The sequence below is a fragment of the Bacillus sp. FJAT-42315 genome (genome assembly GCF_002797375.1).
Lineage (GTDB): Bacteria > Bacillota > Bacilli > Bacillales > Domibacillaceae > Bacillus_CE.
This window is the reverse complement of sequence record NZ_KZ454941.1, coordinates 1,171,141-1,228,811: the sequence shown is the minus strand read 5'-3', so window position 1 is coordinate 1,228,811 and position 57,671 is coordinate 1,171,141. Positions and strand designations below refer to the sequence as shown.

Sequence of the window (57,671 nt, the reverse complement as noted above, 5' to 3'; positions counted from 1 at the left end):
TTGCTCCATGAGAGTTCCTACCTTTCATAAACGTCAGAAAAGAAAATGGTTGTTAAGTGGAGCCGTGATTGGCGCCTGCATCAGTTGGCTATTGTTTCTCTATATGTTTGGCGCTCTGCAAGAAAGACAAGCCCTTACGATAGAGCTACAAAAAAATGAAATTCAAGACTTATCCGCCCATTTAGAAATTTGGCAGGAAGAGTATAAACTATTGAATAAAAAAACCCTGCACAAACTAACTGTGCAGGAGGTTGAAATCGACATTATTAACTATGAAAAATACGACATTGATGACGCTCAAAGTATTTATGCCATACAAGAAAGCATCAGAAAAGACTTATCTGTGCTTGTTGCCAAAGATTTAGAAACGGTGTATTCACAAAAAGAATTGCTGCGTCAAACGATTGAAAACAAAACGATCAACATCAACCAAAAAAATTATTCGTTGCGCGTGACAGAATGGCTCTTTTACACGACGATTCGCATTCAACTAGAACTTACTCTTCAAAGTCATTAGTTTTCGTATGTGCTACACACCTGCTTGAGGTCCTTCGCTACAAGCTCGGCTTCCTCCCAAGAATAAACGGACGCACCAGCAGCAAGCGGATGGCCTCCTCCATTATATTTTTTAGCAATTTCATTAATAACAGGACCTTTTGAGCGAAGGCGAACACGAATTTGATCATCCTCTTCAACGAAAAAGACCCACGCTTTCATTCCTTTTACTTCGCCGAGAGAGCTAACCAACAGAGAAGCTTCGGATGGAGCCACATCAAATTTTTCAAGCAACTCTTTTTTCAATGTGACAACAGCCGCACCACTTTCTTCCAATTGAAAATGCTGTAAAATATACCCTTGCAGTTTCACCACTTTTTCATCTGTTTCGTACATGCGAGTAAATAACTCATGGCGATCAAATTTATACTCAATTAATTCTCCTGCATACTCCATCGTTCGATCGGTTGTGCTTGGATAAAGGAAACGCCCAGTATCGCCGACAATGCCTGCAAACAATAAACGCGCTGCTTCCTCATTCATTTTCAAGCCATCCTCTTGACCACTTTTGTATAACTCATAAATCATTTCGCTTGCGGAGCTGGCTGATGTATTAACCCAGAGTAAGTCACCGTAAGCATCTTCATTCGGATGATGATCAATTTTGATCCATTCTTTTCCTAGCTTATAGCGATCATCACAAATTCTTTCCTCGTTAGCCGTATCGCAGACGATGACGAGAGCCCCTTGATACACTTCATCATCAATCACATCCAATGTGCGCAAAAAACGAAGCGTTGGTTCTTCCTTTCCAACTGTATATACCTTTTTCTCTGGAAAAGAGGCTTTAATAATTTCCGCTAGTCCTCCTTGTGATCCGTAAGCATCTGGATCCGGACGGACATGTCGATGAATGATAATCGTGTCATATTGTTTAATTTTTTCAATGATTTGTTTTTTCATATGTTTTCTCCTTTGCATTAGACAAGCTTTTGAGGTAGAATTTCTCTCCTATTCTCGGTACAATGAAAAGTAGTCAAAGAATTATATGGAGGAAATCACATGCCTGTTTTAGTGTTTATTATTGTTTTATCATTCTCTTTCTATATCATGTATAAAGTGCAATATGTGAGAAGCCGACGACCGATGGAAAGAAAATGGGTATCAGCTAAATCTAGTATGGCTCTTGGCCTTTGTGTCGGCTGCTTCGGAATTAACACGCTGTTCATTCAACAAACGACGGTTTCTTATATCGTAGCCGCTTTATTTATCCTTGTCGGTTTTGGTAGTGTATGGGCCGGTGCGAAAGCCTATCGCCACTTCCTACCGTATGCTCGCAAAGAAGCAGAAGAACTTAATCATTAACCACTCCAACACCGCTCCTAAACTGGAGTGGTGTTTTAATTGCGCTCAATTACTTGACACATCATTAAAGCCTTCCCCACAAGAATACCATTATTAAACACTTCTACATCGACCTTCCCAAACTTCCGTCCAACTTCTAGTACTTTTGGATGAATTTCTAACATACTTTCCATTTGAACAGGCTTGATAAAGTAAATCGTGATATTCTCAATGACTAAATCACCTTTTTTCTGAGCCCGCATCGCTTGGTTGGCCGCTTCTGTCACAAGTGTAGTGAATACACCGTAAGAAATCGTTCCCAGTTGATTCGTCATTTGTGGCGTTACTTCGAATGTGTATACATTTTGGCCTTTACCTGATAAATCGATCTGGTTTGTGATCGTATCATTTAATGTTTCACCCATTTGTGGTTGGCGTTGCGTCATTTGTAACGCCTTTAACACATCTTGCCTACTTATAATTCCTTGAATTCGATTGTGGTCATCGACAACCGGCAAGAGCTCAATCCCTTCCCAAATCATAATATGAGAAGCAGAAGCGACACTTGTTTTCATGCTAACGGTGATCGGATTCTTCGTCATCACCTTTTCGATTGGCCAGTCTTTTTCCTGTCCCATAATATCCTTCGCAGTGACCATCCCTTGTACCTTCAACTGATCATCAATCACCGGAAAACGACTATGCAGCGTTTCTCTATTTTTTTCTAGCCAATCATTGACTGTATCATGAACAGATAAGGCTACTGTTTGATCAAAAACAGTCAAAATATCACCGACAAGCACAATCTCTTTCTTAATTAATTGATCATAAATCGCTCGGTTAATCATCGTTGCAACTGTGAATGTATCATAGCTAGTAGAGATGACGGGAAGCTCAAGCTCATCGGCTAACCTCTTTACGTCCTCTTCCGTATCAAACCCACCGGTGATTAACACCGCGGCTCCTGCTTGTAACGCGTGCTCATGAGCTTGCGTTCGATTACCGACGATTAATAAATTACCTGGACCTGTGTATCTCATCATCGCCTCAAGCTTCATCGCACCGATCACAAATTTATTTAACGTTTTATGAAGCCCTGCTCGACCACCGAGCACCTGTCCGTCGATAATTTTCACGACTTCCGCAAATGTCAGCTTTTCAATATTTTCTTTTTTCTTCTGCTCTATCCGAATCGTGCCCACTCGTTCAATCGCAGATACTAACCCTTTCGTTTCCGCATCTTTAATAGCGCGATAAGCCGTGCCTTCACTGACGGAAAGTGCTTTCGCAATTTGCCTAACCGATATTTTCTCACCAATCGGCAAACCTTCAATATATTGTAAAATTTGTTCGTGTTTCGTTATCAACTGTTTCACCTGTTCCTTTCCGATCCTCTAATACAGTTATTATAAGATGAAAAGGGGCTGGATTCAATTTTCGGGAGAATATTTAGAAGAGAGAAAAAAATCGTCCCATAAAGTGAAACTTCACTCAGTGGGGGGTCTTCATCCCCACTGAGTGTTAGTTGAACCAATCGGGCACTTACGGGCTGTTGATCCCCCACCTACATCTTTGCGCTTCTTTCTGCCATGTTGAGGTGGGGGGTCTTACAGCCCGTTAATGCGGGATAAATGGATTCATCTCCTTTATGAGACAATTTTCTTCTAGATAATTACAACTCGATCACTTCACCTGGCTCTAATACGAGACCATTGTTCGCTTCAAGCTGCTCAATAAAAGTGTGAGGATTTTGCTTAATTGGTGGGAACGTGTTGAAATGGACCGGAACGACTTGCTTCGCCTGTAAAAACTGAGCAGCAACTGCAGCGTCTTCCGGTCCCATCGTGAAATTATCGCCAATTGGCAAGAAAGCAAGGTCAATTGGATGACGTTCGCCAATTAATTTCATATCAGAGAATAGCCCCGTGTCTCCCGCATGATAAATCGTTTTTCCTTCGATCATTAACAACACACCAGCCGGCATGCCCATATAAAGAAATGTGCCGTCTGGCTGTTGCAACCCAGATCCGTGAAATGCTGGTGTGAATTTCACCTTACCAAAGTCAAATTCAAAGCTACCACCGATATGCATTGGGTGCGTGTTCACCCCTTGATGAGCTAAATATACAGCTAATTCATTCACCGCAATGACTAAAGCCCCACTCTTCTTCGCTAACTCTACTGTATCACCAACATGATCACCGTGACCATGCGTTAAAACGATGACATCTGGATGCTCCTCTTCTACCTTTAAATCGGTTAGTCCATTTCCAGTAATGAACGGATCGATTAAAATTACTTTGTCTTTCGTCTCTACTTTTACAATTGAATGTCCATGATAAGATACTTTCACTAGTACAAACCCCTTTCACACAAAATATCACCTTACTAATTATCTATTCGTCTCAACAATCCCTTTTCCTTTTTTCCTTTAATGTTAAATGATAAACTTTTATTGAAATAATTTTCTCTTGTTAGGAGGCAATCAACATGAATGAACGATTAACAAAATTAATGGATTGGATGAAAACAGAGGGTATTCCTTTTTCCTTTATTACTTCTACTGAAAATGTTTTTTATTTAACAGGCTTTAGAAGCGACCCCCATGAGCGCCTGCTCGGTGTCGCTGTCTTTCAAGAAGCAGAGCCCTTTCTAGTGTGTCCTAAAATGGAAGTGACTGATGCAAAAAACAGCGGCTGGGCATACGAAGTCGTTGGCTATACCGATATCGAAAACCCATGGGAAATGATTCAATCCCGAGTAAACAGTCGACTCAATGAAGTTTCACGTATAGCTGTCGAAAAGCAGCACATGAACGTGGAGCGCTATGAAGAATTGGCTGCACGCTTCCCTTCTATCGCCTTCGTTTCAGCGGAAGCTAAACTTGAACAGCTACGAATGATTAAAGATGAACAAGAATTAGCTCATTTGAAAAAAGCAGCCGAGTACGCTGACTACGCGATTCAAGTCGGAACCGAAGCGATTCAAGAAGGTAAATCCGAGCTTGAAATTTTAGCAGAAATTGAATTTGAAATGAAGAAAAAAGGCATCTCGGAAATGTCCTTTTCAACGATGGTGCTAACTGGAGCAAATGCCGCTTCCCCACACGGTATCCCTGGAGCGACGAAAGTTCAAAAAGGCGATCTAGTATTATTCGACCTCGGTGTTGTTTATGAAGGCTATTGCTCAGACATTACGCGAACGGTCGCTTTCGGAGAGATCAACGATAAACAGCGTGATATTTACGAGACAGTACTTAAAGCCGAACAAGCGGCGGTCGCTGCCGTTAAACCTGGGGTAACAGCAAAGGAAATTGATCTCATCGCAAGGTCCATCATTGCGGATGCTGGCTATGGCGACTACTTCCCGCACCGCCTCGGTCATGGACTAGGTATTAGCGTACATGAGTTCCCAAGCATCACCGAAACAAACGAGCTCGTTCTTCAAGAAGGCATGGTGTTCACGATTGAGCCAGGCATTTATGTTCCCGGTGTCGCTGGAGTTCGCATTGAAGACGATATTTATGTAACAAGTACCGGAAGCCAAACATTAACTACCTTCCCTAAAAACTTATTATTTGTTTAGGAAAACTTCACATTTACAAGTAAAATTTTACTGATAGAATGCTATAATTGTTGTACAATACAATTATAAGGGGGAATGACCAATGGGTATGAAATATGAACATATTCTTGTAGCTGTTGACGGTTCTAAAGAAGCAGAATGGTGCTTTAAAAAATCAATCGAGATTGCAAAACGAAATGAGGCAACATTAAACTTAGTACATGTTATTGATACTCGTTCATTTGCGGCCATTGAAGCTTATGATCGTTCAATCGCTGAACGTGCTTCTAAATATGGTAACGACCTATTAGAAGAGTACAAAACTGAAGCTGACAAAGCTGGAGTGAAGACTGTTAACACATTTGTTGAATACGGCTCACCTAAAGTTATCATTCCTAAAGACGTAGCAAAAAAAGTCGAAGCTGACTTAATCGTTTGTGGAGCGACTGGACTAAATGCAATGGAGCGCTTCTTAATCGGAAGTGTATCTGAACATATCACTCGCGCTGCTCGTTGCGACGTGTTAGTTGTTCGCACAGACAAAGGCGAATAATTTCAAGACCTGCCTCAAGATTTTGGGGCAGGTTTTTATTTTTGACTATGTTAAAGAATGTTAATATTCCGCCATGCTTCCCTATTCAAAATACTTATGCAGAGTATTCATCTCTACTTTTTCAACAACCTTATAATGTTCTCCATTAACTATAATGCAAGGCAAGCAAGAAAAAAAACGAACGCGATCACTGTTCCTCCGATCATCATCAAATATACCTTTAAATTCTTCCGTCTTGATTTTTTCACATTGATTCCCCCTTGAAAAATATAACAAAAACAGGTGAATATTCAAACCAGAAGTAACATACCCCTCTTGTTACCCCTTCCGTTTTTACACTTATTAACATCTACTTAACTATTATTTTACAATCTACAAGTAAAATTAAAGATTGATAGATTATTCCACAAGGGGGATTTTTTGTGAACTTTAAGAAGACGATGATCGCTGGAATCGCTGCCACGGGACTATTATTTACTAGCGGTGCTCCGTACAATGCCATGGCAGAAGCACCGCCATTTTATCAATATGAAGGAGAAGGTTTTCCGGTACAGCAAATTGCCCAATACGACAGCCTTGCAGGTGAAGGTGGGACAGAAATACTTGCTTATGACACCGAGTCTAAACAAGCATTTGTCACAAATGGAGCCAAATCTGGTTTAGATATTCTTTCTTTTGGAAATCTGAAATCGGATTCATTTCAAAATATCCCATCAAAGAAAAGAATTTTGGTGAAAGACTTTGGAATTGAGCAAGCAAAGGATATTACAAGTGTAGCTGTCCATCCTACGAAAGATATTGTTGCTTTATCAGTTGTAAGCGATCCGAAAACCGATCCAGGATTTATCGTTTTCTTAACGAAACAAGGGGAATTTTTAACGAAAGTCCAAGTCGGTGCTTTGCCGGATATGGTGACATTTACACCGGACGGTCAAAAGGTGCTCGTTGCTAATGAAGGCGAACCGAACGATGATTATTCGGTTGATCCTGAAGGCTCGATTTCCATGATTGATATTTCTAAAGGGGTAAAAAAGAACGAAACATTGACAGCTAAAACATTAACATTTACTAACGTGCCATTGGATGATCAAGTTCGTGTCGGCTCTAAAGGAACGGTCCTTCAACAGTTAGAGCCAGAATATATTTCGGTGACAGCAGATAGCAAAAAAGCGTTCGTTTCCCTCCAAGAAAATAATGCCATTGCTACGATCGACCTTGAAGCAAATAAAATTGTTAATGTAAAAGGACTTGGTGTGAAAGATCACTCGATAGCTGGAAATGAGCTCGATGGAAAAAAAGATAAAAAGATCAATATCGAGAAGCTTCCATTGTTAGGTTACTATATGCCAGACGCAATCGATGTCTACACAACAGGTGGGAAAACATATATTTTAACTCCAAATGAAGGCGATGCTCGCGACTATGCGGCGTACTCAGAGGAAGCGAAAATTAAAGATATTCAAAAAGAAATCAAGTTAGATGCCAAGCATTATCAAGGCTATACACAGGAAGAACTAGACAAACTGACTGCCGATGGATTACTTGATCAATTAGCGGATACGAACATTACGACAGAGAACGGAAAAGTGAACGGAACGTATGAATCTCTTCATACATATGGAGCTCGTAGCTTCTCCATTTTTGACGCTGAAACGATGGAGCTCGTATTTGACAGCGGCTCTCAGTTTGAAACGATCATCGCTAAAGCTCAACCTGAATACTTTAACACAACAAATGATGAAATCGCTTTTGACAAACGAAGCTCCGCCAAAGGACCTGAGCCAGAAACCGTCGTAAAAGGAAGTATCGATGGCAAAAATTATGCTTTTGTCGCTCTTGAACGCCAAAGTGCCATTATGGTCTATGATATTACTAATCCAAAACAATCCAAGTTTGTGACGATGGTCTCAAGCCGCGACTTTAGCGCGGATGTGAAAGGTGATGTGTCACCGGAAGGACTTCAATTTATTGCCGCGGACAAAAGTCCAACGGGTCAACCTTTATTAATGGCGACTCATGAAGTATCAGGTACAGTGGCTGTTTATGAATTAGGAACAAAGCAAACGAATAAACTACTTCCTTTTAAAGATGTAGATCAAGATCATTGGTCTTATTCATACATCCTTGATTTATACGAAAAGAATATCATTCAAGGAAAAACAAAGACAACCTTTGCACCAGGAGAAACGGTCACTCGTATTCAATATGTTGCAATGCTAAGCAGAGCACTGGACTTGAAGCCTTCATCCAACAAAACGACATTCAAAGATGTTCCCGCTTGGGCAGCCAAAGATGTTCAAGCCGCTTTTGAAGCAGGCATTATCAACGGAGAAACAGCTACTACCTTTGCACCATATGAGTCGATCACTCGTGAACAAATGGCGGCGATGTCGGTTCGAGCTTACGAATCTAAAGGCGGGAAACCAATAAATGGCCCGTTTGAAGATTTCAAGGATGCTGGAAAAATTAACACTTACGCCAAAGCATTCGTTCAGAAAGCTTCACGTCTAGGAATCATGGAAGGAAAAACAAACGGTGAATTCGGACCGAAAGAACCATCTACTCGCGCGCAATCAGCGAAAGTTCTTTCCATTATGCTTGATAAATTAGAAAAATAAGAGCAAAAAAACAAGCCCTTACTCCTTAAGGGCTTGTTTAGCATAGATCAAGTCTTTTGCCGCACTGATTTGGAGCTGGACTTGGTCGAATCCAGTACCGCCTAAAGACTTCCTTCTTTTGACGGCTTCATATGGTGACAGCACTTGATAAATGTCTTCTTCAATGACCTCAGACGCAGTCTTTAGCTTCTCTAAAGACAGGTCAGCGAGATAGCATTGATTTTGGATGCAGTGAAGCACTAGTTTTCCAACTATTTCGTGTGCTTCGCGGAATGGAATGCCTTTTGATGCTAAGTAATCAGCCAGCTCCGTAGCATTGGAGAAATCATTGTGGACTGCTTCTCCTAAGCGGTCCTCATTCACCTTCATTGTTTGAACCATCCCTGCAAAAATTTTCAAGGAACCGATAATCGTATGTACTGTATCGAACATACCTTCCTTGTCCTCTTGCATATCTTTGTTATAAGCAAGCGGTAAACCTTTTAATACCGTTAACAAGCTGAACAAATTGCCATACACTCGGCCTGTTTTTCCACGGATCAATTCTGCCATATCAGGATTTTTCTTCTGAGGCATGATGCTTGATCCAGTAGAGAACGCATCATCCATTTCAATAAATTGAAACTCTTGGCTCGACCAAAGAATCATCTCTTCTGCCAAGCGAGACATATGCATCATTAAAATGGAAGAAGCACTTAAAAATTCAAGAATGAAATCCCGATCACTGACCGCATCCATACTGTTCGCATATACTCCTGAAAAACCAAGCAACTTAGCTGATAGTTCACGATCAATCGGGAAAGTCGTTCCGGCAAGAGCACCTGCGCCTAAAGGCGAGACGTCCGTCCGTTTTAACCCCTCTTGAAAACGCTCCTTATCTCTTTGCAGCATCCAGAAATATGCCATTAAGTGGTGGCCGAATGAAATCGGCTGTGCTCTTTGCAAATGGGTGTAGCCAGGAGCAAGTGTTTCCACATGTGTCTCAGCTTTCTCCACAATTGCTTCTTGAAACGCTTCAATTAAACCAATGATCAGCTTGACTTGCTTCTTCAAGTACAAATGCATATCAGTGGCTACTTGATCGTTACGGCTACGGCCAGTGTGAAGCTTACCACCGACCGCTCCAATTTCCTCGATCAAGAATTTCTCTAAATTTAAATGGATGTCCTCTTGGGCAACCGAAAAAGCTAATTCACCTTTTGAAGCTTTCTCCTTTAAAGCTTCAAGGCCGCCCATGATTTGATCCGCTTCCTCTTTCGTTAAAATGCCTGTTTCACCAAGCATTGTGACGTGTGCGATACTTCCTTCTAAGTCTTCGAACACTAGCTCTTGATCAAAGTGGATGGATGCTCCAAACTCATCTACCCATTGTTCAGCTGACTTTTGGAAGCGCCCTCCCCATAATTTTTTCATACTTGAACCTTCTCTTTCTCCTGTTGCACCATTGAATTTACTTTCGTCGGAAGACCCCAAAGTTGGATAAACCCTACAGCTGCATCATGGTCAAATTCATCTTCTGTTGTGTAAGTTGCTAATTTCTCATTGTATAAAGAATACTCAGATTTTCTTCCTTCGACGATCGCATGACCTTTAAATAATTTGACGCGAACTGTTCCAGTGACAAATTTCTGCGTTTCTTTTAAGAACGCTTCAAGTGGTGCTCTTAATGGTGAGAACCATAGTCCATCATAGATCAGCTCTGTAATTTTCTTTTCAATGACTGGTTTAAAGTGAGCGACTTCTTTCACTAATGTTAAATCTTCCAGCTCTTTATGTGCCTTGATTAATGTCATCGCACCTGGGCACTCGTACACTTCTCTTGATTTAATTCCAACAAGACGGTTTTCTACATGGTCAATTCTTCCCACACCATGCTTACCAGCCACTTCATTTAAATGAAGGATAAGTTCAGCTACAGAATACTGTACGCCATTTACTGCTACTGGCACACCTTCTTTAAAATCAATTTCGATGATTTCAGGTGTATCTGGCGTATTTTCTAAAGCTGCTGTTAACTCGTAAGCTGCTTCTGGCGGCGCTGCCCAAGGATCTTCTAAAATTCCGCACTCATTGCTTCTGCCCCAAAGGTTTTGGTCGATGGAGAATGGGCTGTCTAAATTAATCGGAATCGGAATATTGTTTTGTTTTGCATATTCGATTTCCTCTTCCCGTGACCATTTCCACTCACGTACTGGAGCAAGAACTTCAAGATCCGGATTTAACGCTTTAATCGATACTTCAAAACGAACTTGGTCATTTCCTTTTCCGGTACATCCATGAGCCACCGCGACAGCATTTTCTTGTTCAGCTACCTCTACTAGCTTTTTCGAAATAAGCGGACGTGATAACGCGGATACTAGCGGGTATTTACCCTCATATAACGTATGAGCTTGAAGAGCGATTAATGCATATTCTTTTGCATATTCCTCTTTCGCATCGATCATGTAGCTCGCTACCGCTCCAACTTGAAGCGCCTTTTCTTTTACAAACTCTAAATCCTTTCCTTCACCAACGTCTAAGCAACAAGCGACGACATCATAGCCTTTATCCTTTAACCACGGAATTGCCACCGATGTATCTAATCCCCCTGAATACGCAAGAACAACTTTTTTACTCATGATTTATTTCCTCCTCTAAGCTGATATCTATTAGTATAAATATTCATTTTTATTAATTTTTATTCTCTTAACATGAATAAAGAATACCATGTTCTTCATGAGCTTTCAAGTGGTTTATTCAAAAAAAGTGTATTTTTTTTCTTTTATATGAATAAATAATCACTCTTCGTTGGATTTTTGCAGAAAACAACGGAAAAAGGTAAGATGGAGAAAAAAGAGAGGATAGATTATGTACTTTCAAACAAACCGGCGCCTTGGAATCGATGTGCCTCATTTACCGAAAGAGTGGAGTCATTACTCAATGAATGAGCAAACCTACATCCTCCATCAATGGGAAACGATTCGTGGTAGCATTCCGGATCGAATTCAAGAGCTAGAAAAAGAAATTAACGAACGCCAAGCGCAGCTAGATCACGAAGAAAGCTTTGATCGCTCTTGCTTACTTAATGAAGAAATTAGTGAGCTTGCTTCTATTATTAATGATCTTTGGCTATGGTTTCGAACTTCGCCTTCTGTAGAGAAATAGGCCTATACAGCGTTTTTAGCATTCATAAAAACCGCCGCATACTTTTTTCGTATACGGCGGTTTTTTATTCACTATCAACTTTCTTCTCTTGCAACAAACGATATTGATAGTATTTTTCTGCATAGGTCGTGACCGTTTTCGTTAAACGATAATTCATACCCGCCCCAATCGCTAAGCTGAGAAGCGGCAAATTAGACATTTTTTTATTTTTGAATACTGTAATTGCCATCAGTTTAAACAGTTGCTTAATCGGCCCCTCAAGCCAAGTCGTGTCTGTTAATTGATCTGGCTCCTGATAAAAGAAGGACTGTTCCTGCTCTTCAAGTTCTAATAGAAGCTCTTGCCAGCCAACTACTTTCAAGCGATCCGGCAAGGTCGCCGCATGAAACACCTTCAAGGAAGCCATCATTTCAAATGGTGTTTGCGGATCATAGCCATAAGACATCGCTGTTATCTGAACCGCACGCAAGTTAATCAAGATCATAGCGAGAAAATCGGTGCTAACGGGCACGGCTCCACCCGTTCCTGTGATTCCTCCTTGAATGAGCGAATACAGCCGATGTCTAGATGCCTGCTGACGATTCAAGTAAGCTAACTGGTCGAGCGTCAACTTTTTCATATCAGAAATGGTATTGACCTCTTCATTAAACACTCGAGCAGAAGTTAAGATCCTCTCACGTGCTTCATTTTGAAATTGCGATCCTTGTAGTAGAGAATGCATTTGAAAAAGCGCATTATCCAACTGATAAAAAAAAGTAGCCGACGTCTCCTCCGGTATGGCCTCAAACGCCGCATGTAACCACTTTGAATATGTATATTGCAAATCATTTCCTTCAACATCTGCGAGCGACTGCTCCCAAGCCATAATCTCGTCCCACATCGCTTCATCCCGCTCCGTCCAAGCCATGCCAAGCCCCTCCTCGTTTCACTGTTTCTTATCTTTTTATTCTCTATGATCCTTTTGAAAATGTCAAAAAGAATGTCAAAAAGCCAACCCAGTCATCCTGAGTTGGCCTAACAATCATTTATTACTTCGCGATTAATTCAAATGATTGAAGCATTCCTTTTTGTGTTTGCTTCAATTGATTAATTAAATCCTCACAAGCTTTTAATACTTCCGCACGGTTTTGTTGCTGTGCTTCAAGTGCGTTTTTATATGTTTCTTCTAAATGAGCTTGAGATTTAGATAGCATTTCAATAGAAGCTTTCCCTGGGCTCATTGCTAGTTCTTGAGTCGTATAGCTAATTTCTTCTAACTGATCCACCCATTCAGCTAAGTTTTTGCCGCCAAGCTCTTGTTGATTCCAAGAAGAGTTCATCATGTTAGACTTCCATTCTGAAGACAATTTTTTAGAGTTTTCTTCTAGCTTAGAAATTTGTGCGCGACTAGAATTGATCCAATCCTTTTGTCTTTCAAATACTTGAAGTGTTCTTTGCTCTAATCCATCTTGAGAAGAATAGAACGTTTTGAATCCGTTAAACCAACCGTCCCAAAACACATCGATTACATCAATAGACTTGTTTGTTTCTTTTTTATTTGTCACTTTAAAACCCTCCATTTGATTGAATTAAGGTCAAGTAGACCTTATATAAAAACTTATACAATCGCCAAATTATTCCTTTGGTAATTGCAAAGCTTTACAAAAATTATGCTGTCTGCACTGAAGAGGTCTTGTCTATTTTTTCGATTGATCGTCTTTATTCGTTGCGAATCCTGGTGGCATAAAAAATTGACTGTATACATTAAAAAACTGATCAAGCATTTTTTGATACTGTTCTAGTGAAGCGGCCCACACCTGTAAATATTGCTCCCCTGCCGATGTAATCGAATAAATTCGTTTGGCAGGACCTCCTGATGATGTATCCCACTCAGAAGTGACAAACTCATCTTTTTCCAATTGCCTCAATGTTCTATAAAAATTCCCCTGATCAATGGAATGAAACCCAAATTGAATAAGCTTTTGCATTAATTCATATCCGTGTGCATTCCAATCTCTTAGAAGAAGCAAAAGGACAGGAACCATAAAATTCTTCGGTGCACCTGCTACATTTTTCTTTCCGTCTTTCTCTTCTTTAGAGTTACGCCGGTTGGCAACCATCACTATCACCTACTATATCTTTAATATCGCCTATATGTGTAATTTACACCTATATGCATTTTAAGTCAAGCGTTGTATTACCTACAAATATTGACAAAATGCATCTAAATCGACAACATCTGTAAAAAACATTGTCAGAATTATGGGATTTTGAGTAGAATTTCACGTTTTTTTTTGGAACAAAAGATGCCTCATGTGTATTATCCTAAACATATAGCAATAGTGTTAAGATTTACAAAAAACTAAAAATTCAAAAGGAGTTAACGCGTAATGACCCAACAAACATTGCCAGATCCATTTACCGTGTGGAAAAGTTTTTACGAAAAAACAGAAGCAAGCTGGAATGATGTCCTCCACGAAACGATGCAACAAGAGGCTTATGCTGAATGGATGGGCCAAACGCAAAGCGCTTATTTGCAATTTCAGGAACTAATTCAAAAGACGACAGATGCGTATTTAAAACAAATGAATATGCCAACTCGTGAAGAAATTTCTAGCGTGGCGTCTTTAATTATTAATGTAGAAGAAAAAGTAGAAGAGCTTGATCAAAAAGTAGAAGATGAACTTTTAAACAGCCCTACTTTAGCTGAAATTAGCAAATTAAAAACAACAGTTGCCAGACTAGATAAAAAGATGGACCGAGTCTTAAAAGCATTGCAACAAGTAGAGGAAGCAGCAACTGCGCCGGAGCCAGAAAAAACTTCCGCTTCAACGGAAGCTGCCCCATCAAAAACAACACCACCCGCTTCACAACAAAAGAAATAAAGCACTTAATCACACGTTATCTTCTAAAAAACTACATAAGGAGTGTATATAAATGGCAATCATTGAAAAAGAACTCATCCAAAAGAATGAAGATTTGTTAAGTTTAAAAGGGAAAGTCGTCATTGTAACAGGCGGCTCTCGCGGAATTGGGGCTACAATCGCGAAAGAACTAGCAAAAAAAGGAGCCAATGTTGTCATTAACTATAACTCAAGTTCAGATGCAGCTAAAGCTGTTGTAGAAGATATTGAAGGTTTTGGTGGATCAGCAGTAGCTTACAAAGCGAATGTAGCGAGCTTAGAAGAATCTCAACAATTAATTGAAGAAACGAAAAAACAATTTGGTAGAATCGATATTCTTGTCAATAATGCTGGAATTACAAAAGATCGTTCATTCAAAAAGCTTAGTGAAGAAGAGTGGTACGATGTTATTAACATCAATTTAAATAGCATTTATCACACAACATCTGCTGTCATCCATACAATGCTTGAGCAAAAGTACGGTCGCATTATTAACATTAGCTCCATCGTTGGACAAGCAGGTGCCTTCGGTCAAACAAACTACTCTGCTTCAAAAGCAGGAATGATTGGCTTTACTAAATCTTTAGCTTTAGAAACAGCTAAAAACGGGATTACAGTAAATGCTATCTGCCCTGGCTATATTGAAACAGAAATGTCTGCAGCAATTCCGGACAATATCCTAGAGCAAATTGTGTCAAAGATCCCAATGAAACGCTTAGGGAAAACTTCTGAAGTAGCAGAAGCAGTTCTATTCCTCGCAAACAGCGATTACATTACAGGTCAATGCATCAACGTAAACGGTGGCGCATATATGTAAGCAAAGCAAAATCGTTTGCTTGTACATTTAAAAAGGGGGAATGTGAACGTGTACACTACGACGAAAGAAATGGAAGCTTGGGTTAATACGTTACCTGAGAATATCCAAAAAAGCTACTATCGCTTTAAACGAGTATCCGAGGTGTTAACAAAAGAACCGGAACCGCAAGTCGGCTTAACACCTAAAGAGGTCATTTGGACAAAAAATAAAGCCAAGCTATATCGCTACCAACCGGCAAAAGAAAAGACAAATAAAGTGCCGCTATTAATGATTTACGCGCTTATTAATAAGCCATATATATTAGATTTAACGCCCGGCAGTAGCCTAATTGAATATTTGACGGATCAGGGCCATGACGTTTACTTATTAGATTGGGGCACGCCAGGTTACGAAGATCGTCATATGAAATTAGATGACTACGTGCTAGATTACATCCCTCGTGCAATTCAAAAAGTATTGCGAACTTCTGGTGCCGATGAAGTAAGCTTACTTGGCTATTGTATGGGTGGAACGATGACGGCTATTTCTGCCGCTCTTCACCCTGATTTACCTATTCGTAATTTAATCTTCTTAACGAGTCCATTTGATTTTGAGGATACTGGCTTATTTACAAATTGGCTCGACGATCGTTATTTCAATTTGGACAAGATGGTCGATACGCTAGGAATTATTCCACCGGAAACGATTGACCTTGGCAATAAATTATTAAAGCCGCTTGTTAACTATATTGGACCTTTTGTTACATTAGCTGATCGCGTAGACAATGATGAATTTGTGAAAAGCTGGTCGCTAATGCAAAAATGGGTACATGATGGCATTCCATTCCCTGGTGAAGCCTTCAGACAATGGATCGGTGAATTCTACCAAAAAAACAAACTCATTAATGATGAATTGATGATTCGTGGCCAACACGTGCAGTTAAGTAATATTAAAGCAAATCTTTTAAATATTGCTGCTCAGCGTGACCATATCGCTGCACCGGAGCAAGTAAAACCGTTAATGCAAAAAGTATCTAGCCAAGATAAAACATATCATGTCATGCCTACTGGTCATGTGTCAGTAGTCGTTGGCGGAAATGCGGTAAAACGTACGTATCCAACGATTGACCAATGGTTAGTTGAACATTCCAAATAATAAGCATAAAACAATCCCCTCACACATATGTGAAGGGGATTGTTTTATGCTTTGCTTTCTTTAAACCATTGATTCATTTTCATCATGATCGATTGCATCGCTTTCGGATCTTTCATCGATGGCAAATTCGCCAGAAAGACTTGTTTCGGTGGTCGAGCATCTTCTGCCTGCTTTTGTAAAATTAAAATATTTTTTGCCGCTTGTTTATTTTTAAACAAGGATGGTGGCAAACCGATGACACCTTGAATATGAACGTGTTGCTGGAAGAAACGGTGCAACTTATCCGCACCAGTAGATTCAAATAAGCCATTCGGTATAAGGAAAAATAAATAGCCACCTGGTTTTGTATGCTTGATGCTTTGTTCCATAAATAAGAAGTGAGCATAAGAATGCCCTTCTTCCGCACACAACTCATACTCGACGGCACGGACATCATTTGGATAATAACCAACTGGCAAGTCGCACACGACAACATCCGATGGATCGATTAACAAGGGCTCTAATGAATCTTGACTATACAATTGTACAGACTGTTCAAGTAAGTTGGCTCCGCACCAAGCAAGCTTCAACAGCAAATCATCAATATCAACCCCAATAGCCGATAGCTTTTTTTCTGATAAATGATTTAACACGGTGAACAATAAATTTCCTGTCCCAACAGCGGGGTCCATGATCGTAAACTCGCTTTTGTCCTTCATAAACTGACCAAGTAAATAGCCGATAAATAGCCCCATCGAATCTGGTGTCATTTGATGGTTTGGCTGAACATTTTGCTGCATCCCTTTTAAAATTGCTAGCTGATACGCTTTACGGATGTCTTCTTTCGAAAATTGATCGAGCTGAATGTCTTCGTACTTCTTGGATATATTCTTTTTCGCCACATCACTTAATTCCTCTTGCAAGATTTCATTTTGGAATAAGTTTTCAGCTGTTTCTGCCAAAGCATCTAAATATGTGCATGACAATTCATTTTGAAGAATAGCAGCTGTTTCATCGAAGGTTTTGAAAAGTTTTTCGATCGGGGAAAATTCATTCATATGTGGTTCCTCCTTAAACATTACTTAAAAAAGCTGACCCTTTTGTTAAGGGTCAGCCTACTGATTATAAAGCAGCTTTTACAGCTTCAATTGCTTTTTCATAGTCTGGATGATTCGTTCCCTCACTTACATACTCAACGTAAGTAATTTTATCATGACTGTCAACTACAAATACTGCACGCGCTAATAAACGTAGCTCTTTCATGTGAACGCCGTATGCTTCAGCGAAGGAAAGGTCGCGATGATCCGAGTATGTTTTCACGTTTTCTAAGCCATTTGCTGCACACCAACGTTTTTGTGCAAACGGTAAGTCCGCAGAAATCGTTAATACTTCAACATTTTCAATTTGGGATACTTCTTCGTTAAAGCGACGCGTTTGCGCATCACATACACCCGTATCAATAGAAGGGACGACACTAATCAAGCGAATTTTCCCTTTAGAATCAGCTAGTGTCACCTCTGACAAGTCATTAGCTAGCACAGTAAAATCCGGTGCCTGATCTCCTACTTTCACTTCGTTTCCAAGTACAGTCATTGGATTTCCTTTAAACGTTACATGAGCCATTCCGAATCCCTCCTTAATATCATTACACTTCTTATTTTACTGAAAAATTCAGCAAAAAAGCAAAGAAAAACCCCTGCCGAATTTCAGCAAGGACGATGCGACCATTTTGATTAAATTGAGGGATCGTGTGCCGCTCCACAACCATCTGTCTTAGGTTGATCGTTTTTCTTCATCATGCTTTGAATTTTATCAACGACACCTGGTGCCATATCGAGCACTTTATCAATTAAATGAGTATTTTCATCTAAATGAAGCATTCGAACGTCGTTACCTTTTACGATTAAAAAAGCGATCGGTGTGATCGAAACTCCTCCACCGCTTCCGCCACCAAATGGACTTTTCTCCTGTTTCGACTGCGAACTTCCTGATGAGCCGCCATTTGGTTTGTCCATTGAAAATTCACTTCCACCTGCCGCAAAACCAAAGCCCACTTTAGATACGGTCATAATCACGCTTCCATCAGGTGTTTCTACCGGATCACCAATGATCGTATTCACATCAATCATTTCTTTCAAATTTTCCATTGCCGTTGTCATTAAGCCTTCAATTGGATGTTCACTCATCTTTTTCCCTCCCGATTATACTTGTTTATTAATCGCTGACGCTCTCCACTTCCTTTTTTGGCCGCGCCAACGAGAAAGAATTTGAATAACAGCAACTATAGCTTGCCCGGGACGGAAGGCAATCATACATGAAAATTGTGTTTGTAAAACAGATTGACCAAAAACAGGATGAATGGCTATTTTTGGCTCTGATGTCATCCTCATTAGAAAACTTGTAACAGACATAGCACTACTTTTTACAGCCCAAAGAGATCCTGTCGCCATTCCAGTCCAAGCAGCATCCTTCATTCCAACAATTGTTTCCCAACGAATATCATCAATCTCCACTTTTTTCAAAAAGGAGCGGACGACTGTTTGCAATGATTCGACTTGTTGAATCATTCTCTTAGTATCCTCTAGTATCTGCTCAAACTCGGAATAGGTGATTTCTTTTTCAACCGTCTTATTCGTCTTTTGCTCGAACAAAAGACTCGGCGGCTTTTTCCCCCGGTTCGTCAGCAGCTTAACAAATGGAACTTTCACTGTATAAGAGATGAGCCCTTTCCATAGCTCCAATCGAACGGTAAAATCTACATTCCCTTTTTCAACAAGCGAATCAATAAAAATGCGTAACTTGGACACACAAACGATCACCACTAAAAAAAATAATAAGCCCAGCACCCACCAAACATATACCATTATTTCCCGCCCTTTCCGTTAGCATTGTACCCGAAAGGAACGAAGCCTATACGTGGGGAAATTCATGTGAACATTGAAAAAAGCCACCGGGCAATACCCGATGGCTACGTTACACTTATGAATAGACAGGTGTTTGTTGGATAGCAAGTGTGTTTTCGTGAATAACAGTCGTATCAGCAAATAAGTCATGTACACCTTGCTTTTTCGATAAAAAGGCGATAAGGACATAAAGAATGAAGATCGTCGAAGTAATATAACGCCCTAGTAATTCTCTCACTAATACGGTCTGCCAAGAAAGCTGAGGATCGTTTAAGGAAACCACTTTTAACCCTAAAACCATTTTGCCAACGGTTTGCCCCCAATACTTCGTAAAGATAATAAAGTATAAATAGAAGACGGCTGCTGTTGCCACATTAATTGGTTCAAACATACCACTTACATGGATATCTACCTCAAGCAACCGAAAGACCGGATAAATGATCAGCCTTGAAATACTGCCAATGACGATCAAGTCAATTACATACGCCCAAACTCTCATCCAGAAGCCAGCGTAATGAGGCGTTGTAACGTAAGGAGGCTTTTCTTCTATTGGTGGCTCAGTAACCAACTGTTCTTCTGTTTCTTTATTGATCTCATCGTTCATTTCGCCATCCCTCCTTTATTCTGCATATAAGTACATTAATCGCGGAGAATTTGGATGTGATAATAGTTTCATTAAGGTACTAACATCATCGTTGCCACCAAACATTTGCTGTGCTTTCATTGAAAAATATGAAGGCCATCCTAAATCAGATTCATACGTAACGACTTGAGCACCTTTTAATTTAGCATCTTTTTTCAGCTGTGCAATCACATCATCTAAATAACCAAAATCATCAATTAAATTATTCTCTTTCGCTTGTCGGCCATCGTAAATACGACCATCTGCAATTTTTCTGACCTCAGCATCTGACATGCCTCGTCCTTCAGCAATGACTTTGACAAAACCGTCGTAAGAATTGTCGATCATCTCTTGCATAATTTTCTTCTCTTCGTCTGTCATTTTTCGAGTTGGACTCATAATGTCTTTATGCGGACCGCTTTTAATTGTGACAAAGTCAACGCCGTATTTTTTAGCGAGCTCCGAATAATTGACGCTTTGCATAATGACACCTAAGGAACCCGTTAATGTTTCCGCACTCGCAAAAATTTTGTCTGCTGGTGCCGATATGTAATAACCACCTGAAGCCGCAATCGATCCCATCGATACATAAACAGGCTTCTTTGTTTCTTCTTTAATTTCAACAATCTTTTTATGAATTTGGGCGCTTTCGACTACGCCTCCACCTGGAGAATTAACTTGAAGAATGATTGCCTTCACCGCATCATCCTCTTTCACTTTGTCCATTTTTTTCATAAATTCTTGATGGTTGTAGCCTGGTGAAGCCATGAACGGTTGTGCTGCTCCTGTGTCTTGAATGACGCCCTCTACTGGTAGGACGGCAATTTTCTCCAATGGGTTTCCATCTTCTTTCACGTTCTCAGTGAATCCTTCTTCTCCTAAAGCTGTCTCCAAGCCAGAAGTGAAATCTTTAGCTGAAAACGCAAAGTTAATAATTACAGATACAATAAATAAAGCAGCCGCAGCCGCAAGGGCTATACTTCTTTTTGCGTTCACTATTTCCTCTCCTCTCATGTTAAAAAGTCAATTGCTCATAGTATGTATTTTATAAGCTATCCCTATTTTACCAAAAATTCGCTTCTCCACCTACTAATAAACTAAATGAAGGAATTTTCGGTTAATGATGATCGTTTTTCAACATGAATGGCTTCTGTTGATACCACTTTGTTTGCGACAAAGAAAACAGTAAGAGTGCCATCCAAATAAAGGAGAAAGCGGTCAGTTGTACGGACGTAAACGGTTCATCATAAACAAAAATTCCAAGCAAAAGGGTCATCGTTGGAGTCACATACTGTAAAAAGCCGATCATATAAAGCGGGATTTTTTGCGCTCCTTGAGCAAATAATAATAACGGAATCGCTGTCACGGTTCCACCAATCATAAGCAACAAGTCCGTTGATACGGAATAAGAAAAAAGAGATAGATCCCCATTTAGATAAGTAAAAACTAAGAAAGCTAACGCTGCTGGAGTTACAACAGCTGTTTCTAATGTTAAACCGATCGCCGCATCCACTTGGATCATTTTCTTTGCCAGCCCATATAACGCAAAAGTGACAGCTAGACCGAGAGATATCCACGGAAATTGCCCATAGGAAACGGTCAACACTAGCACGCCTCCCATTGCCAATATAAAGGAGAAAATTTGTGCTTTCGATAGTGATTCTTTTAAAATAAAAACTCCTAATAGCACGGTCATAAGCGGATTAATATAATAACCGAGACTCGTTTCAATAATGCGATCGTGATTGACCGCCCAAATAAATAAAAACCAGTTGAAGCTTACTAATAAGGAAGCGATGATTAAAGCGGCTACTTGTTTCGGCTTCGTTTTCATCGCTTGCAATGTTGCTTTCAATTGCCTGATTTTTCTTGTGAATAATAGAAACAACACCATGGAAGCAAACGACCAAAATACTCGATTTGCTAAAATTTCGTCCGCTGCAACATGCTCAAGCCACTTCCAATAGATCGGAAATAATCCCCATAATAAATAGGCGCTACCTGTATACATGATGCCTACTTTCGTTGATTCCTTCATATGCTCACCCAATTCCTTCTAGTCACGAAATACTTTCATTATATCGCTCTTTTCAAAAAAAGAAACCCGCCTATTGAACGGGTTCCAGACATGTCTTAATTTTTCACTTCTAATTCTGCTTGGCGCAATTCAATACGACGAATCTTTCCTGAAGTCGTTTTCGGTAATTCTTCAAGAAATTCGATCTTACGAGGGTATTTATATGGTGCAGTCATTTCTTTCACATGATTTTGCAATTTTTCCACAAGACCCGGTTCATTCTCATCGACCCCATCTTGAAGAACAACGAAGGCTTTCACGATATGTCCGCGAATTTCATCTGGACTAGCGACCACCGCACATTCTTTTACATCCGGATGCTTCACTAACGCATCTTCTACTTCAAATGGTCCGATCGTGTAGCCAGAGCTAATAATAATGTCATCGCCGCGCCCTTCAAACCAGAAGTAGCCATCTTCATCTTTTTTCGCTTTATCCCCTGTGAGATAATAGTCTCCCCGGAATTGCATTGCCGTTCTTTCTGGATCTTTATAATAATTTTTAAATAAAGCTGGCGTATCAATATGGACGGCGATATCTCCTACTTCGCCAACACCAATCGGCTCTCCGTCTTCATTAATAATTTCCACGCGATTCCCAGGTGTTGGTTTACCCATCGATCCTGGTTTCACTTCCATTCCTTTTAATACGCCAATCACGAGCGTACTTTCTGTTTGACCGTAGCCATCACGTACCTCTACATTAAAATGCTTTTTAAACGTGTCGATAACTTCGCGATTTAATGGTTCTCCAGCCGATACAGCGGAATGTAAATGCTCCAAATTATATTCATCAAGATTGTCCACTTTCACCATTAGGCGGTATTCAGTTGGCGTACAACATAACACGTTAATTTGATTACGATCAAGCAGCTCCAAATATTTCTTCGGCTCAAATTTGCCGTTATAAACGAATCCTGTTGCTCCTGAGCCAAGGACAGACAAGAACGGGCTCCACGTCCACTTTTGCCAACCTGGTCCAGCTGTTGCCCATACGACGTCTCCATCTTCAATCGCAAGCCAGTTTGGAGCCGCTGTTTTCAAATGAGCATAACCCCAAGCATGCGTATGAACAACCCCTTTTGGATTTCCTGTTGTACCAGATGTATATGGCAAGAAAGCGATATCATCTTTAGACGTATCTGCGATTTCTAGCTCATCTGACGTCGTCTCCATTTTCTCTTCTAAATCCATCCATCCTTCAACTTGACCACCAAAAGAGAATTTAATCATTTCATTAATCTTATCTGCTTGGTTAAACTCTTCTGTAAAAGGAGCATAAGAAACGATCCCTTTCACTCCTGCATGTTCAATACGATAATTTAAATCTTTCGTTCTCAATAACTCCGAACTCGGGATGATGACTAAGCCTACTTTTAATGCCGCTAAAAATACTTCGTATGCTTCAATAAGCCGCGGCACCATAATTAGGATCGGGTCCCCCTTTTTTAACCCCGCATCAAGGAAAGCGTTTCCAATCTTGTTCGTTGCTTTCATTAGCTCCGAATATGTAATCTCCTTTTGTTCTCCCGCTTCATTCTCCCATTTTAAAGCGACACGATTCGGATCTTTCGCAAACTTCTCCACTTCCATCACAATGTTATACATTTCTGGTGCTAATAAATCTTCACGCTTCATCCTAATTCCCCCCTTGTTCAATCTAATCTGATTATACTAAATTATTAAAACTTTTAAAATATTTATCTGAAAAAAATTTCCTTACATGTCGTAAATGTGAACATTTTTCCAGAATAAAGAGGAACCCTTTTGGAGTTCCTCTTAAAGTCCTTATAATAAATCCGCTAAGTGAGCATCTGTTTTTTCTTCTGGTAATCGAATCGTGACCGTCTTTTCTACTGCTTCTTCCATCAATTCTTCAAAGTCGACAAAGCTTTCAAAAAACTGTACTTTATCGAGTTTCGGACGAGTTTTCGGAGCAGGAGGTGTAAAGATCGTACAGCAATCTTCATAAGGTAAAATCGAAATATCATGAGTGCCAATTTTTTGAGCCACACTAATGATGTCTAATTTATCCATAGCAATCAGCGGGCGTAAAATCGGCGTTGCTGTCACGGCATTAATCGCAAGCATGCTTTCAAGCGTTTGACTCGCTACTTGTCCTAAGCTTTCTCCCGTAACAAGGGCTAAACCTCCCTTTTTTTGGCGAATTTTATCGGCGATGACGAGCATCATACGGCGAGTTGACGTCATCGTATAGTTTTCTGGTACTTGCTGTTGAATCTTTTGCTGAATCGCTGTGAATGGGACGATATGAACGTTAATTGGCGTTCCAAATTCAGTTAATTTCGTTGCTAAATCGAGCACCTTTTGCTTCGCCCGTTCACTCGTATACGGCGGGCTGTAAAAATGAATCGCCTCAATAGCTACCCCTCGTTTCAGCATGAAATAACCGGCAACTGGGCTATCAATTCCGCCAGACAGTAACAGCATCGCTTTACCGCTCGCACCAATCGGCAGTCCCCCTGCTCCTTCATACTTTTCACATGATAAAAAGACGCCTTCCTTCCGCACTTCCACTAGCAAATTAATATCAGGCTGTTTGACATCGACCTTTAACTCCTGAATGTTTCTTAATACGTGAGCACCAATTTCATAGTTGATCTCATTTGTTTCTAGCTCAAAGCTTTTATCTGATCGTCTCGTAGATACTTTAAACGTACAGCTTTCAGTCACATTTTTTTGAACGAGGGCTAGCGCCGCTTCTTTCATTTCGGGAAGCTCTTTCGCTGTTCGTACAACGGGACTGAACGATTGAATACCGAATATTTGAGTCAGTTGATCCTTCACCTTTTCAAAAGGAGTCTCATTTAAATGAATGTACATCCGGTCCCGGCCGGTCTCGATCCGAATATCATATTCTCTTAAAGCTGTTCGAATATTGGTTTTTACTTTATTAATAAATTGATTACGGTTTCGTCCTTTTGTCGATAATTCTCCGTAACGGACGAGTACACGATCATAGTTCATCATCGTCACCTCTGGGCTTTCGTCAATTTTGGTAAAATATGTTGCATTTGCTTTATAAATGTTTCCGCTTCTTCTAAAGAATTATCATAAGCAAAGCTTAGACGGATGCTGCTATCTGCTTCCGCTTGTGAGATTCCCATCGCGCTCAACACGATGCTCGTTTTTTTCTGCTTCGAGGAGCAAGCACTTGTTGTAGAAACGAAACAGCCCTTTTCTTCTAGAGCATGAACGAGTACCTCGCCTTTAACACCTGCAATAGAAAGATTAAGTATATGTGGCGCACAGCCTGTTGATGGGGTATGAATAGTCACTCCGCTCATTTTTTCTAGTTCTGTTCGTAAAAATGTTTGAATGCTTTTCATACTTGAACTTGCTTGTTCTCGTTTCTCCTCGGTCATTCGTAACGCTTTCGCCATCGCAACGATACCACCTGTATTTTCGGTTCCGCTTCGGACTTTATACTCCTGCTCGCCACCGGATAACAACGGAGATAACTGAACACCCACTCTTTTATAGAGCGCCCCCGTTCCTTTCATTCCATGAAACTTATGAGCAGAAAAAGAACAAAGATCAATATTTCGTAAGTCGAGCGGCACCTTGCCAATCCCTTGCACATCATCTACATGAAACAGCACTTTCGGATAGTGAGCGAGACTTCTTCCAATTTCTTCAATCGGTTGAATCGTTCCAGTTTCATTGTTAACATGCATAATAGAGACTAAAGTCGTTTCATCAGTTAATGCTTGCTGAAGAGCTTGAACCGATACACGCCCTTCATGATCAACTGGTAAATAAGTGACTTGAAAGCCATACTCTTCTAGTTGTCTGCAAGCCTGCAATACAGATGGATGCTCCGTTTGCTGAGTAATGATATGCCTTCCTCTGTCTTTATAAGCGAGTGCCGTTCCTTTAATCGCTAAATTGTTCGATTCGGTTCCTCCCGATGTGAACAAAAGCTCCTCTGGCTTGACTCCTATTAATGAAGCAACTTGGCGACGAGCGCCAGTCAATAGCTGTTCTGCCTCTAGTCCGAGCTGATGAAGGGAAGACGGATTTCCAAAAAACTGCTCATTCACCTTCAAAAAAGCTGCTAAAGCTTCTTTATATGGTTTTGTCGTGGCACTATTATCAAAATATATCATTTAGGCACCTGCTTTTTTCCGTTTGTTCAACAGCTATCATAACATAGCCGCTTTTTGATGAAAACTTCATCTGAATTTTCAAATTTTTAATTTTATTAACATAAGGTTTATTTTTTATGATATTATTTTTGCTTGTGAGTAGATTTAGATTTCAAGGAGGTTCTTTATGGCTAATAAAGCCTTAACGGCGAAAGAAATATTTGCTGTTGGATTGATGCTTTTCGCTCTATTTCTCGGAGCAGGAAATATGATTTTTCCCCCTTTCCTCGGTCAGCAAGCAGGAGAAAATGTTTGGTTAGGTACCGCAGGATTTTTAATTACAGGAGTTGGCTTGCCTTTACTTGGCGTCATTGCCATTGCGCGAGCTGGAGGTAGTGTACAAGCGATCGCTGGACGGGTCTCTCCATTATTTGGTGTCATATTTACAATCGTGATGTATTTAGCAATCGGACCATTTTTCGGTATACCAAGAACCGGAACTGTAGCTTATGAAATTTCTGTATCGCCATTTTTGTCAGAAAATTTAAACAAGAGTCCATATGCCTTGTTCACGTTCACGGCATTGTTTTTTTCTTTAACAGGATGGCTCGCATTAAACCCGACGAAACTTGTCGATCGAATCGGTAAGATTTTAACCCCACTGCTTCTACTTGTGTTAGCGATCCTTGTTGGCAAAAGCTTTATTACTCCGATGGGAGAGATTCAGCCACCGCATACGAATTATGCGTCCGCACCTCTCTTTAAAGGATTTATTGAAGGATATTTAACGATGGATACAATTGCGGCTCTTATCTTTGGGATCGTTGTCATTTCAGCGATTATGGATAAGGGGGTAACGGAAGAAAAACAGATTGCCAAAGTGTGTATTCAAGCTGGCTTCATTGCCGCTATCGGACTAGCGCTCGTGTATATATCCCTTTCCTTTATCGGTGCAACAAGCACAGAAGCAATTGGTATACAAGCAAACGGCGGAGCCATTTTATCCAAAGCCGCGACTCATTTATATGGTGAGGCAGGGACAATTATTTTGGCGTTAGCGATTTTCTTCGCTTGTATTACGACATCGGTAGGGCTTGTGTCAGCGACAGCTCAATATTTCAGTCGCTTATCATCTAAGTTATCCTATCCGAAGTTAGTCATGATCATGTCGCTATTTAGCATGGCCATTGCCAACGCTGGTTTAACGAAATTGATTGCTATTTCCTTACCAGTATTAATCATGATCTATCCATTAGCAATTGTGATACTATTGTTATCATTTGTTGATCGCCTCTTCAAAGGGTATTCAGCGGTCTATATCGGTGCGTTATTACCTACTGGTTTCATTAGCCTGCTCGATGCTCTTCATGTAGCTGGCGTCGATGTATCTGCTACTGTTGATGCACTAGAATTCATTCCTTTCCTCTCTGCTGGGCTCGGGTGGTTAATCCCTGCCGTGTTAGGAGCGATTATCGGTTTTCTATTCGCTTCCTTACTAGGCTGGAAAAAGGTGCATCATCCTCATATTGAATCGTAAAGTGAAACTTCAATCAGTGGGGGTTTTCTTCATCCCCCCACTGATTGTTAGTTGAACGGATCGGGCGTTTACGGGCTGTTGATCTCCCACCTACATCTCTACGCTTTTTCTTGCCTGTTGAGGTGGGAGTCTTACAGCCCGTTAATGCGGGATAGACAAAAGGGGCGTCCTTAACGGATACGCCCCTTTTCTTATTAACCGTTCATCATTTTCTCAAGCTTTTTTAACCCTTTTGGATCGACTTTATCGATAGCTGTTGCCGCTTCTTCTAGTGCCGCCCGGTAATCATAATTTCTAAATGCGAGCTCCGCTTGATTAAGCTGCGAGCTGATCGCAGGATGTGAACGTTTGTATCGGTTACCATATTGAATAATTTTTTCAGCAAGTTCTGCTTGTTCAATCATTTCTTCCGTCTTCTTCTCTAAATGCTCTACTGATTGTAGCGCTTCTCGTAGCTTATCCTGAACCTGCTTCATGTTTAAAGGCTTTTCATTCAAACAGTCCACGACCTCATCGACTCGCCCCTTCGCTTCTTTCGTCAAAGATTGATAAAATTCTGGTACGCCTGGCATATTGCTTTTTTGAATCGTCCGGAAAATATCATTAACCTTTCTCCGAAGTTCCAGCAGTTGATCACGTGCCTCCATCTCATCTTTGCGAAGAGTCTGTAAAAAGTGAGTAAAGCTTGTTTGTTCTTTTTGCAATTCTTTTAGCTGATCATGGATTTCCTTTAGCTCATCATGCAAAAAGGAGTAAGCGGTTTTTTGCTGAACGATTCTTGATTCAAGGATATCATATTTTTTGACCACTCGAAAAAGCTCCTCCTCGATCTTATGAGGGAGACCCGCTTCTTCTTCGATTAACTGATAGCTTTGGCGAACGGCGTCTGTTTCATCTTGCAATTGTTCATTCGCTTGTTGTAGCTGCTCAATTTTTTCTCTCGTTGATTCGTTATTTTCGATAATAAAGTGTTTCGCATCGACTTCTTTTTCTAGCAAATCATAGAAAAAGTCAATGCTATCTTTTACATCACGGATACCTTCTTCAACTTCATGTGTATCCGTTTTAATGATATATTCCTTAAACCGCTCAAGCTGTTCACGCAAATCAGTAATTTCTTTCTCAATATGTAAATGATCAAGTAAATAACCACTTTTCTTCATCTCTCGATAGCCTGTCTGAATCTCATCAAGCTGTGAAGGTAACAGATTAGTCGTTTCCGATAACAATACAGGGACTCGCTCCATGTTATGTAGGATCAGATTCATGTCTTCTTGTAGCTTAAGAATCGTCTCTCTTGCCTCCAAATAATTCCCTTCATTTGTTAAATCTTCAAATTTATCAAATTGCGAAGATAAGGCATCCAGTTGGACTTCAAATATCGGAGCTGCTTTTCCAAATGTGTGACGGTGAGCAAGTAGCTGCTTTCTCGCTGCTCGTTGCTTCTCTTTAATCTCTTCACTTTCTTTTCGGTTTTGCTCTTCACTACCGATCAACACTTTCAGTTCAGCGATGATCGTATTCACTTTCTCTTCCGACTGCTCCAATTGATAAGAAATCTCTTCATTGACCTCTCTTGCTTTACCAAAGCGATATTTATTTAACCATTCCTCTGCTTCAAACAATTTTTCATCCACGTTCGGAAGCTCTTCTGCTAACACTTCATCCCACATTGCACGCCAGCGATCAAACAGCTCTTCCGTTTGACCAGTCATGTTTAACTGCTTCACTTTTGTCAACTCATCAGATACAGGCCGATTCATTAACTCGATTTTCTTTTGCTCAAGCTCATCAATTTGCTTGAACAGCTTCCTTCTATTTATGTAGGCAATAATTAAAAGTATGGCTACTAATAATATTCCGCCAATTACATATTTCATGTTAAGCCCCCTGTTCTTCTATCAAAAAATCAATCTATACCTTTTCTATTATCAATGTGGATAATCCGCTCTCAATACTACTAATGATATCATGTATTTGACTTTTTTTAATGACAAAATTCGTTTTTTTCGCCTAGTTTCGAAAAAATTTGTTACACTTGTTTAATGAATAGATAATCTGGAGGAACAACGATGAAACGAGATGGGCATATTCACACCCCCTTTTGTCCGCATGGATCAAAAGATGCTTTAAATCATTATGTAGAAGCCGCTATTCGTCAAGGGTTTCGTGAAATTACCTTCACTGAGCATGCACCGCTGCCAGAAGGATTTATCGATACGACCCCGACAAAGGATAGTGCCATGGAGCTTTCTGTCATGGAGAAATATTTAAGTGCCGTTCAACAGCTACAAAAAGAGTACAAACAAGACTTGACCGTTCACCTTGGACTAGAAGTAGATTATATTGAAAGCTTCGAGAAGGAGACGACACAATTCTTAAATGAATACGGGCCCTACCTCGATGACTCGATTCTTTCTGTCCATTTCTTAAAACACAAGCAAAATTGGTACTGTCTCGACTATAGTGATGACGTATTTGAAGAGATGACTACCATTTTCGGTTCGGTGTCAGCCATTTATCAAAATTATTTTCACACGGTGCATCAATCGATTTTAGCTGATCTCGGCTCATATAAACCGAAACGAATCGGACATATGACGCTTGTCCATAAATTCCAACAGAAATTCCCTTGTACGAAAGATTTCAGCGCTGAAATTGATGGAATTTTACGAAAAGCGAAACTTTATCACTACGAACTTGACTATAACGGGGCGGGCATCGTCAAACCTTTATGCGGCGAAACATATCCACCAGCAGAAATAGCTGCCAAAGCAAAAGCACTAGGAATTCCATTAGTGTATGGATCAGATGCCCACTCCGCCAAAGGAATTGGCCAAGGAAGCGAACAAATTCAACTATAACCCTTGACTAAATACACCAAGCAATAACCACCACTAAAAAGACCTACCTTTACCACCAAATGAGCCCTAAAAGAGGACACCCATTTGATAGAAGGTAGGTCTTTCACTTTATTGATCATTTGAACAAATAATCACTTTGTTCTTCCCAGTTTTTTTCGCTTTATAGAGCGCTTCATCCGCTTGATTAAATAACACTTTAACACTGCTCGGTTGTTCTTTAGACCAGTAAGCCACACCGCAGGAAATCGTCACCCTTGGGTTCGTTGAACGAGCGACACTTTCTACTAATTGCTTAGCAATCGCCACTCCTTCTTCCAAAGATTTCTCTGGAAAATAGATGGCGAGCTCCTCTCCTCCCCAACGAGCGGCAATATCGTTTTCTCCTGTTGTTTTTCCGATGAGCTGTGCTACTTGAATAATTGTCTCATCACCTGTTTGATGACCATACGTGTCGTTAATGGCTTTGAAATCATCAATATCTATTAATAAAAACGTTCCTTCTTCATCTTTTGCAATCGATTCGGAAATAGAACGATCTAAATAATTTCGAGAAAACAGCTTCGTCAAGTGATCGGTAATAACAAGCTTCTCTAACTCATCTCGTAACATGGCATTTGTTAAACCGAGAGTCGAGTGATGAATTAACGATTGTAACAACTTGTACATATCAAACGTAAACCCATAAGCTTCCTGCTTCAAAACAATACAAAAGCCTTTCAACACATTTCCATGAACCATCGGCACAACCATTAAAGAACGGTAAAGAAGATGTTCTTCTTCTAATTTCCCTGCTAACTCTCCAACGAAAAAAGAATCCTTTTCTTTTTGAATTCGCTTCCAAGCGTATTCAATGTATCGTTGTCCTTCATTTTCATGGAAAAACTCACTACTACCTGGAAGTATTTCCATTCCTTCATCATCTATAAACACAAACCCAACCGCCGAAGCTTGAAAAAAACGCGCAATTTGATCATTCAAATATTGGGTCGTATCAGTAAAACGTAATGTCGAATTCAGTTGGTGCGACGTTGCATTAATCAACTGCAAATCAGCAATCAATTTCCGTGACTGCTCATACAATTTAGCTTTTTCGATCGCACTCCCACCTGTATTAGCCAAAATCCGAATAAAATCTTTTTCACTTTCTAATATCTGTCTTTCAATTGGGATCTTCACTTGTAAAACCCCATACACCCCTTGCTTGCCCATCAATGGTGCATAAAGAATAGAAGATTTTCTTCCTGGACGCTGCTCTAACTGCACTTTACCATTTATATAAGCTGACATCGCTTCTTCACTTGCTCGTTCAAAATTAAAATGCTCCGTCGGTAATTCTTTATATCGGTCATCAATCGCTAATAAGAAGTGATACGCATATTTAGGAAATACTCGTTCAAGCGTGGACAATATTTCACCAAGTACGTATTCAATATCTAAAGACGAATGAAATTTCTCTGTCACGTTAAATAATTCTTTATATCTTTTTTCATTATTCGTTCCAAAAGTCATTTGTTTGATAAAGGTGATAAATTCATTCGTTGCTTGCACAAAGGAACTCAATTGCTCATCGGTGAACTCTTCAAGTAATGCGTCGGGTACTTGTAAAAATAAATATAGCTCATTACCATCCGAAAATCGAAAGCTAAGATTTCCTTTTTTAGGTAAGTTTTCCCCTTTAAGAAAAGGAACTGTAAACGCTTGATAAACGGAATCGTACTCATCTCTAGCTATTTTTTCTACATCGATACATCCGGAGTATAGGTGTTCCACCCGATATAATGTGATCTCGTCTGTTTTAAATAGCAAACGAACAAGATCGAGCCACTCCTGGACAAGCTGTTCCGGAGTTATTAAACTTTTTTGACTTTGAATGATTAACTGAAATAGCATCGCTTTATAGTTCATTAACCATTCAACTTTATCATTACTATCCATCTTAATCCCACCTACATTTCTTTTCGGATAGAGATCTTCTCATATTTAATCGGTGAATCACCAGTCACCTTTGATGATTATAACATATTTCCTCCGACTAAAGTTTTATAAAGCGGTTTTATTCTCAAGATAATAGATATTGACATGTATAAAATAAAATTATATACTATTCTTTGTGTAAAATAAATGCAGCCTAAGTGAACACTTTACGAATTCATTTTGTTCCTTGATCTTGAGCGATCAAAGGTGCATCGCGTAACCCTCTGCTGCTGGGGCGATGGTGCATGAAAACAAAATGACCGAATTGCTGTCTCACCCGGTTTTTATTTTACAACAAAATAAAAACATTTAAAGGAGGAGCTATATTATGGCTCGTTATACTGGCTCAACTTGGAAATTATCTCGCCGCCTAGGAATCTCTCTTAGCGGAACAGGAAAAGAATTAGAAAAGCGTCCTTACGCACCTGGACAACATGGTCCAAACCAACGTAAAAAACTTTCTGAATACGGTTTACAATTACAAGAGAAGCAAAAACTTCGTCATATGTATGGAGTAAATGAGCGTCAATTCCGTAACCTATTCGTAAAAGCTGGTAAAATGAAAGGTGTATACGGCGAAAACTTCATGATCCTTCTTGAAACTCGCCTAGATAACCTAGTTTACCGTCTTGGTTTAGCTCGTACTCGCCGTCAAGCTCGTCAGCTTGTTAACCACGGTCACGTAACGGTTGATGGTCAACGCGTTGATATCCCATCTTACCAAGTAAAACCAAACCAAGTGATTTCTATTCGCGAGAAATCAAGAAGCCTTGAAATCGTTAAGGAAGCAATCGAAGTAAACAACTTCGTTCCTGAGTACTTAACTTTCGACGCTGACAAATTAGAAGGTACATTCACTCGCCTTCCTGAGCGTGCTGAATTATCAGCTGAAATCAACGAATCTCTAATCGTAGAGTTCTACTCTCGTTAATAAGAACTACGTTGCATTTAGCAAAACAAAATCCCCCAAAAGACTTGATATAATAAGTTTTTGGGGGATTTTATTATTTTTCTCACTTTGCATTGAATGACAAAGAGGACTGTTTCGGAAATAGATTGTATAAAATTATTCAACGTAATTTCATCATTACAATTTCTTTTAAATAAATTATAATGCAAAAATTTACTCCTTTTCACCGCTCATTAAAATAAGTTTATCACATACAGGTTATAGACTTTTGTACAGACCCAAAAGAGATCATTAGTAAACTAACGATCTCTCTCCCATATTATCTTGCCGTCTATACTTATTACTCTGGGCTCGTCTATTTCTGATACTTCATAGAGTAACCCGGATTGTATATTGTATTTTCTTGATTTCTGGGAATGTCTAATAATCTCGTCAATGCGAAATGCAGTTGCCCAATACTCTTTGTAGTCGTGCTCACCCTCTTCTCCAATGAATGTTTCGTACATTGTATCTAGTGATGCCATAATGGAGAAGTCATCATCCCATTCTATGCCCATTTTAGCCATATACGGATACTTCGCAATAACAGACATTAATCTACTCATTAATTACACCTCTTTTTTAAACCTTAATCATCCAGCAGCTCCTATACTAACCGAACTCATAATCTCACTCGTATTTTTGCTTCTGTATCCCTTCCCTCATAGTCGAAATGATCTTATCGCCGTTATGTGTCAGCTAGCTTAACGGTCCTACTTTTGCGTCGAAAAACGTTAAGAATTCGCGTACTTTACTTACCTAACACGCTTTTTATGGTTTTTGATACCAGATAATACACCTGGCAATCTATCTACTATATTGTACCATACAGCTTTTCAGTCACCTCATAAAATAGCTAAACTAGCGATACACAAGTGATATAAGCCGCCTTTATGTTCGTACTTTCTAAAATTTCATTATTTAAATCTAAAATGAAGAACCCTTTTTCTTTAGGAAACTTAATACAAATTGAAACTCATAAAAAAAGGACTGACGATCCCATCAGTCCCGACTGCAAATGACCAGTCAATGTGACCCAAGGTGCTACCTCAAGTCTTATATATAATATGAAAAGCGGAAGACAAGTGTTCCTCATTCACTCCTTGCTACATAACCAGCCTAGATCTTAAAAGTTACGAAAAAACTCTTCCATAACTTTGAAAAATTGTGTATATTATTACCTGTTGGGTTTTCCAGTTAAAAATGATTAATGGGAGAGATTGTAAGTTGGAAACACAAAAGACTTGTCACCATTTAATGAGCCAAATAGACTCTAAGCGAAATTTAATGATTTCAACAGGATTAATGAAAGGTCTGGGCAGTTCAGAAACGATACGCTACAGCCAAGAACTCGACAAACTAATTATTCGCTTCCAAAAGAATTGTAATTGTTGGAATAAATTTTTATTGATAGATTAATTAATATCAAAAAAGCAGGCTACCGAGCATTTCGCGTTAGCCTGCTTTGATTTTATATGATCGATTCATACAAACAATTAGTATTTAATTAAGAAATATTTCTTTTTCCCACGACGGATGATCGTAAATTTACCTTCCATTTTATCTGCTTCAGATAAAACGTAGCTTGTATCTGTCACTTTGTCACCGTTAATGGATACCGCTCCATTTTGAATATCTTCACGCGCTTGACGCTTCGATGGTGAAATACGAGCAGAGACAAGCAATTCAACAAGTGCTAGCTCTTCTTCGTTCGCTGGTTCATAGGACGGCACATCTTTAAAACCTTGTGCGATTTCCGCAGCCGTTAAGTTTTTCACATCGCCGCTAAATAGCGCTGCAGAGATTTTGATCGCTTGTTCTAGCGCCTCTTGGCCATGAATTAAGCGTGTCATTTCTTCTGCTAATGCTTTTTGTGCTTTTCTTAAATGCGCTTCTTCTTGCATTGATGCTTCTAGGGCTTCAATCGTTTCTGGCGTTAAGAAGGTGAAAATTTTCAAGTATTTCACGACATCCGCATCCGCTGTGTTAATCCAGAATTGGTAAAACTCATATGGAGATGTTTTTTCCGGATCCAACCAAATCGCGCCGCTCTCTGTTTTACCAAATTTCGTTCCATCGGCTTTTGTCACAAGTGGAATCGTCATACCGAATGCCTTTTCCCCTTCAGGACTCATTTTGCGAATCATTTCTAAGCCTGTTGTAATATTGCCCCATTGATCGCTTCCACCTATTTGCATTTTACAATTATGGTTTTCGTATAAATGATAGAAATCCATCGCTTGTAAAATCGTGTAAGCAAACTCAGTGAAAGAAATACCAGAGTCTAGTCGTGAAGAAACAATGTCTTTCGCTAACATGTAGTTAACGCCGATGTTCTTACCAAAGTCACGCAAGAATGTTACTACATCCATTGAGCCGACCCAATCATTGTTATTAACTAACTTTGCTCCATTCTCACCTGAGAAATCAAAAATCTTCTCTAATTGCTTTTTAATGCATGATACATTGTGCTCGACCATTTCAGGCGTTTGCAGCTTTCTTTCTTCACGTTTGCCGCTCGGGTCACCAATCATCCCTGTCGCTCCACCAACTAATACAATTGGACAATGTCCATGATTTTGAAAACGACGAAGCGTTAAAAATGGCAGTAAATGTCCAATATGCATACTGTCTGCTGTTGGGTCCACTCCACAATATAGAGAAACACTCTCTTTGTTTAAAAGCTCTTTCATACCTTCTTCATCTGTTTGTTGGTAAACAATCCCACGCCATTCTAATTCCTGCATTAAATCCATTGATCATCTTCCCTTCTTTTTATTAGCGTTTTTGACACAAATACAAAAAACGCCCCTGCAATCATGCAGGGACGCTATATGTATGCGCGGTACCACCCAAGCTTGAGAAACTATATTTCTCCACTTCATTGAAATAACGGCCAGGCCGTTTGCTGCTACTAAAAGGTTCGCAACAAAAGCTACAGGGGGTAATTCATTCAACTATTTGTACTGGTTCTCACCAACCACCAGCTCTCTGAACAACAGGGATAGCGAACTACTAAATCCTATCAACGCTTTAAGTATATTTAAATGTTATAAGTCATATTGTAAACAAAGAACGAAGAAGATGTCAAACAAGTTTTTTAAAAATGTAAAATAACACCTAAAAAAAGCGACCCACTTGAGGTCGCTTTTTTCTACTATTAATCTTCCATTGTGGATAAGTCACCTGTTGGGAGGTCAAGTTCCCAAGCTTTTAACACGCGACGCATAATTTTTCCGCTGCGAGTTTTCGGGAGCTTGTCACGGAATTCGATTTCACGTGGTGCCGCATGTGCCGCTAAGCCTGTTTTCACAAATTGACGAATCTCTTCTTTCAATTCATCAGAAGGCTCATAGCCATCCATTAACGCGACAAACGCTTTAATAATTTCTCCGCGAACAGGATCAGGTTTACCAATTACCCCTGCTTCTGCGATAGCTGGATGCTCAATAAGCTTGCTTTCCACTTCAAATGGACCAACACGCTCACCCGCTGTCATAATGACATCATCAACACGTCCTTGGAACCAGAAGTAGCCGTCTTCATCCATATAAGCAGAATCTCCTGAAACATACCAGTCACCTGGCATAAAATAAGATTCATATTTTTCAGGATTGTTCCAAACGGAAACCATCATGGATGGCCAGCCTTTTTTAATTGCTAAGTTACCCATGCGATTTGGTGGAAGCTCATTACCTTGGTCATCAACAATCGCTGCTTTTACCCCTGGAATTGGTTTACCCATTGACCCTGGTCTAATCTCCATGCACGGATAGTTACAAATCACTTGTGCTCCCGTTTCTGTCATCCACCATGTATCATGAATACGCAGATCGAACACTTTTGATCCCCAACGAACCACTTCTGGGTTCAACGGTTCTCCGACACTTAAAATGTGACGAAGAGCACTTAAATCAAATTTCTTTACCAACTCATCACCAGCGCCCATTAACATCCGAAACGCTGTTGGTGCACTATACCACACCGTTACACCATACTCCTCAAGCGTTTTGTACCAATTTTCTGGACTAAAACGACCGCCAACTACAACGTTTGTTGTTCCCGTTAACCACGGTCCGAAAATACCATAAGCTGTACCTGTTACCCAACCTGGATCAGCTGTGCACCAATACACATCGTTCTCTTGTAAATCAAGCACCCATTTAGCCGTTTGGTATTGTTGAATCATCGCCCGATGCACATGCAAAATCCCTTTAGGCTTTCCTGTAGAACCTGATGTATAATGTAAAATCATCCCATCATCGAGTTCCATCCATTCTACCTCGAAAGAACGATCCGCATTTTTCATTTTTGCTTTAAAGTCAACAAATTTCCCTTCTGTTTGTACATTGTCCCCAACAAGGAAAATGGTTTCCAAGGCAGGGAGCTCAGCTACAGGGACACGCTCTAATAATTCAGGTGTTGTCACAAGCACTTTCGCTTCACTATCCTCTAAACGATCACGAACGGCTCCTTCCATAAAGGCTTCAAATAACGGGCCAACAATAGCTCCGACTTTAATCGCCCCAAGCACAGTAAAGTAAAGCTCTGGCGATCGTGGCATAAAGACAAATACGCGATCCCCTTTTTCTACACCGCCAAATTGCTTTAGGACATTCGCTGCTTGATTTGAATAGTCTCTCATATGTTCAAACGTATAGCTTTCCTGACGATCCGCATCACGATAATATAAAGCTACTTGATCTTTGCGCTCAGATGAAGCATGACGGTCAATCGCTTCATAGGCAATGTTTACTTTCCCGGTTTCTGACCAAGAAAAGTGCTGTTCAGTTTCCTTCCAATCAAAAGACGAGTACACCTCATCATAGTTTTTCAGGTTAAAATGCCCTGGTTTCACTGTTAGCGCTTCCAACTTCATTGACCGACTCCCCTTTATGTAAGAATTTGTTTCTATGATACTATCATATTTGTATTTTCTCAATTTTTCAACAAATTTGTTTCAGAAAAATAACACCTGCTCTTACATATCTGAAAAATTAGATGAAAACGCTTTACATATCCAATTTTTATGTATAATGAAGATATGGAAATAATCAAGGCGGTGACTAAATGGAGCATACAAAGAGGTTTCATTCAAAAGAACTAGAAACGAAGGAAGGAACTTTAATTATCGAAGGGCCTGTTTCTTCAGAATCGTTGGCAGGTATGACTTTTCACGAAGGACTCGTTGCTTTTAGACAGCCTGAACAACAACACCAAGCCATTGTAGAAATTGCTGCATTACCTGAAGGACGAATTATTATTGCTAGAGAAGGCAGCGTCATTGTTGGATATGTCACATTTCTATACCCTGATCCGCTAGAGCGCTGGTCAGAGGCCAACCTTGAAAATATGATTGAACTAGGAGCGATTGAAGTCATTCCAAAATACCGCGGCGCTCATGTCGGAAAAAATTTATTACGCCTTTCCATGCTTGATGACGCGATGGAAGACTACATCATTATCACCACAGAATATTACTGGCACTGGGACTTGAAAGGAACAGGCTTGAACGTGTGGGAATATCGAAAAATTATGGAAAAAATGATGAACGCTGGAGGATTGGAATGGTATGCCACTGATGATCCTGAAATTAGCTCCCATCCAGCTAACTGCTTAATGGTCAGGATCGGCCAAAGAATCGACCAAGCGTCCATTCAAAAGTTTGACCAAATTCGCTTTATGAATCGCTTCATGTATTAAATTTAAAGGAGGACGTGACTATGTTATTAGAAGAGATTATGAAATCGGAAGTACATACACTATCTCCAAACGACAAAATTGGCACGGCTTTAAACCTTTTAAGAAAACAGAAAATCCGCCATATTCCTATCGTAGATGAAACAGGGCACCTTGTTGGTCTAGTAACGGATCGTGATGTGAAAGAAGCCACTCCATCTATTTTACAAAAGGAAACAAGCGAAAATGAACTAAATAAACCATTAAGTCTCATTATGGAGAAAAATGTAATTACTGGTCATCCACTTGACTTTGTCGAAGATGCAGCTGCTACATTATATGAATATGACATTAGCTGCTTGCCTATTATTCAAGGGGGAGAGCTCGTCGGCATCATTACTGAAACAGACGTGCTACATACGTTTGTTGAGCTAACGGGAGCAAATCAAATAGGCTCAAGAATTGAAGTCAAAGTTCCAAACAAACCAGGCATGCTATTTGAAGTCGTCAATGTATTGAAAAAGAGACGAGCAAATATTCACAGCGTGCTTGTTTATCCAGATAAACAAGACGACCAATTTAAAATTGTCGTCCTTCGTGTACGAACAATGAATCCAATCGGGGTGATTGATGATCTAAAAAAGGAAGGACATATTGTTCTATGGCCTAATATGCCTGGAGTCTCTCTATGACAAAACAAGCTGTATTCGTGCATTCGGACCAATCGTTATCTTATCGCTTTTCAGAAAATCACCCCTTTAATCAGTTTAGATTGACGTTAACGATTGACCTATTAAAAAAAATCAATGCCCTTCAAGATGAGGACATCATTCCTCCTCGTATGGCCACCGTTGAAGAGCTAGAACTGATTCATGACCCAGCGTATGTGAAAGCTGTACAACAAGCTGGACAAGGTCAGCTATCTCTTGATGTCGCTGAAGGATATGGACTTGGCACAGAGGATACACCCATCTTTGAAGGAATGCACGAAGCGAGCGCTTTTCTTGTCGGTGGCACATTAACAGCAGCTGATGCCGTTATGCAAGGAGTGGCTAAATACGCCCTTCACTTAGGAGGAGGGTTACATCATGGCTTTCGTGGCAAGGCTTCCGGCTTTTGCATTTACAATGACAGCTCCGTTGCGATTAAATACTTACAAGAGAAATATAATGCTAGAGTTCTTTATATCGATACAGATGCCCACCATGGAGACGGCGTTCAATGGTCTTTTTACGATGACCCAAATGTTTGTACGCTCTCGATCCATGAAACAGGGCGCTATTTATTTCCGGGAACAGGCAATGTAAACGAACGTGGACACGGAAAAGGATATGGCTATTCATTCAACCTCCCATTAGACGCTTTTACCGAAGATGAATCTTGGCTAGAAGCCTATGAAACATCCATGTGGGAAGTGGCTGAATTTTTCAAACCAGATGTTATTTTAACGCAAAATGGAGCCGATTCTCATTATTTCGATCCATTGACACATCTATCTGCTACTATGGAGATTTATCGGCGGATTCCACGAATTTCAAGAGAAATCGCGGATAAGTATTGTGAAGGGCGCTGGATTGCCGTTGGTGGTGGCGGCTATGACATTTGGCGTGTCGTTCCTCGAGCTTGGTCAAGAATCTGGTTAGAAATGACTGAAAAGTCCCACTTTTCAGGCCCCTTACCAAAACAATGGTTAGAACATTGGCAGCCGAAAGCGCCCGTGCCACTTCCTCTTTCATGGGAAGATCCAAAAGATATGTATCCACCGATCCCACGCAAACCGGAAATCGAGGAAAAAAATCGCATTACATTAAACAAAGCGCTGTATCCATTGCGCAAGCATACCTAGTTCATATCTCCACAAAAAAAGCTGACTTCCCACACTCTAGTATAAGTGTTAGGAAGCCAGCTCTTTTTCATTGATTTTCGGTATACTTGGGGTCTGTAATAATAATTTCGACTCGTCGGTTTTTTTGCATATTCTCAGAACTTGTATTCGGTACAAGCGGCCTTGTATCTCCGTAACCAACTGCAATGAATCGCTTCGCATCAATCTTATGATTAGCGCTTAAAAAGCGAATCACACTGCTCGCTCGGGCGCTAGAAAGCTCCCAATTGGAAGGATAGTAAGTATTTTTAATCGGACGATTATCCGTATGTCCTTCCACTTTAATAATATTCGGTTTCGATTCAAGCATTTTACCGATTTGATTTAAAAAGGAATGGGCTTCATCTAGCACGACAGCATCAGCCGTATTAAAAAGAATTTTCTCTTGTAGGACAAGGACAACGCCTCGTTCTGTTCGAGTAGCAGTCGCTACATCCTCTAGTCCATTGTCTTTTAAATACTGTTGAACTTCTTTTGCTAGCTTATCGAGCGACTCTTTTTCTTTTTGGCCTTGCTCTTGTTTCATTTCCTCCGCTGGATACTCTCCAGGAACGATAGAGGGTTGATTTTCAAACGCTGCTTGTTGTCTAAATGACTGAGCAATCGCTTTAAATTTAACAATATCAATTTGCGACATCGAAAATAATAAGATAAAGAATACAAGCACGAGTGTGACAAGATCGGCAAATGTCACCATCCACTTCGGAGCACCCTTTGACTTCTTGGGCGGACGACGTCTGGTGATCATGCTTCAACCGCCTCACTCGAGCCTAATTTCCCGCTTGCTCTTCTTTCTTCAGTTGATAAGAAGGCTGCTAACTTTTCTTGTAAAATTTTTGGGTTTTGTCCTGCTTGTACACCGACAACACCTTCTATAATGATCTGACGATAAAACACTTCATTTTCCGTTTTCAATTCTAATTTCGCTGCCATCGGTAAAAATACAAGATTGGCAAGCAGCGATCCGTAGAAAGTAGTCAGTAGTGCTACTGCCATGTTAGGCCCTAATGTTGTCGGGTCATTTAAGTTTTTCAACATTAAAACTAACCCAATTAATGTACCGATCATTCCCCAAGCCGGAGCGTATTCTCCAGCTTTCTCCAACAAGCTTCTACCTTTACGATGACGCTCCTCAAGAGCGATAATTTCCGCATTCATAATGTCTACCAACATTTCTTGTTCAATTCCGTCTACCGCTAGTAGGATGCCTTTTTTCAAAAACTCATCTTGCTCGTCATTCAAGCTTGTCTCAAGCGATAACAAGCCTTCACGGCGCGCCTTTTCAGACAGTTTCACAAACCGTTGAATTAATCCTTCTATATCTGTTTCTTGCTGCTGAAAAGACTGCCCCATCACATTAAACATATGTTTAATGTCTTTCAGTGGAAAATTGATTAATAAAGCAGCGGATAATCCACCAAATACAATTAGTATAGAGGGTAAGTGCATAAAGGATGAAAAACCCTCGACACCTCCGCTTGTAATAATCGCAAAGGCTAATAAAATGAATCCGATGACAATTCCTATCGGTGTCAATGCATCAAACTTTTTCATTGTTCCTCCCCTATTCCCTTAAGAAAGCATACTTCTACTTATCTTTAATATCGGTGGAAAACTTACTTTGTTGACCCTCTTTTTTCAATTCGATGCGGCAGGACGACAATCGAGCTTTCTACCTCTTCCTTATTCATATATTTCGTTAATAATCTCATCGCTACAGCACCGATATCGTACAATGGCTGGATCACAGATGTTAGTTGCGGTCGTACCATTAAAGACAAGCGGGAGCTATCAAAGCTAATGATTTCAAGATCATCTGGAATCTTCACTCCACTATCCTGTGCGCCATGAACAACTCCTAATGCCATTTCATCGTTATTAACGAATACAGCTGTAGGTTTAGATGATAACTGCTGAATCTTTTTCCATGCTTCTAATCCAGAGTCATACGTATAATCACCTTCAATGATGAGTTCTTCTTCCATCGGTAGGCCTGCTTCCTCAAGCGCCTTCTTATATCCTTTAATGACATACTCTTTGTTAATCGTATCATTTAAAGGACTAGCAACGTAGGCAATCCGCTTATGCCCTTCATCAATCAGTAGCTTCACCGCATCATAAGCTGCTTCTTCGTAATTCGTATTGACAGAAGGAATTTGTCCAGACATTTCAACCGACCCAGCTAATACGACCGGCACGGGTGAGCGTTTAAATTCTTCAACATGCTCCTCTGTAATTTGGCCTCCCATAAATACAAGCCCATCGACTTGCTTGCCAAGCATCGTATTAATTAAGTGTAGCTCTTTATCTTTATTTTGATCCGAATTACTTAAGATAATATTGTACTTATACATTGTGGCAATATCTTCAATCCCCCTCGCTAATTCCGCATAAAAAATATTCGAAATATCAGGGATGATTACCCCAACTGTCGTCGTTTTCTTGCTAGCGAGTCCACGCGCGACTGCATTAGGGCGATAACCAAGCCTCTCAATCACATCAAGTACTTTCTTTCTTGTTGCAGGTTTCACATTCGGATTTCCGTTAACTACACGAGAAACTGTCGCCATTGATACGTTGGCCTCTCTTGCTACATCGTATATAGTAACATTCATAATTTTCAACATTCTCCTTTAAACATTCTTTCTTCTCTATATTAACGAAAAAAAACTCCTGTGAAAACACAGGAGTTACGCTTTTACAGGAATTGCTTTCATAATTTCCTTATAAAATTCATCAAATTGTTGCAAATTCATTTGCTGAGCAGAGTCAGACAATGCTACAGCTGGGTCTGGATGCACTTCTGCCATCACACCATCAGCACCGATCGCAAGGGCTGCTTTAGCTGTTGGAATGAGTAAATCGCGTCTACCTGTTGAATGAGTCACATCAACAAACACTGGTAAATGCGTTTCTTGCTTCAAAATTGGTACCGCTGAAATATCTAACGTATTTCTTGTTGCACGCTCGTACGTACGAATACCACGTTCACAAAGCATAATTTGATCGTTTCCGCGAGAGATGATGTACTCCGCTGCGTTAATAAATTCTTCAATCGTTGCCGCTAAACCACGTTTTAATAATACCGGCTTTTTCACTTCTCCAGCCGCTTTCAACAATTCAAAGTTTTGCATGTTACGTGCACCGATTTGAATGACGTCAATGTAGTCACAAGCAAGCTCAATATCAGCAGGATTGACGATTTCACTAACAACCGCTAAATCGAATTCATCTGCGACTTTCTTCAAAATCTTCAAGCCTTCTACACCAAGACCTTGGAAGTCATAAGGAGAAGTACGAGGTTTGAAAGCACCTCCGCGAATGAGCTTCAACCCTTTATCTTTAATTGATTGCGCCACTTGAGCCACTTGCTCATACGACTCTACCGCACAAGGACCGAACACAAATGTTGGTGCCCCTTTACCAACTTCTTCTCCGCGAATTTCCACGATTGTATCTTCTGGTTTCTTTTTACGAGACACAAGAAGTGCTTTGCGATGGTCATCTTGTTGGAGCTCAAGTCCTGCTTTAAAGATTTGCTTGAACAAATGCTCAACTGTCGATGTTTCAAACGGCCCCTCATTGCTTTCAATAATCTTATTTAACATTGCTCGCTCGCGAACAGGATCATAACGATTGACTCCTTGCTTTTCTTTTACACGACCAATCTCTTGAACTAACTTAGCACGTTCGCTAATTAATTTTAGTAACTCCACATTCATCTCGTCTACACGTTGTCTTAACTGATCTAATTCTTGGTTACTCATTTTCCTCATCCTTCCCTCTGGTTGATTTCATAATTTTCAAATAACTAACATTTGAACGACCCTAACAACTAGCCACAGCTCTTTTTTATGAAAGAATCGTAAAAGACCGTATTAGAATGGATCATTTTGTTATATATTTTATATATTAGGGACTATTATAAAACAAAGATATTAAAATGTCACGAAAAAGTTACTTCAATCGTTAAACGCTTTTAAGCATTAAAGCAGAAGAGCAAATATTTAAGAAGCAGGTGATTCATTTTGGTTCAATCCAATCGTATATTTTCCTTAGATATCGGTACAAGATCCGTCGTCGGCATGATTCTCGAACAAGAGGGAGATCAGTTTCATGTCCTTGATATGGTAATGTATGAGCATAAAAAACGTTCCATGCTTGATGGTCAAATTCAAGACATCCCCTCTGTCGCAGCGATCATTGCCAAAATTAAAGCAGAACTAGAAGAAAAGCATGGCCCATTAACGAAAGCTTGTGTGGCCGCTGCCGGACGGGCGTTACAAACGGAAACATCCCAAGCTACCATTCAAGTAGCCGGGAAACCGATGACACATGAAGATGTGCTTCACCTCGAGCTATCCGCGGTTCAAGAGGCGCAAGTAAAAGCCGCTAAAAATCAGCAGCTCGATCAGCATCGCCACTACTATTGTGTCGGCTATTCTGTTCTTTATTATCGATTAGATGGAGATGAAATTGCGAGTTTAATAGATCAACAATGTACGGATGCCTCCGTCGAGATCATTGCGACCTTTTTACCACGTGTTGTCGTCGAATCATTAATTGCTGCGTTAGCGAGAGCAGATTTAGAAATAGAAGCATTGACGTTAGAACCAATTGCTGCTATTCACGTACTCGTTCCGCCATCGATGCGCCGCTTAAACATTGCCCTCGTGGATATTGGAGCTGGTACCTCTGATATCGCTATCACCAGTTCTGGAACAGTTATTTCTTATGGGATGGTGCCAACTGCTGGAGATGAAATTACCGAAGCATTAAGCGACCATTTTTTACTCGATTTCCCAATCGCTGAACGAGTGAAACGAGAGCTAGAAACAGAAGAAACGATTAAAATAACGGATATATTAGGTTTTGAGACGTTGTTCTCAAAAAACGAGGTATTAGATCAGATTCATGGAGCAGTCAACCGATTAGCGGAAGCGATTCATCAAGAAATCATTCGATTAAATAACGGAAATGCGCCACAAGCGGTGATGATGGTTGGGGGCGGGAGCTTAACCCCAGGGCTACGCCAACTGTTAGCGGAAAAGCTCGAACTAGCCGACAACCGCGTGGCAATTAGAGGTACGGATGCGATCAATGAGCTAACCATGGCGGACGAAATTACGCATGCCCCAACACTCGTTACACCGATTGGGATCGCCATTACATCAAAGCAACGACCGTTGCAATACAAAACGATTTATGTGAATGAACAGCCTGTTCGCCTGTTTGAATTAAACAAGCTAACAGCCGGAGATTGCTTATTAGCAGCCGGATTGAAGATCAATCAATTATATGGAAAACCTGGTCTTGCGATGATGGTGACGTATAATGGTCAATTATTAACGATTCCAGGAAAATATGGTCAACCACCTATTTTAAAGAAAAATGGACAGCCGTGCCGATTTGATGAAATCGTCCATCATCATGATAAGCTTGAGATTACAAAAGGAGAAGATGGACAATCGGCAAGTGTACAGCTCAAGGAATTGTTAGAGAGCACTACGAGCATTCAAGTCACTTTAAACGATGCAACGATCGAAGTTCCTTTATCTATTATTGTCAATGGAAAAGAAGCGAGCTTACATACAGACCTTGTTGATGGTGATATCATTGAAGCTCGCTATCCATCTGTCGCTGAATGGCTGCCTTCTCAACAGAAACAACAATGGCTCAACGAACTGGCTCCATTTTCTGTTATGATTAATCATAAAAAAACGTATTTTCCCTCTCTATCTGCCAAGATCCGAGTAAATGGACGAGAGGAAAGGCTATCCCAGCCTCTTCAAGATGGCTCGACAATCGAATGGATCCCTGCACCGAGAAGAACAGCGGCTGATATTGCTGCTTTAAAGCAATATTCATTCGAGCAATCGATTACCGTCTTCTTTAACGGCAAAGAAATGACGCTTACAAAGGATGCAACACGTTTTTATCGAGATGGAGATCTTCTACGACCAGATGATGCAGTCTATGCTGGAGATGAATTGATCGTGGAAACAGGTCAAACGCAAGGATTTATTTTTCAAGATTTGTTCCGTCATATCGATGTCGCCATTCCTGAGCAAGAAGGAAAGACGTTTCATATTTTGAAAAATAATGAAGCAACCACTTTTTACGAACCAATTCTTCCTGGAGATCAGCTTGAAATTAAATGGGAGATTATTAAGAAATAAAGTGAAACTTCAATCAGTGGGGGTTTTCTTCATCCCCCACTGATTGTTAGTTGAACGGATCGGGCGTTTACGGACTGTTGATCTCCCACGTACATGCCTGCGCTTTTTCTGCCCTGTTGAGGTGAGGATCTTACAGCCCGTTAATGCGGGATAAAGTGATCGTCCGTCTATACTAAAAAAACAGCGATGGAGCTGTCCAGAAAATCAGTTTTCACTGGTTTTCTGGATGCTTCTTTGATCTTACAAGAGGGTTCTTCGACTTTTTAGCCGTTTCTTTCACTTTACGAGCAATTTCTTCGACTTTTTCAGACACCCTGATCGCCGTTTTTGCTTATATTTCCTTCAATTGCTGCTTTGTAATTCTCCAATGGGAATCATTCCAAACTGGTTTTCCATCTTGAAAGAGAAATGCTTGTGGAGATTGATGAGTAATCATAAATTTGTCCGCAATATAGTTTGAAAGCTCCCTTGCCTCCTGCACGACTAAATAACAACCATTCTCTTCAGATGTCTCCGCTAAAAATGATTGAAATTCATCGTAGGCTTTACTGCTAACTGGACATGTTATGCTGTGTTTTAACAAGAAAAAGCGTTTATTCTCTTTGAGCAATTTTTCAAACTCTGTAACTTCTACTATATGATCCATTCTTCTCACCTTTCTTCAACTAAAATGACTTTACTGTTATTATACTTTTTATAAAAAATGAAAACAGCGAGGAGAACTCGCTGTTTTCATTTTTATTGATCCGCTTTATTTTCGCTATCAGCTGAAGCCGTTTGCTGAACTGTTTTTTCTGTATCATCAAAGGCTTTTTTCGTTTCTTCTAGCTTCTCTGTAACAGTAGCTGCCGCTTCCTGCAATGCCTCTTGCGGCTCGCTCACTTCCGCTACTTCAGTTACTTCTTGTTCTTGTTGATTGCTTGCTGGAGATAAGTTTTTTACTTTTTCCATCACGACGTTCGATTGCTCTTGGACAACCTTCGTTAAATTCGCAGTTTTATCCTTTACCTCAGCCGCCATATCATAGCCCTTCACTCGCGCGATATCTTTCCAATCACTCGCACGCTCTTTTAAAAAGTCAGTTTGAACATTAATGTCTTCACGAAGCTCCTTACCAGATTTCGGCGCTAAAAATAAAGCTGTAGCCGCACCTACCATCCCTCCGATTAATGCCCCGATTAAAAAATCCTTTGTATTCATGCTACCATCATCATAATTCGGATTTGCTTCATAGTTTTCATAGTTTAGATTCTTCTTTTTCATGACAGTCATCTCCTTTTAATTAATGGCTTCTTTGGCGCTCTTTAGCATCATTCACCAAGGCCTCATTTTTCATTGACACAGGTGATTGTTCTTTTCTTTCTTTAAACTTATCAACCATTTGTTTAACGACGCTTCCCCATTGTACCGCTTGAGAAATTTTGTGTTGATTCTTTTCTAACTCAGAAGCCACATTGGTCGTCACATTTTTAACTGATTGATTTAATTGTTGTACAGATGAACCAACATCTTTCACTGCATAAAAAACCGTATTCAGTTGTTCCGTTTTTTGCTGAATATCCTCAGCCAACACGTTTGTTTTATGTAGTAATTCCGTTGTTTCTGACGTCACACCTTGCATTTGTCCTTCTAAACGATCGACCGTTCTAGAAAGACTATCCAAAGTTTTGTCCACAGATTTCAATGTTTTTGACACATTCAAAACAAGAATGAAAAAAGCAATTGCCGCTACCGCAGCACTTAAATATAAAATAATTTCCATTCCGTGACACCTCCCTACGATTGTTATATTCATGAAGTTACCCTACTAAAAAAAGAATAAACCTACTCCACAAAAACTACTTCGACACCACCAACAAAAAATCCTGCTGGAAATAAAGAAAAGCGAAAGACGCCGTTTAGCGACGTATGGACTGGAATGATCCGCACGAGATAAAGGAAACACGATGAACGATAGTGAATCGATGTTGACTTATCGCAAGAAGGATCGTGGAAGTACACTAGTCGCTGGCGTCTGGAGCTGGACAATAAAGAAAAGCGGAGCCGACTGTCCAGACACGACAAGCAAATGACAGAATGACGGAATGGCGTTCTTCAGCCATGCAGTCAGGCTGGCATTTGACTCGAGTGTCTAGGAGGCGAAGCTGGACACCTAGAAAAGCGGAAGACGCCGTTTAGCGACGTATGGACTGGAATGATCCGCACGAAAAATCGAAAAAGGCTACCAGAATCAATCTAGCAGCCTTAAACCTTCTCTTTACGATTTAGCTATTGAGCTTTCATATGCCGCTTGGAATTTTTGAATATCTCCAGCTCCCATAAAGATGAGCACACTTCCTTGATGAGCATTCAACGAGGAAATCGTTTCTTCTTTAATTAGCTTGGCACCTGAAATTTTCTGCTGTAAATCTTCAATCGATAGCTTCCCATGATTCTCACGAGCAGAACCAAAAATATCGCATAGATAAACAGCATCCGCTCCACTCAAGCTGTCAGCGAAGTCTGCTAAAAACGTCTGAGTTCTTGAAAATGTATGCGGCTGGAAAACTGTTACGATTTCTCGTTCAGGATATTTCTGTCTAGCAGAATTGATCGTCGCTTTAATTTCTGTCGGGTGGTGAGCATAATCATCAATTAAAACTTGAGTACCGATCTGTTTTTCTGAAAAGCGACGTTTCACCCCTCCAAATGTTAACAAGCGAGCCTTGACGATCTCTGTATCAATTTCTTCATACTGACAAAGAGCGATCACAGCTAAAGCATTTAAAATGTTATGGTCACCGAACATCGGAATTTTAAACGTAGCATAGAACGTATTGCGAACAAACACATCAAACGTCGTACCTGTTGAGTCATGCTCTACATTTCGCGCTTGGAAATCATTCTCCTCGGCGAATCCATAAAATACAACTGGCACTTTCGCTTGAATGCCTTGTAAATGCTCATCATCACCACAGGCAAAAATCGCTTTCTTTACCTGCATGGCCATCTCTTGAAAAGCAGAGCAAACATCTGCCACATCAGCAAAGTAATCAGGATGATCAAAATCAATGTTTGTCATAATCGCGTAATCGGGATAATAGGATAAAAAGTGACGACGATATTCGCATGCTTCAAACACAAAATATTGCTCGTCGCTTTCTCCTTTCCCGGTACCATCCCCGATCAAAAACGAAGTGGGTTTCGCTCCGCTGACAACATGAGATAGCAAACCCGTTGTCGATGTTTTGCCATGTGCTCCTGTAATTGCCACGCTAATGCTTTGCTCCATGAATTCACCTAAAAATTGGTGATAGCGAACGACAGGAACGCCTAATTCATGTGCTCTAACAAGTTCTTCATGGTCATCTGGAAATGCATTCCCTGCAATCACCTTCATACCTTGCTGAATATTATCAGCGTCAAAAGGAAGAATAGGGATACCCGCTTCTTCTAAAGCTTGTTGTGTAAAGAAATATTTATCTACATCTGAACCTTGCACACGCTCTCCTTTATCGTGAAGCACTTGTGCTAGGGCGCTCATCCCTGAGCCTTTAATTCCTACAAAATGATAGGTTGTCATAATAGAACCTCCAACATTCGTCTATCCGTAAGCATTATATGTAAATAGCGCCTTTTTGCTCTATATAGACGACGGACAGTAAACTTTCACAGTAAATTATTATATCACTTTTTTCTGTCGATGACTATTCACACTAAAAACAAATACTGTAAATATTAAAACTCGACCTTCTCTAGGCGCGGATTGGGGCGATAACGTCGACCGGCCTTCGCCTGTGCTTCTCCGTTCAGCATCACAAGATCGCCTGTAAAACCGATATGGATTTTCAATAAACTGCTTCCTACACCATACATATCAACAGGAGCACCTTGCTTTTCAAATTCCATAATTCGGCTCTCATTAAATCCTCCAGAGACGACGATTTTCACGTGATGGAACCCTTCCTCATCCAGTGCACGACGCAACGCAAAAATCAACTCGGCATTGACCCCGCGTGGATCAAATGTTCCAAGCATTTCTTGATTTCTAAGGAAGTATTGATCGATCAACGTTCTTGACGTATCAACACGAACACCTTTTAATTTCGCACCAAATTCCCTTGCAACTTTCAATGAATCGGTAATCACATCATTGTTATAATCTACAAGAGCAATTAACTCATCATCAGGGAATGTTTCCTCATAAGCTCTTGTTGCCGCAACAATATCGCCATTAAACAATTGAATTAAGGCGTGCGGCATCGTTCCCATGCCTTCTTTGCCCCACCATTCATTCATCGCATGCGTCGCTTGAGCAGTAGAGCCACCAATATAAGCTGCATATCCATCTCCAGCCTGCTGCATAAAATGATCGTCACGATCGCCCATAAAAATAACCGGCTTTTGCTTACCAGAAAGCTCGGCTGCTTTTTTCACATTATACACACTTGTTGCCACGGACGTTCTGCGAGCCAAAATGCCGTCGATCATCCCTTCTAAATAACCAAATTCTTGATAGGGTCCTGTGATCGTTAAAACGGTTTCAAAAGGACGAATTTTATCGCCATCTTTTAATGAATGAATTTCTAACGTCTCTGGATGATCAGAAAATTCATGAATCAAAGCAATGACTTCATCCGTCCCGCAAAGAACAGCTTCACTCTTTTGAAAAAACTGCATAGTGACAGTATTGTCTTTATGATATTTATTGGCAAGTTCACGTGTTTTTAAAAAATAAACAGCAGAAAACCAGCCTTCCTTGACTCGCTCGTCAAATTTAAACGTACGATTTGTTAACCGTTTAATCTTCCCTTGCATCTTCCACTCGATTTCTTTCATTTGCTAAAAGCTCCCTCGTATTCACTAGTTCTCTCTTTTCTAATTCATACTGCTGAAAGACAGAGTGAACCATCCATCCCTACTTTGGTCCACTCTGTTATAGTCTGTTAGATACAAGTAAAGAATACCATGTATTATCATATTGTACTAGTGTCATTTATTGTTTGTAATTCTTCTTCCGATACGAGGACTTCTCGCGGTTTTCCGGCCCGTTGTTCCGACACAAACCCTTGTGTTTCCATCATTTCCATCAAACGCGCTGCGCGATTATAGCCGATTTTAAAATGTCTTTGTAAGAGCGAAGTCGATGCGCCCCCTTGATGAACGATAAACTCACACGCTTCAGGGAACAGCTCATCTTCTGTTTCTTGCACTTGCGCTTTTTTCAACAGCTCTTCCTGCTTAAATAAATAGTTCGGTTGCTGTTCTTTACGTACATGCTCAACAACCGCGTCAATTTCATCATCGGACACGAACGTACCTTGCAGACGGACTGTTTCTGAAGAGCCATTGTTTAAAAATAGCATATCACCGCGACCTAATAATTTTTCCGCTCCACCGCTATCAATAATGGTACGTGAATCAACTTGAGAAGAAACGGAAAAAGCAATTCGCGTAGGGATGTTCGCTTTAATCAGTCCAGTGATGACGTCCACACTTGGGCGCTGCGTGGCAACAATTAAATGAATTCCACAGGCGCGAGCTTTTTGGGCAATACGACAAATCGCTTCTTCGACATCCACAGGGGACATCATCATTAAATCTGCCAACTCATCAATAATAATCACGATAAACGGAAGGTGCTCACTTTTATTTCCTAGCTTTTCAGCTTTCTCGTTAAACTTAGCAATATCGCGAACACCAGCATGAACAAATAATTCATAGCGGCGCTCCATTTCTTCCACCGCCCATTTTAATGCAGCCGTTGCCGCTTTGACATCGGTAATAACCGGACTAACTAAATGAGGGATGCCGTTATATGGAGCTAATTCAACCATTTTTGGATCGATTAACAATAGCTTTAACTCATGTGGGGCTGCTTTATACAACAAACTCACAAGAATCGAGTTAATACACACACTTTTTCCTGAACCTGTTGCTCCCGCAATCAAACCATGTGGCATCTTCTTCAAGTCTAGTACGACTGGATCACCGGAAATATTTAATCCAAGCACCGAGGTCAGCGGAGAAGGATTATCATTAAACTCCTCACTTTTAATGATTTCACTAATTAACACTGGACGGCTTTCCTTGTTCGGTACTTCGATCCCAATCACTTGAGTACCTGGAATCGGTGCTTCAATCCGAAGATTACGAGCAGCTAAGCTTAGTTTAATATCATCGGATAGATTCGTAATTTTGCTCACTTTGACACCCGGCTCCGGCTCGACCTCAAATCGAGTAACGGATGGACCGACTGTCACATTGACGACGGAGGCTTTCACATTGAAATTTTTAAACGTTTCATTGAGCACATGACTTTGATGTTCGACCCACTCATGACTCACCTCTTGATACGAAGGTGGCTGTAAATAAGAGAGCTGTGGAAAAACATAATGCTCTGCCGTTGTCTCTGCTTCTATTTGTTCAGGTACAGCCCATGCTTCTTCTTGCGGTTTAACAGACTGAGCAGGTGCTAATGGTGGCTCATCCTCAATTTTAGAAGTAGCTGGCGGTACGGTGACAGCTTCTTTCGGCTGTTCTTGCTTACTTTTCCACAAATCTCGGTCTTGCTTAGACATGATCACATTAAACGGCGTTTGTCTTCGGCGCTGTTTTCGTTCCTCAGCACGAGACTGAACTTTCTCACCTGGTAATTTTCCTTCTTTATTGGAGATAGGTGCAGCCCATTCTTTTTGTTCTACTTGACTTACTTCATTTTTGATTGGCTCTTCCAATACATGAGAATGAATTTCATCATTCGAGACAAGTCGAGGCGATAGCGGCTCTTCTTCAACTCGTGACCGATCTTTCTCTACTTTTATCGGTTCCTCTATGCAAGTATCCGTTTCCTCATTGGTAACAACTTCAGATGGTAACCGCTCCTCCGTTTCTACTTCTTCTTGCTGAACAGATGGCGATGGTGGTAAGAAACTTCTCTCTGCTTCGATATCAAATACTTTTTTCTTGTCTTCCTCTTTAAACAACAGCAATGGTTCTTCCTGTGCTACTTGCTGTTGCATCGGCTCCTGCTGAACGGCAGGCTCGATCATTTCTTCTTCCTTGACAGGCCGTTGTTTAAATCCATAAATCGGCGATGGAATTTCTGTTGGTCTAAACGGTCGCTTAGACACTCGGCTCTCATAATCGATCGATTCGCCTGATGAATAAGGCTGCCTTGCTTTGGGCGCCTCCTCCCGAAAAGGCTGTCGTGACATTCGATCTCGTTTCGGACGCGGCCATTCATTTGAGTATGCTGGAAAACGAAACTCCCTTGACGGGTATTGGTACGTCACCTTTGTCACCATTTCAGGTCCATCTTTTTGCTTCAGCTTAAGCGGAACGAACGCTCGCTTCTCTTCCTTTTTCGGCGGTTCTGACGCTTCCTCTTTAACTTCTTCTTTCGTCTCTTCTTTCGTTTCTACTTCTTCATCTATTTCAATTTCAATTTCTTCTCGGAACAATCCCATAAACTTTTTAAACCAACTCAAGCTCATCACTCTTTCTATGTAAAGAATCAATTTACATTTTAACAGTTTTCTTTTCTTTTTCGATAGAGAATTTGGAGCCATTGAGCCTTTTATCCTACTAAAACAGCAAAAAGGGCTGCCCAAAAGAAGCGAACCCTTCCTAAAACAACCTCTTACTTCTTCGTGCGACCTTTCGCCATAATAAAGATCGGCTCTAATTGACCTTGCTCATACAGAAAAGAAAGAGCTGTCACTGGTATATGACCATTCGTGAAGAAGCTCATCGTCATTTGCGCTAACACGTCATAGCCTGTTTCATTGCGAATATCGCCAATAAGGAGCACATCTCCATGAGGAACCGACACCGTCATCTCCCCTGCTATTTGTTCACTCATATCCTTCAAGAATTTATCATTTAACAAACGACTCGCATCGTACCCATCATTTGTATTTAAAAAATAAAATACGTTTCCAGCTACTGTATCTTTTTTCATCTCTGTCGATAATGAGCGCAAATTAAAGCGAGCCATTTCACGAATGCTGTCTGCGCTCCAGTTTTCTTTTTTCATTAAGCTTTCATCAATTAGACGATACGTATTTCCAAGATCGAGTGCGTAATAAATTCTCGTCTCCGCTGTATGGTCATCCATCAAGAATGGCATTCCCTCCGCCGCTTCTTTCGGAAACGAAGTCGAACGAACCACTGGAAAAATCCGCTTTTCCTGCTGTGCTAAAGAAGGGGTTGTCCCCATAACGGCTAGCGCTTCTTCTACGTAGTAAACGACTTCGTCAATCGCTTTTTCTTGATGCTGCTTCCACTTCGCTACAATGCCTGGCAAGGAAATCGTGATCCCTTTCTTCGTATCTACGTTTTCGATTCTTAATTCGTCCTTTTCCCGGTCGTAAGAGAAAGAACGCTCCTTCCCTTGAAGTCTCTCTTCAAGCATTCGTTTTAGTTTGATTGAATCCATGTTTGACTCCCTCCTAATGAAAGAGGTCTGGTGCCATCATCAATGAGGGACCAGACCTTGTGTATTATAGCTTTTCAATAAACTGTTCAATTTCCTCTTTCGTTTTCCGATCTTTACTAACGAAGCGGCCTAATTCTTGTCCTTGATCAAAAGCGACAAAACTAGGAATACCGAAAACATCCATTTCTACGCAAAGATCGATAAATTGATCACGATCAACATATACAAATGTAAATTCACTATATTTCGCTTCGATTTCTGGCAAAATCGGTTCAATCACCCGACAATCCGGACACCAATCAGCAGAAAATAAAAAAAGATGTTTGCCTGCTTGTTTCAGTTCTTGAAATTGCTCCATTGATGTTAATGGTTTCATTTCGCTTTCCCTCCCGTTGAGATCGTCATCTGGCCAGGTAGTATCCAGCCTTTCTTTCTCATAAATTCAGATATCGCTAAGCTTATCACAAACGGACCGACGAAATGAAGTAGAAAGACTTGCAAAAAGACAGATGCTTCAAAGCCCATCACTGAAAAGGTCATAATCTGGCCCACAAACCCCGACGTGCCCATTCCTGCACCAGCGGCATTATTCATCATCGGCCAGATCGTTGTGCCGATCGGGGCTAAAATCGCACCAGCAACGGTTGGCGGAATCAGTATTAATGGATGCTGAATGATGTTCGGCACTTGTAGCATCGATGTGCCAAGCCCTTGCGCGATAAAACCGCCAAATTTATTTTCTCGATAACTAGCGACGGCAAAGCCAATCATTTGCGCACTGCACCCAATCGTCGCCGCTCCAGCTGCCAGTCCATTTAAGTCGAGCATTAAAGCAATCGCCGCACTTGAAATCGGAGCGGTTAAGGCTAGGCCCATCAGCACCGCCACTAAAATTCCCATCGTGATCGGGCGCTGCAATGTCGCCCACTCAATCCAGCCGCCAAAAAATTTCATAAACTGATCAATTCCTGGTCCTAAAAAAGCGGCCACTGAATAGCCCGTTAAAATCGTGACAAGAGGTGCGACAATAATATCCACTTTCGTCGTTTGACTGACAGCCTTGCCCACTTCCGCTGCAAGGAGCGCTGCCACATAACTACCGGCAGGACCACCGAGTGCCGCACCTGCTGCTCCTGCAATAACACTGGCAAACAAAACAAGAGGAGGTGCTTTTAAGCCATAGGCCACGGCTGCACCAATGGCTGGTCCCATTAAGCTCATCGCCAATTTGCCCATGTCGACAAAGAACGGAAGGTTTAACTGTTCACCAACCGTTTTCATAATCAGTCCAATAATCAACGAGCTAAATAGCCCTAGCGCCATAAAACTGAGCGCATCAACAAAATAAACCTTAGGAGATAAAGAAATTCCTTTTTTCTGCAAAAATGTTTTCATGAGGCCACCTTCCTTACACTTCATTTACTAGTGTAAAGACAATTATATACTGGATTGTCAACTTAATCAGCATTTATTTTTCTGAGGATGAATCATCTCCACCATTATTTTACCACTTCAAACATATTTCATTCTTTTCTTTCCAACGAAAAAAAGAGCGCCAAAAAACGGCGCTCCCTTCATCATTAACTTCCTGCTTTAATGCTGTCAACGGTTGATTGATCACACGCTTTCACAAGGCGAACAATCAGCTCTTTCGCTGCCGCATAATCATCAACATGAATGATGGACGCATGTGTATGAATATAGCGTGAGCAAATGCCAATGACAGCACTTGGTACACCCTCATTCGATGTATGGACGCGTCCGGCATCGGTTCCCCCTTGAGAAATAAAGTATTGATACGGAATGTTATGAGTTTCAGCTGTATCAAGCACGAATTCTCTCATGCCTCGGTGAGTAACCATTGTGCGGTCGAAAATACGCAACAGCGCTCCTTTGCCGATTTGTCCAAACTGAGACTTGTCTCCTGACATATCATTAGCCGGGC

Annotated in this window: 56 protein-coding genes and 1 other annotated feature (2 of these 57 only partly in view); of the genes, 19 read left to right on the top strand and 37 right to left on the bottom strand. The window is 40.5% G+C overall.

All coding sequences use genetic code 11. From position 1 onward, the window contains the following. Positions 1-11 carry the end of a sporulation membrane protein YtrH gene (locus tag CEF22_RS05830; RefSeq protein ID WP_100402115.1) on the top strand. 325 nt of this gene lie to the left of the window's left edge, so the window shows 11 of its 336 coding nt (coding positions 326-336); its start codon lies off the left edge, out of view; its stop codon occupies positions 9-11. Next, positions 8-517, top strand: a complete 510-nt coding sequence (ytrI, locus tag CEF22_RS05825) for a sporulation membrane protein YtrI (protein ID WP_100402114.1) — start codon at positions 8-10, stop codon at positions 515-517. The genes CEF22_RS05830 and ytrI overlap by 4 nt, the downstream gene beginning before the upstream one ends. On the opposite strand, the gene CEF22_RS05820 is transcribed toward ytrI, so the two are convergent. Then, the gene (locus CEF22_RS05820; RefSeq protein WP_095477475.1) at positions 514-1,458 is read right to left on the bottom strand and encodes a DHH family phosphoesterase; all 945 of its coding nucleotides are present in this window, start codon (positions 1,456-1,458) and stop codon (positions 514-516) included. The two genes, ytrI and CEF22_RS05820, sit on opposite strands and share 4 nt — an antisense overlap. A gap of 99 nt (positions 1,459-1,557) precedes the next feature. On the opposite strand from CEF22_RS05820, the gene CEF22_RS05815 reads away from it, so the two are divergent. Then, on the top strand, positions 1,558-1,860 hold the full coding sequence (locus CEF22_RS05815) for a YtpI family protein (protein WP_095477474.1): 303 nt from the start codon (positions 1,558-1,560) through the stop codon (positions 1,858-1,860). A 35-nt stretch (positions 1,861-1,895) separates the two neighbouring features. Here the strand turns inward: CEF22_RS05815 and CEF22_RS05810 are convergent, their stop codons facing one another. Together CEF22_RS05810 and CEF22_RS05805 are read right to left on the bottom strand one after the other, a co-directional pair. Beyond that, a complete protein-coding gene (locus tag CEF22_RS05810; protein ID WP_095477472.1) occupies positions 1,896-3,206 on the bottom strand; it encodes a CBS domain-containing protein in 1,311 nt (436 codons plus the stop codon). A gap of 305 nt (positions 3,207-3,511) precedes the next feature. Next, positions 3,512-4,192, bottom strand: coding sequence for a metal-dependent hydrolase (locus CEF22_RS05805; RefSeq protein ID WP_100402113.1), 681 nt, complete (start codon positions 4,190-4,192; stop codon positions 3,512-3,514). A 137-nt stretch (positions 4,193-4,329) separates the two neighbouring features. On the opposite strand from CEF22_RS05805, the gene CEF22_RS05800 reads away from it, so the two are divergent. The 3 genes from CEF22_RS05800 to CEF22_RS05790 all read left to right on the top strand — a co-directional run bounded on the left by CEF22_RS05800 (position 4,330) and on the right by CEF22_RS05790 (position 8,574). Beyond that, positions 4,330-5,424, top strand: coding sequence for a M24 family metallopeptidase (locus CEF22_RS05800; RefSeq protein WP_100402112.1), 1,095 nt, complete (start codon positions 4,330-4,332; stop codon positions 5,422-5,424). 82 nt (positions 5,425-5,506) lie between these two features. Further along, on the top strand, positions 5,507-5,956 hold the full coding sequence (locus CEF22_RS05795) for a universal stress protein (RefSeq protein WP_095477466.1): 450 nt from the start codon (positions 5,507-5,509) through the stop codon (positions 5,954-5,956). A gap of 422 nt (positions 5,957-6,378) precedes the next feature. After that, positions 6,379-8,574: a choice-of-anchor I family protein gene (locus CEF22_RS05790; protein WP_100402111.1), complete on the top strand. Its 2,196-nt coding sequence runs from the start codon at positions 6,379-6,381 to the stop codon at positions 8,572-8,574. Between the two features lie 18 nt (positions 8,575-8,592). Here CEF22_RS05790 and argH read toward each other — a convergent pair whose 3' ends face one another. After that, positions 8,593-9,987, bottom strand: coding sequence for an argininosuccinate lyase (gene argH, locus CEF22_RS05785; RefSeq protein WP_100402110.1), 1,395 nt, complete (start codon positions 9,985-9,987; stop codon positions 8,593-8,595). Beyond that, positions 9,984-11,192 (bottom strand): argininosuccinate synthase, encoded by a 1,209-nt coding sequence (locus CEF22_RS05780; protein WP_100402109.1) that lies wholly within the window; start codon positions 11,190-11,192, stop codon positions 9,984-9,986. The genes argH and CEF22_RS05780 overlap by 4 nt, the downstream gene beginning before the upstream one ends. A 229-nt stretch (positions 11,193-11,421) precedes the next feature. Between CEF22_RS05780 and CEF22_RS05775 the strand changes: the two genes are divergently transcribed. Next, positions 11,422-11,718 (top strand): hypothetical protein, encoded by a 297-nt coding sequence (locus tag CEF22_RS05775; protein ID WP_100402108.1) that lies wholly within the window; start codon positions 11,422-11,424, stop codon positions 11,716-11,718. Positions 11,719-11,782: 64 nt separating this feature from the next. On the opposite strand, the gene CEF22_RS05770 is transcribed toward CEF22_RS05775, so the two are convergent. The 3 genes from CEF22_RS05770 to phaQ form a co-directional block, all read right to left on the bottom strand. Then, complete coding sequence (locus CEF22_RS05770) at positions 11,783-12,625, bottom strand: EcsC family protein (RefSeq protein WP_100402107.1); 843 nt, start codon at positions 12,623-12,625, stop codon at positions 11,783-11,785. Between the two features lie 121 nt (positions 12,626-12,746). Continuing rightward, the gene (locus CEF22_RS05765; protein ID WP_157843177.1) at positions 12,747-13,262 is read right to left on the bottom strand and encodes a hypothetical protein; all 516 of its coding nucleotides are present in this window, start codon (positions 13,260-13,262) and stop codon (positions 12,747-12,749) included. 132 nt (positions 13,263-13,394) lie between these two features. Beyond that, complete coding sequence (phaQ, locus tag CEF22_RS05760) at positions 13,395-13,817, bottom strand: poly-beta-hydroxybutyrate-responsive repressor (protein WP_100402106.1); 423 nt, start codon at positions 13,815-13,817, stop codon at positions 13,395-13,397. A gap of 270 nt (positions 13,818-14,087) precedes the next feature. On the opposite strand from phaQ, the gene CEF22_RS05755 reads away from it, so the two are divergent. The 3 genes from CEF22_RS05755 to phaC all read left to right on the top strand — a co-directional run bounded on the left by CEF22_RS05755 (position 14,088) and on the right by phaC (position 16,551). Beyond that, positions 14,088-14,582 (top strand): poly(R)-hydroxyalkanoic acid synthase subunit PhaE, encoded by a 495-nt coding sequence (locus CEF22_RS05755; protein ID WP_095477448.1) that lies wholly within the window; start codon positions 14,088-14,090, stop codon positions 14,580-14,582. A 94-nt stretch (positions 14,583-14,676) separates the two neighbouring features. Further along, a complete protein-coding gene (gene fabG / locus CEF22_RS05750; protein WP_157843273.1) occupies positions 14,677-15,417 on the top strand; it encodes a 3-oxoacyl-[acyl-carrier-protein] reductase in 741 nt (246 codons plus the stop codon). A gap of 69 nt (positions 15,418-15,486) precedes the next feature. Then, on the top strand, positions 15,487-16,551 hold the full coding sequence (gene phaC / locus CEF22_RS05745; RefSeq protein WP_100403926.1) for a class III poly(R)-hydroxyalkanoic acid synthase subunit PhaC: 1,065 nt from the start codon (positions 15,487-15,489) through the stop codon (positions 16,549-16,551). A gap of 44 nt (positions 16,552-16,595) precedes the next feature. On the opposite strand, the gene CEF22_RS05740 is transcribed toward phaC, so the two are convergent. The 10 genes from CEF22_RS05740 to CEF22_RS05695 all read right to left on the bottom strand — a co-directional run bounded on the left by CEF22_RS05740 (position 16,596) and on the right by CEF22_RS05695 (position 26,261). Further along, entirely contained in the window at positions 16,596-17,588 is a 993-nt protein-coding gene (locus CEF22_RS05740; protein ID WP_100402104.1) for a class I SAM-dependent methyltransferase, read from the bottom strand. Positions 17,589-17,652: 64 nt separating this feature from the next. Then, the gene (gene tpx / locus CEF22_RS05735; protein ID WP_100402103.1) at positions 17,653-18,153 is read right to left on the bottom strand and encodes a thiol peroxidase; all 501 of its coding nucleotides are present in this window, start codon (positions 18,151-18,153) and stop codon (positions 17,653-17,655) included. A 110-nt stretch (positions 18,154-18,263) separates the two neighbouring features. Beyond that, positions 18,264-18,716 (bottom strand): GerW family sporulation protein, encoded by a 453-nt coding sequence (gene ytfJ / locus CEF22_RS05730; RefSeq protein ID WP_100402102.1) that lies wholly within the window; start codon positions 18,714-18,716, stop codon positions 18,264-18,266. A 15-nt stretch (positions 18,717-18,731) separates the two neighbouring features. Beyond that, positions 18,732-19,394 carry a DUF2953 domain-containing protein gene (locus CEF22_RS05725; RefSeq protein ID WP_100402101.1) on the bottom strand — a complete coding sequence of 221 codons (663 nt, stop codon included), beginning with the start codon at positions 19,392-19,394 and terminating at the stop codon, positions 18,732-18,734. 115 nt (positions 19,395-19,509) lie between these two features. Beyond that, positions 19,510-20,037, bottom strand: coding sequence for an RDD family protein (locus CEF22_RS05720; RefSeq protein ID WP_100402100.1), 528 nt, complete (start codon positions 20,035-20,037; stop codon positions 19,510-19,512). A 15-nt stretch (positions 20,038-20,052) separates the two neighbouring features. Beyond that, entirely contained in the window at positions 20,053-21,051 is a 999-nt protein-coding gene (gene sppA / locus CEF22_RS05715) for a signal peptide peptidase SppA (protein WP_100402099.1), read from the bottom strand. Between the two features lie 121 nt (positions 21,052-21,172). Next, entirely contained in the window at positions 21,173-22,093 is a 921-nt protein-coding gene (rarD, locus tag CEF22_RS05710; protein WP_100403925.1) for an EamA family transporter RarD, read from the bottom strand. 95 nt (positions 22,094-22,188) lie between these two features. Next, positions 22,189-23,769, bottom strand: a complete 1,581-nt coding sequence (mbcS, locus tag CEF22_RS05705; RefSeq protein WP_100402098.1) for an acyl-CoA synthetase MbcS — start codon at positions 23,767-23,769, stop codon at positions 22,189-22,191. A gap of 150 nt (positions 23,770-23,919) precedes the next feature. Beyond that, on the bottom strand, positions 23,920-25,119 hold the full coding sequence (gene thiI / locus CEF22_RS05700) for a tRNA uracil 4-sulfurtransferase ThiI (protein WP_198508096.1): 1,200 nt from the start codon (positions 25,117-25,119) through the stop codon (positions 23,920-23,922). A 5-nt stretch (positions 25,120-25,124) separates the two neighbouring features. Further along, positions 25,125-26,261, bottom strand: a complete 1,137-nt coding sequence (locus CEF22_RS05695) for a cysteine desulfurase family protein (protein ID WP_100402096.1) — start codon at positions 26,259-26,261, stop codon at positions 25,125-25,127. A gap of 166 nt (positions 26,262-26,427) precedes the next feature. Here CEF22_RS05695 and brnQ point away from each other — a divergent pair, with 166 nt between their 5' ends. After that, entirely contained in the window at positions 26,428-27,777 is a 1,350-nt protein-coding gene (gene brnQ, locus CEF22_RS05690; RefSeq protein ID WP_100402095.1) for a branched-chain amino acid transport system II carrier protein, read from the top strand. A 194-nt stretch (positions 27,778-27,971) separates the two neighbouring features. Here the strand turns inward: brnQ and ezrA are convergent, their stop codons facing one another. Beyond that, the gene (ezrA, locus tag CEF22_RS05680; RefSeq protein ID WP_100402094.1) at positions 27,972-29,657 is read right to left on the bottom strand and encodes a septation ring formation regulator EzrA; all 1,686 of its coding nucleotides are present in this window, start codon (positions 29,655-29,657) and stop codon (positions 27,972-27,974) included. Positions 29,658-29,849: 192 nt separating this feature from the next. Between ezrA and hisJ the strand changes: the two genes are divergently transcribed. After that, positions 29,850-30,641 carry a histidinol-phosphatase HisJ gene (gene hisJ, locus CEF22_RS05675; protein WP_100402093.1) on the top strand — a complete coding sequence of 264 codons (792 nt, stop codon included), beginning with the start codon at positions 29,850-29,852 and terminating at the stop codon, positions 30,639-30,641. A gap of 108 nt (positions 30,642-30,749) precedes the next feature. Here hisJ and CEF22_RS05670 read toward each other — a convergent pair whose 3' ends face one another. Further along, positions 30,750-32,576: a sensor domain-containing diguanylate cyclase gene (locus CEF22_RS05670; RefSeq protein ID WP_100402092.1), complete on the bottom strand. Its 1,827-nt coding sequence runs from the start codon at positions 32,574-32,576 to the stop codon at positions 30,750-30,752. Positions 32,577-32,943: 367 nt separating this feature from the next. On the opposite strand from CEF22_RS05670, the gene rpsD reads away from it, so the two are divergent. Further along, complete coding sequence (gene rpsD, locus CEF22_RS05665; protein WP_100402091.1) at positions 32,944-33,546, top strand: 30S ribosomal protein S4; 603 nt, start codon at positions 32,944-32,946, stop codon at positions 33,544-33,546. A gap of 278 nt (positions 33,547-33,824) precedes the next feature. Here rpsD and CEF22_RS05660 read toward each other — a convergent pair whose 3' ends face one another. Further along, on the bottom strand, positions 33,825-34,130 hold the full coding sequence (locus CEF22_RS05660) for a hypothetical protein (RefSeq protein WP_100402090.1): 306 nt from the start codon (positions 34,128-34,130) through the stop codon (positions 33,825-33,827). 637 nt (positions 34,131-34,767) lie between these two features. Here CEF22_RS05660 and CEF22_RS05655 point away from each other — a divergent pair. After that, positions 34,768-34,983 carry an aspartyl-phosphate phosphatase Spo0E family protein gene (locus CEF22_RS05655; protein ID WP_100402089.1) on the top strand — a complete coding sequence of 72 codons (216 nt, stop codon included), beginning with the start codon at positions 34,768-34,770 and terminating at the stop codon, positions 34,981-34,983. A gap of 77 nt (positions 34,984-35,060) precedes the next feature. On the opposite strand, the gene tyrS is transcribed toward CEF22_RS05655, so the two are convergent. Both tyrS and acsA read right to left on the bottom strand, forming a co-directional pair. Next, positions 35,061-36,320: a tyrosine--tRNA ligase gene (gene tyrS, locus CEF22_RS05650; protein WP_100402088.1), complete on the bottom strand. Its 1,260-nt coding sequence runs from the start codon at positions 36,318-36,320 to the stop codon at positions 35,061-35,063. A 64-nt stretch (positions 36,321-36,384) separates the two neighbouring features. After that, positions 36,385-36,602: a binding site (T-box leader), on the bottom strand. 122 nt (positions 36,603-36,724) lie between these two features. Continuing rightward, on the bottom strand, positions 36,725-38,443 hold the full coding sequence (gene acsA / locus CEF22_RS05645) for an acetate--CoA ligase (RefSeq protein ID WP_095477414.1): 1,719 nt from the start codon (positions 38,441-38,443) through the stop codon (positions 36,725-36,727). A gap of 191 nt (positions 38,444-38,634) precedes the next feature. Between acsA and CEF22_RS05640 the strand changes: the two genes are divergently transcribed. Genes CEF22_RS05640 through CEF22_RS05630 form a run of 3 tightly spaced genes read left to right on the top strand, consistent with a single transcriptional unit; the run spans position 38,635 to position 41,089 of the window. After that, positions 38,635-39,267: a GNAT family N-acetyltransferase gene (locus tag CEF22_RS05640; protein WP_100402087.1), complete on the top strand. Its 633-nt coding sequence runs from the start codon at positions 38,635-38,637 to the stop codon at positions 39,265-39,267. 20 nt (positions 39,268-39,287) lie between these two features. Next, entirely contained in the window at positions 39,288-39,935 is a 648-nt protein-coding gene (locus CEF22_RS05635) for an acetoin utilization AcuB family protein (protein WP_095477410.1), read from the top strand. Then, positions 39,932-41,089 (top strand): acetoin utilization protein AcuC, encoded by a 1,158-nt coding sequence (locus CEF22_RS05630; protein ID WP_100402086.1) that lies wholly within the window; start codon positions 39,932-39,934, stop codon positions 41,087-41,089. The genes CEF22_RS05635 and CEF22_RS05630 overlap by 4 nt, the downstream gene beginning before the upstream one ends. Positions 41,090-41,156: 67 nt before the next feature. Here the strand turns inward: CEF22_RS05630 and motS are convergent, their stop codons facing one another. The 4 genes from motS to CEF22_RS05610 form a co-directional block, all read right to left on the bottom strand. After that, a complete protein-coding gene (motS, locus tag CEF22_RS05625; RefSeq protein WP_100402085.1) occupies positions 41,157-41,876 on the bottom strand; it encodes a flagellar motor protein MotS in 720 nt (239 codons plus the stop codon). Then, entirely contained in the window at positions 41,873-42,682 is an 810-nt protein-coding gene (gene motP, locus CEF22_RS05620; protein ID WP_100402084.1) for a flagellar motor protein MotP, read from the bottom strand. The genes motS and motP overlap by 4 nt, the downstream gene beginning before the upstream one ends. A gap of 62 nt (positions 42,683-42,744) precedes the next feature. After that, positions 42,745-43,743, bottom strand: a complete 999-nt coding sequence (gene ccpA, locus CEF22_RS05615) for a catabolite control protein A (RefSeq protein WP_095477647.1) — start codon at positions 43,741-43,743, stop codon at positions 42,745-42,747. Between the two features lie 75 nt (positions 43,744-43,818). Continuing rightward, the gene (locus CEF22_RS05610) at positions 43,819-44,895 is read right to left on the bottom strand and encodes a bifunctional 3-deoxy-7-phosphoheptulonate synthase/chorismate mutase (protein ID WP_094834315.1); all 1,077 of its coding nucleotides are present in this window, start codon (positions 44,893-44,895) and stop codon (positions 43,819-43,821) included. Between the two features lie 261 nt (positions 44,896-45,156). Here CEF22_RS05610 and CEF22_RS05605 point away from each other — a divergent pair, with 261 nt between their 5' ends. Then, positions 45,157-47,307, top strand: a complete 2,151-nt coding sequence (locus CEF22_RS05605; RefSeq protein ID WP_100402083.1) for a cell division protein FtsA — start codon at positions 45,157-45,159, stop codon at positions 47,305-47,307. 331 nt (positions 47,308-47,638) lie between these two features. Here CEF22_RS05605 and ytxJ read toward each other — a convergent pair whose 3' ends face one another. The 3 genes from ytxJ to CEF22_RS05590 form a co-directional block, all read right to left on the bottom strand. Next, positions 47,639-47,953 carry a bacillithiol system redox-active protein YtxJ gene (gene ytxJ / locus CEF22_RS05600; RefSeq protein WP_100402082.1) on the bottom strand — a complete coding sequence of 105 codons (315 nt, stop codon included), beginning with the start codon at positions 47,951-47,953 and terminating at the stop codon, positions 47,639-47,641. Positions 47,954-48,045: 92 nt separating this feature from the next. After that, positions 48,046-48,570, bottom strand: a complete 525-nt coding sequence (locus tag CEF22_RS05595; RefSeq protein WP_157843176.1) for a YtxH domain-containing protein — start codon at positions 48,568-48,570, stop codon at positions 48,046-48,048. Between the two features lie 19 nt (positions 48,571-48,589). Next, a complete protein-coding gene (locus CEF22_RS05590) occupies positions 48,590-49,069 on the bottom strand; it encodes a DUF948 domain-containing protein (protein WP_100402080.1) in 480 nt (159 codons plus the stop codon). Positions 49,070-49,253: 184 nt separating this feature from the next. Here CEF22_RS05590 and CEF22_RS18910 point away from each other — a divergent pair, with 184 nt between their 5' ends. Next, positions 49,254-49,379 carry a hypothetical protein gene (locus CEF22_RS18910; RefSeq protein WP_269799369.1) on the top strand — a complete coding sequence of 42 codons (126 nt, stop codon included), beginning with the start codon at positions 49,254-49,256 and terminating at the stop codon, positions 49,377-49,379. 185 nt (positions 49,380-49,564) lie between these two features. Here CEF22_RS18910 and murC read toward each other — a convergent pair whose 3' ends face one another. From murC to CEF22_RS05555, 7 genes are all read right to left on the bottom strand, one after another. After that, positions 49,565-50,869, bottom strand: a complete 1,305-nt coding sequence (gene murC / locus CEF22_RS05585; protein ID WP_100402079.1) for a UDP-N-acetylmuramate--L-alanine ligase — start codon at positions 50,867-50,869, stop codon at positions 49,565-49,567. 155 nt (positions 50,870-51,024) lie between these two features. Beyond that, positions 51,025-52,125: a nicotinate phosphoribosyltransferase gene (locus CEF22_RS05580; RefSeq protein ID WP_100402078.1), complete on the bottom strand. Its 1,101-nt coding sequence runs from the start codon at positions 52,123-52,125 to the stop codon at positions 51,025-51,027. A gap of 137 nt (positions 52,126-52,262) precedes the next feature. Next, positions 52,263-54,782: a DNA translocase FtsK gene (locus tag CEF22_RS05575; protein WP_442857395.1), complete on the bottom strand. Its 2,520-nt coding sequence runs from the start codon at positions 54,780-54,782 to the stop codon at positions 52,263-52,265. 146 nt (positions 54,783-54,928) lie between these two features. After that, complete coding sequence (locus tag CEF22_RS05570) at positions 54,929-55,726, bottom strand: DUF1444 domain-containing protein (RefSeq protein WP_100402077.1); 798 nt, start codon at positions 55,724-55,726, stop codon at positions 54,929-54,931. Positions 55,727-55,790: 64 nt separating this feature from the next. Next, positions 55,791-56,102, bottom strand: coding sequence for a thioredoxin family protein (locus CEF22_RS05565; RefSeq protein WP_100402076.1), 312 nt, complete (start codon positions 56,100-56,102; stop codon positions 55,791-55,793). Beyond that, positions 56,099-57,121, bottom strand: coding sequence for a PTS sugar transporter subunit IIC (locus CEF22_RS05560; RefSeq protein WP_100402075.1), 1,023 nt, complete (start codon positions 57,119-57,121; stop codon positions 56,099-56,101). The genes CEF22_RS05565 and CEF22_RS05560 overlap by 4 nt, the downstream gene beginning before the upstream one ends. A 185-nt stretch (positions 57,122-57,306) precedes the next feature. Further along, positions 57,307-57,671, bottom strand: partial view of a M42 family metallopeptidase gene (locus tag CEF22_RS05555; protein ID WP_100403923.1) — the final stretch only. Its footprint extends 709 nt past the window's final position; 365 of the gene's 1,074 nt are visible here — the last part of the coding sequence; its start codon lies beyond the right edge, outside the window — the gene reads right to left on this strand; its stop codon occupies positions 57,307-57,309.

Bases quoted from the DNA above. Each gene is read 5' to 3' on its own strand.
- CEF22_RS05610 (WP_094834315.1), bottom strand. From the start codon at position 44,895: ATGAGTAACCAAGAATTAGATCAGTTAAGACAACGTGTAGACGAGATG.
- CEF22_RS05725 (WP_100402101.1), bottom strand. From the start codon at position 19,394: ATGGTATATGTTTGGTGGGTGCTGGGCTTATTATTTTTTTTAGTGGTG.
- CEF22_RS05635 (WP_095477410.1), top strand. From the start codon at position 39,288: ATGTTATTAGAAGAGATTATGAAATCGGAAGTACATACACTATCTCCA.
- ccpA (WP_095477647.1), bottom strand. From the start codon at position 43,743: ATGAATGTTACTATATACGATGTAGCAAGAGAGGCCAACGTATCAATG.
- CEF22_RS05660 (WP_100402090.1), bottom strand. From the start codon at position 34,130: ATGAGTAGATTAATGTCTGTTATTGCGAAGTATCCGTATATGGCTAAA.
- CEF22_RS05820 (WP_095477475.1), bottom strand. From the start codon at position 1,458: ATGAAAAAACAAATCATTGAAAAAATTAAACAATATGACACGATTATC.
- CEF22_RS05595 (WP_157843176.1), bottom strand. From the start codon at position 48,570: ATGAAAAAGAAGAATCTAAACTATGAAAACTATGAAGCAAATCCGAAT.
- CEF22_RS05630 (WP_100402086.1), top strand. From the start codon at position 39,932: ATGACAAAACAAGCTGTATTCGTGCATTCGGACCAATCGTTATCTTAT.
- CEF22_RS05580 (WP_100402078.1), bottom strand. From the start codon at position 52,125: ATGAAAGAAATCGAGTGGAAGATGCAAGGGAAGATTAAACGGTTAACA.
- CEF22_RS05695 (WP_100402096.1), bottom strand. From the start codon at position 26,261: ATGATATATTTTGATAATAGTGCCACGACAAAACCATATAAAGAAGCT.
- ezrA (WP_100402094.1), bottom strand. From the start codon at position 29,657: ATGAAATATGTAATTGGCGGAATATTATTAGTAGCCATACTTTTAATT.
- CEF22_RS05575 (WP_442857395.1), bottom strand. From the start codon at position 54,782: ATGAGCTTGAGTTGGTTTAAAAAGTTTATGGGATTGTTCCGAGAAGAA.
- CEF22_RS05800 (WP_100402112.1), top strand. From the start codon at position 4,330: ATGAATGAACGATTAACAAAATTAATGGATTGGATGAAAACAGAGGGT.
- CEF22_RS05815 (WP_095477474.1), top strand. From the start codon at position 1,558: ATGCCTGTTTTAGTGTTTATTATTGTTTTATCATTCTCTTTCTATATC.
- CEF22_RS05770 (WP_100402107.1), bottom strand. From the start codon at position 12,625: ATGGCTTGGACGGAGCGGGATGAAGCGATGTGGGACGAGATTATGGCT.
- CEF22_RS05740 (WP_100402104.1), bottom strand. From the start codon at position 17,588: ATGAATGAATTTTCCCCGATCGAAAAACTTTTCAAAACCTTCGATGAA.
- tpx (WP_100402103.1), bottom strand. From the start codon at position 18,153: ATGGCTCATGTAACGTTTAAAGGAAATCCAATGACTGTACTTGGAAAC.
- phaC (WP_100403926.1), top strand. From the start codon at position 15,487: ATGGAAGCTTGGGTTAATACGTTACCTGAGAATATCCAAAAAAGCTAC.
- mbcS (WP_100402098.1), bottom strand. From the start codon at position 23,769: ATGAAGCGTGAAGATTTATTAGCACCAGAAATGTATAACATTGTGATG.
- hisJ (WP_100402093.1), top strand. From the start codon at position 29,850: ATGAAACGAGATGGGCATATTCACACCCCCTTTTGTCCGCATGGATCA.
- ytrI (WP_100402114.1), top strand. From the start codon at position 8: ATGAGAGTTCCTACCTTTCATAAACGTCAGAAAAGAAAATGGTTGTTA.
- CEF22_RS05755 (WP_095477448.1), top strand. From the start codon at position 14,088: ATGACCCAACAAACATTGCCAGATCCATTTACCGTGTGGAAAAGTTTT.
- CEF22_RS05590 (WP_100402080.1), bottom strand. From the start codon at position 49,069: ATGGAAATTATTTTATATTTAAGTGCTGCGGTAGCGGCAATTGCTTTT.
- argH (WP_100402110.1), bottom strand. From the start codon at position 9,987: ATGAAAAAATTATGGGGAGGGCGCTTCCAAAAGTCAGCTGAACAATGG.
- tyrS (WP_100402088.1), bottom strand. From the start codon at position 36,320: ATGGATTTAATGCAGGAATTAGAATGGCGTGGGATTGTTTACCAACAA.
- CEF22_RS05670 (WP_100402092.1), bottom strand. From the start codon at position 32,576: ATGGATAGTAATGATAAAGTTGAATGGTTAATGAACTATAAAGCGATG.
- CEF22_RS05720 (WP_100402100.1), bottom strand. From the start codon at position 20,037: ATGAACGATGAGATCAATAAAGAAACAGAAGAACAGTTGGTTACTGAG.
- CEF22_RS05565 (WP_100402076.1), bottom strand. From the start codon at position 56,102: ATGAAACCATTAACATCAATGGAGCAATTTCAAGAACTGAAACAAGCA.
- CEF22_RS05640 (WP_100402087.1), top strand. From the start codon at position 38,635: ATGGAGCATACAAAGAGGTTTCATTCAAAAGAACTAGAAACGAAGGAA.
- ytxJ (WP_100402082.1), bottom strand. From the start codon at position 47,953: ATGGATCATATAGTAGAAGTTACAGAGTTTGAAAAATTGCTCAAAGAG.
- CEF22_RS18910 (WP_269799369.1), top strand. From the start codon at position 49,254: ATGAACGATAGTGAATCGATGTTGACTTATCGCAAGAAGGATCGTGGA.
- brnQ (WP_100402095.1), top strand. From the start codon at position 26,428: ATGGCTAATAAAGCCTTAACGGCGAAAGAAATATTTGCTGTTGGATTG.
- CEF22_RS05775 (WP_100402108.1), top strand. From the start codon at position 11,422: ATGTACTTTCAAACAAACCGGCGCCTTGGAATCGATGTGCCTCATTTA.
- rpsD (WP_100402091.1), top strand. From the start codon at position 32,944: ATGGCTCGTTATACTGGCTCAACTTGGAAATTATCTCGCCGCCTAGGA.
- phaQ (WP_100402106.1), bottom strand. From the start codon at position 13,817: ATGGTTGCCAACCGGCGTAACTCTAAAGAAGAGAAAGACGGAAAGAAA.
- CEF22_RS05560 (WP_100402075.1), bottom strand. From the start codon at position 57,121: ATGAAAACATTTTTGCAGAAAAAAGGAATTTCTTTATCTCCTAAGGTT.
- CEF22_RS05655 (WP_100402089.1), top strand. From the start codon at position 34,768: ATGATTAATGGGAGAGATTGTAAGTTGGAAACACAAAAGACTTGTCAC.
- acsA (WP_095477414.1), bottom strand. From the start codon at position 38,443: ATGAAGTTGGAAGCGCTAACAGTGAAACCAGGGCATTTTAACCTGAAA.
- motS (WP_100402085.1), bottom strand. From the start codon at position 41,876: ATGATCACCAGACGTCGTCCGCCCAAGAAGTCAAAGGGTGCTCCGAAG.
- motP (WP_100402084.1), bottom strand. From the start codon at position 42,682: ATGAAAAAGTTTGATGCATTGACACCGATAGGAATTGTCATCGGATTC.
- CEF22_RS05795 (WP_095477466.1), top strand. From the start codon at position 5,507: ATGGGTATGAAATATGAACATATTCTTGTAGCTGTTGACGGTTCTAAA.
- ytfJ (WP_100402102.1), bottom strand. From the start codon at position 18,716: ATGAGTGAACATCCAATTGAAGGCTTAATGACAACGGCAATGGAAAAT.
- rarD (WP_100403925.1), bottom strand. From the start codon at position 22,093: ATGAAGGAATCAACGAAAGTAGGCATCATGTATACAGGTAGCGCCTAT.
- CEF22_RS05570 (WP_100402077.1), bottom strand. From the start codon at position 55,726: ATGGATTCAATCAAACTAAAACGAATGCTTGAAGAGAGACTTCAAGGG.
- CEF22_RS05780 (WP_100402109.1), bottom strand. From the start codon at position 11,192: ATGAGTAAAAAAGTTGTTCTTGCGTATTCAGGGGGATTAGATACATCG.
- murC (WP_100402079.1), bottom strand. From the start codon at position 50,869: ATGACAACCTATCATTTTGTAGGAATTAAAGGCTCAGGGATGAGCGCC.
- thiI (WP_198508096.1), bottom strand. From the start codon at position 25,119: ATGAACTATGATCGTGTACTCGTCCGTTACGGAGAATTATCGACAAAA.